The organism is Labrys sp. (in: a-proteobacteria) (assembly GCF_047605565.1).
Classification (GTDB): domain Bacteria; phylum Pseudomonadota; class Alphaproteobacteria; order Rhizobiales; family Labraceae; genus Labrys; species Labrys neptuniae.
This window is the reverse complement of record NZ_JASGFM010000024.1, coordinates 1-55,650: the sequence shown is the minus strand read 5'-3', so window position 1 is coordinate 55,650 and position 55,650 is coordinate 1. Positions and strand designations below refer to the sequence as shown.

Sequence of the window (55,650 nt, the reverse complement as noted above, 5' to 3'; positions counted from 1 at the left end):
CAGCGCCTGCGCGAGGGGAGAGTGCGGGCTCGATCGATTTTGAGCGCGCTCCCAGGGGCACTGCGTCCTTTCGTACCTTGAACGTCGGCTGCTCAACTATTAAGCACCTATCGCTTCGCGATATATCGCGCGGCGGGCGGACTGCGCCCTCTGTGTCTGCCGGGTGGGTCCATGGCGCTTCTTCCCTTCAAACTGTTCTCGCCGATCCTGGCCGGAGCAACCCTGCGCGACCGGCTGTTCGCCAGCCTGGGTGCCATCGTGGGCATCGCCTTGACCGGCCTGGTCTGCACGCTGGTCTTCGGCCGCGACCCGCATCTGCCCTTTATCGTGGCGCCGGTCGGCGCCTCGGCCGTGCTGCTTTTTGCCGTGCCCGCCAGTCCGCTGGCGCAGCCCTGGTCCATCATTGGCGGCAATACGCTCTCGGCGCTGTGCGGCATTGCGGTCACCCAGTTCGTGCACGAGCCGATGCTGGCCATCGGCCTGGCGGTCGGCCTTGCCATTGCGGTGATGTCGCTGGCGCGCTGCCTGCATCCGCCGGGCGGGGCAGCTGCCCTGACGGCCGTGATCGGCGGGCCAGCCGTGGCTGCCGCCGGTTTCGGCTTTGCTTTGGTCCCGGTCTGCCTCAACTCGGCGCTGCTGGTGGCGCTGGGCTGGCTGTTCCACCGCTTCTCCCGCCATCCCTATCCGCATGTGCCGGCGCCCGCTCCGGCCAGCACGCACGGCACCGCCGATCCGGCGCCTTCCCTGCGTGTCGGCTTCCGCGACGAGGATATCGAGGGGGCGCTGACCGATCTCGGGGAGACCTTCGATATCGACCGGCAGGACCTCGACCGTCTGCTGCGGCGGGTCGAGCAGCGGGCGCTGTCGCGGTCGCATGCGGATCTCACCTGCGCCGACATCATGTCGCGCGACATCGTCACCATCGAGCCCGAAGCCAGTGCCGAGACCGCCATCAGGCTCTTGCTGGAGCATAATGTCCGCACCCTGCCGGTGATCGACTTTCATGATCGCGTGGTGGGCACGGTGGGCTTGCGCGACCTCGCCGGTCCGGTGAAGCAGGTCGGCGACGTCATGACCCTACCCACTTTGTCCACCCCGAACGCGCCGGCCCTCGGGCTGGTGCCCGCCCTTACCGATGGCACCGCCCATGCGGTCGTGATCGTCGACGCCGACAAGCACATTGTCGGGCTCGTCACCCAGACCGATCTCCTGGCCGCCCTCTCCAGCCTGTCGGCGCGGGAGGGGTGGGGGCAGTAGGGACACCATGAAAAAGGGGCGGCTTGCGGCCACCCCTGTGCTTCCGGCATTCGGGATTCGTCTGTCATGAACGGATCGGATTGGCCGGATCCTTGTCATTGCCGGGCTTGACCCGGCAATCCGGTTCTATCCGGACATTGCCGACCAGCCATCGGATGCCCGGGTCAAGCCCGGGCATGACAAAGGCGGCGTTTCAGTCATTTCCGGACAATGCCTATCAGGGCGATGCCGCACCGGCTCAGGACAGATGATGCCGTTCCTGGATCTTGTAGACCGGTGTCGGGATCGCCTCCTTGCGGGCCTTCAGCTGCAGGGAGAGATAAAGCGAGTAATGGCGCGACTGGTGCAGGTTGCCGCCATGGAACCAGAGGGCCTCCTGCTGGGTGGGTTTCCACATGTTGCGCTGCTCGCCTTCCCAGGGCCCGGGATCCTTGGTGGTATCAGAGCCGAGCCCCCAGCACTTGCCGACCTTGTCCGCCACTTCCTTCGAAATCAGGTCGGCCGCCCAGCCATTCATCGAACCATAGCCGGTGGCATAGACGACGAGATCGGCCGGCAGCTCGCGGCCGTCTTCCAGCACCACGCCGGTTTCGCTCAGTTCGCGGATGCCGACGCCGCTGACCAGCTTGATCCGGCCGTCGGCCACCAGCTCGCAGGCGCCGACATCGATGTAATAGCCCGATCCCCGGCGCAGATATTTCATGAACAGGCCTGAATCGTCGTCGCCGAAATCGAGCATGAAGCCGGCCTTCTCGAGCCGCTTGTAGAACTCGGCGTCCTTCTCGCGGATCTTGTTGTACACCGGCACCTGGAACTCATGCAGGATGCGATAGGGCAGCGAGGCGAAGATCAGGTCTGCCTTGCGGGTGGTCATGCCGGCGGCCACCGCCCGCTCCGAATAGAGGTCACCCAGCCCGATCTCCATCAGCGAATCCGACTTCACGATATGGGTGGAGGAACGCTGCAGCATGGTGACGTCGGCGCCGCCTTCCCACAGGGCCGCGCAGATGTCGTGGGCCGAATTGTTGGAGCCGATCACCACCACTTGTCTGCCGCGATAGGCGTCCGGGCCGGGATGACGGGAGGAGTGCTGCTGCTCGCCTTTGAAGACATCCTGGCCCTTGATCTTGGGGACATTGGCCTTGCCGGACATGCCGGTGGCCAGCACCAGCTGCTTGGGCTTCAGGGTGATCTCGCGGCCGTCCCGCTCGACGATCACGGTCCATTCCTTGGTCGTTTCGTCGAAGCTCGCGGATTTGCAGGTGGTGGAGCTCCAATAGTTCAGCTCCATCACCTTGGTGTACATCTCCAGCCAGTCGCCGATCTTGTCCTTGGGCGCGAAAACCGGCCAATTGTCGGGGAAGGGGATGTAGGGCAGGTGGTCGTACCAGACCGGATCGTGCAGGCAGAGCGATTTATAGCGCTTGCGCCAGCTGTCGCCTGGACGCTCGTTCTTCTCGACGATGATGGTCGGCACGCCGAGCTGCCGCAGCCGCGCGCCGAGTGCGATGCCGCCCTGGCCGCCGCCGATGATGACGACATAGGGCTGCTCGGTGAAGCCGAGTTCCGAAGCCTCCGATTCGCGCTTCTCCTTCCAGGTCTTGCGGGTGGGATCGCTGCCGTGCTCGGCGCCCATCGGGCGGCGGAAGCCCTTGGGTTCCTCATGGCCCTTCAACTCGCTCATCGTGGTGAGCAGGGTCCAGATCAGACCGTTCTTCAGGCGGATATGGCCATAGCCGCGTGCCGCTTCCGTTTCGAACTCGAACCAGCCCTCGGTCACGCCATTGCCGTCGCTGGCGGCTTCGGTGGCATCCTGGCGGAAATGACCGGGCTTGATGGCGGCTAGCTGCGCCTTCAGCATCTCGCCGATGGCATCGCGCCCTTCCAGGGTGCGGATGTTCCAGGTGAAGGTCACCAGGTCGCGCCAATAGCAATCTTCCTGGAACAGGTTGACCGCGGCGTCGATGTCGCCGCTTGCGAGCGCCTTTTCGAACTTGGCCAGAACCGCGTCCACCCTGGCCTGCGGGCTTTGATCGAGCATGGTATTTCCTCCGTTTTATTGTGTTGGTCGAGACTGTTGCTTCGGACTGAGAACGAACGCTTGTTTGCTTCAACTCCCTGTTTTTCAAACCGGGCCATCGCGATCCGATGTTATCGGGCCAGGTCGATCAGGATCTTGAGCTGCTCGCCGGCCGGGTCGAGCAGGGCGTCGAAGCCGTCGGTGACGGCCTTGTCGAGCGTGATCTTGCGGGTCACGACCTTGTTCGCCGGCAGCAGGCCGGAGCTGATCAGGCGGATGACGCGCGGCCAGTAATGGGTGGGATAGGCCCAGGAGCCGCGAATATCGACATCCTTGAAGGTGACCTGGAACCAGTCGAGCGGGTTCTCGTGCGGATGCAGGCCGGTCTGGACCACCACGCCCTGCTTGCGCACCGCATCGAGGCAGGCCTTGAGAGCATGCTCGTTGCCCACGCATTCGATCGCCACGTCACAGCCGACCTGTCCTTCGCTGAGCGCGCGCACGACTTCGCCGGGATTGTCATGCTTGGGGTTGATGGTGATGAGATCGGGCAGGGCGGCCTTGGCGAAGGCGAGGCGCTTGTCGTTGATGTCGGAGACGAAGAGCTGTGCGGCGCCGGCGGCCCGGGCTGCGAGGAGGGTGAGCAGGCCGATCGGGCCGGCGCCCGTCACCAGCACGCTCGAGCCGGCGGTGACGCCGCCGCGGTCGCAGGCATAGACGGCTACCGCGCTTGGCTCGACCAGGGCAGCTTCTTCGTCGCTCAGCGCGTCGGGGATCTTCTGCACATTGTAGTCGTTGAGCAGGGCATAGTCGGCCATGCCGCCCGAAACCCAGCTCAACCCGGCGAGGGCGAGTTGCGGGCTGAGGTGGAAGAGGCCGCGATCGGCGAAATAGTCGCCCGAACGCGGCATGATCAGCGGCTGCACCGAGACCCGGTCGCCGGGCTTCACCGCCTCGACACCCTCACCGACCGCTTCGACCACCCCGCCGAATTCATGGCCGAGGATCTGCGGGCCGCTGGCGCCGCTGAAAGGATGCGGCTCGACCGGGATGAAGATGGGACCATAGGCGTATTCGTGCAGATCCGTGCCGCAGATTCCGACGAAGCGATTGCGGATCAGAACCTGTCCGGGCGCCGGCTGGCCCGGCTTAGGCAGTTCTTCGAGCCGCAGATCCTTGGCGGCATGAAATCGCAGGGCCTTCATCCTTGTCCTCCTCCCCTGTTGCATGGTGTTGGGCAGGAAGAGCAATCGCCGTGCCAATCGGCGGAAGGCCGTGGCCTGGGGCGGTTTCAGGCCTCTTGGACGCAGGCAACCGTTGCATGACACGCAACAGATGCCACACCTGTGGCAGGGGTGCTGCAACAGGTCAGGGCAAGCATCATTAAAGCCGATCTGTCATTCCCGGCGAGCCACGAAGTGGCGAGGGAAGGGAATCCAGGGGCGGTAGGCTCGACTCTTGGTTCCTGGATTCCCTTCCCACCGCCTGCGGCGGCGCCGGGAATGACAGGTCGAGCGTTGGGCGCGTCGATATCAGTTGCGATGGCTCAGGCCGTGGCGTTTCATCTGGCGATGCACCGTGGAACGGTCGACGCCCAGGCTGCGTGCCGCCTGCGAGACGTTCCAGTTGCAGCTGGCGAGCACGGCTTCAAGGGCCGCCTTTTGGGTGTGCGGCTCCTCGGTTCTCGGCGGCAGCGCCCGCCTCAGCAGGGCTTCGGGCAGGTCGCACACTTCGATGACGCCGTTCTGGCACAGAACGGCGGCGACCGAGACGATATTGTCGAGTTCGCGGATATTGCCGGGCCAATGATGGGCCTTGAGCGCGAGCAGGGCTGCCGGCGCGACCGCCAGCGCCTCGCCATTCACGCGATGTTTGGCAAGGATCTTGTCGAGCAGCCAGACGAAGTCGGATCGCTCGCGCAAGGCGGGCAGCGCGAGCGTCGCGGCATTGAGCCGATAGAGCAGATCCTCGCGAAAGCCACCCTCCCTGGCGAGCGCCTCGAGGGGGCGGTTGGAGGCGGAGACCACCCTTATGTCCAGCGGCTTGGACCGCGAAGCGCCCACCGGAGTCAGCTCCCGCTCCGACAACACCCGCAGGAACCGGCTCTGGAGCGCCAGCGGCATGTCGCCGATCTCGTCGAGGAAGAGCGTGCCGCCATTGGCCTCCTCGATCAGTCCGATCCGTCCCCTCGGCGCCGCGCCGGTGAAGGCCCCCGGCAGATGGCCGAACAATTCGCTTTCGATCAGCGGTTCGGGGATCGCCGCGCAGTTCACGGCTACGAATTTGCCGGTCCGGCCGCTCGCCTCGTGGATGGCGCGGGCCAGATATTCCTTGCCCGTGCCGGTTTCGCCCTGGATGAGGATCGAGACCGGCCGGGGCGCGAGCTTGGCGACCTTGGCCTGCAAGGCGGCGAGCTGGCCGTCGCCGCCGCCGAGATTGCGCAGCGAGGCGGGAATGTCGTGGCGTGCCCCGACCGGCGAACGCACGGCGATATCGGGCTCGATCGCATGGGCGAACAGGGCGTTGCCGTCGCGGGCGAAAACCAGGCGGTCCTGCGGGCGATGCTGGCGCGTTAGGTCGGGCAGGTCGTCGATATCCATGTCGAAGAAGCGCGACAGGGGCTGGCCGATCAGGGCTTGTGGGTCGCGCCAGTCGAGATTGCCCGAGCGCGCCAGCACCTTGGCGCCGCCATTGGTCATGCCGATGATGCGGCCGGAACCGTCGATGGCGATGCCGGCTTCCGGGTCGACATCGAGAAATTCCGGGGAGCGCGAGAAGCGCAGCACCCATTCGCGGCTCGATTGCGCCATCAGATTGGCGAGCTCGATGCGCCGTACCGTGGCCGAGACAAGATGCAGCGCCAGGTTCTGGCTGGCCTTCTTGATCGGCGAGGAGAGCAGGGAGATGTCGAGCACCGCCGAAAGCCCGCCCTGGATGTCGTATATCGGGGCGGCGGTGCAGGAGAGCGGCGTGTGGGTATTGTCGAAATGGTCGGTCTGATGGATGGTCAGGGCCTCGCCGGCCTCGATGCAGGCACCGACGGCGCAGGTGCCGGCCCGCGACTCAGACCATTCCGAGCCCATATAGAGGCCGGCCTTGCGCAGATTGTTGTCGAACAGCGGGTCGCCGTAGAAATCCACGGTCACGCCGGCCCTGTCGGAGAGCAGCAGCACATAGTTCTGTCCCGCCACCTGGCGGAACAGGCTTTCGAGGCCCGAACGGGCGATCGCGATCAGTTCTTCCGATTGCTGGCGATGCTCGCGCAACTGGGTATCCGGCACGATATAGGCCTCGCAGGCCTGGGCCGGGTCCAATCGGTGCTTGTTGATGCAGCGCAGCCAGCTTTGCACCACCGTGGCGTCGCGGATGGTTGCCGCGCCCAGGCCGACGCTTTCGATCTCGCGGATATGATCGACATGCGAAACCATGAGAAGGTGCAGCCAGCCTCCCTGGAAAATGTATTTCTTGATCCGTCCGGATCAGAAATCACGTCGTCTTGCTTGGATCTTGCGTGGCACGCGCCAGCTCGATCGAATTCTACCTCGCAGCCTCCAAGGCACGGGCACCGCAGTGTGCACTAGTGCCTGCGAATGTAAACCGTCTTGGCGCCTTACGAGGTCAGCCATGGGCTGCGATCAGTGCCAGCAGGCGGTCGCAATCGGTGGCGATGCGCCCGGGGGCGACATTGGTGACGCCCAGCAGCAGGCCGGCTCGCCGCGCTCCCTTGTACCAGGGTGAAAGCGGCACGGGAGCTAGTCCGAAAGGCAGGGCCTGATGGGAGACGGCAACATCGTCGATCGTATCGGGCAGGCCGAGCAGGACGGCAAGACCTCCATTGGCATGGACCTTCATGCCGGGGCCGATACGCGCGGCGAGGCAGGAGGCGAGGGCGTCGCGCCGGGTGGCGTAGAGGCGTTTCATCCGGCGCAGATGCCTGAGATAATGCCCCTCCGCCAGGAAGCTCGCCACGGCTCGCTGGATCGAGGCCGCCGGCGCTGGCGCGAGGGCGGCGGCGACGTCGCCGAAACGGGCCGCCAGTTGCGGCGGCACGATCAGGAAGCCAAGGCGCAGCGCCGGAGTGATGGTCTTGCTGAAGGTGCCGGCATGCAGAACCCGGCCCTGCCGGTCGAGCGAGGCGAGTGCCGGCGCAGCCCGCCCCCTGAGCTGCAATTCGCTGAGATAATCATCCTCGATGATCCAGGCTTGGCGCGCCTGCGCCCAATCGAGCAAGGCAAGGCGGCGTTCGAGCGACAAAGTGAGGCCGAGAGGCGCCTGCTGGCCCGGGGTGACCACCGCAAAGGCGGCGTCCGGTGCGAGACGGATGCCGGCGGCTACGTCGATGCCATCGCGGTCGACCGGAACGGGCGTGATCGCCACGCGAGCCTGCTCCAGGGCGATATGGGTGAGGATGAAAGCGGGATCCTCCAGCCAGGCCTTATGGCCGTCGAGTTCGAGGGCGCGCAGGACGAGGCCGAGGGCACCGGCATAGCCCGACGTCACCAGGATCTGGCTCGGCTCGCACTGGATGCCCCGCGCCAGTGCGAGATAGGCGGCGATCTCGCGCCGGAGCTCGATATGGCCGCGCGGATCGGGATAGCTCACCGGCGCCGCGGCGGCAGCACGGGCACTGCGCGCCATGATGCGCGACCATAGCGAGAAGGGAAAGGCGTCCTGAGCCGGCACGCCCATCTGGAAGGTGGCCGGCGGGCGCTCGAAATCGGGAAAGAGCGCCGGCAGGGGCGTAGCCTCCGGCAGCCGGCCGGCGGCCTGGGGACGGGCTGCCTTGTGGATCACGCGCGTGCCGGCCGCTCCCATACCGGCGATCAGCTGTTCGTCGGCGAGCTTTTCATAGGCTACGCGCACGGTACCGCGGGCGACGCCGAGCTGGGCCGCGAGATCGCGCCAGGACGGTAGCCGGACGCCATTGGCCAGCCGGCCGTCGAGGATGGCGGTGGCGATGCTGCGATGGATCTGCACGGCCAGCGGAGCCTGGGCGGCGCGATCGATACTGATCTTGAAGGACTCGTTCATGCATCCGAATGGTACAGTATTTTATCCAATTCTTGGTGCTTTTTTGTGAGCCGAAAGAAAGCCATGCTGCAGTCATCGCAAGACAGGAACCAAGATGATGATTTCCAGAGCCTTTCTGTTCGGCGTGGGTATTGCCTTTGCGGCCACCACAGCCCTGGCCTATTCGCCGCAATCGAAGGCTGGCGGGGCCAGCGCAGCACCGGTGTTCGAGCAGGCCCTGCCCAACGTGCCCGGCAAGACCATGACCAGCGTCCTCGTTCGCTACGCCCCCGGCGGCAAGTCGCCCTCGCATACCCATTCCAGGACGGCCTTCGTCTTTGCCTATGTGCTGTCGGGTTCGATCCGCAGCCAGGTCAATGGCGGACCGGTCAAGGTCTATCGCGCCGGCGAGAGCTGGTTCGAGGAGCCGGGCGCCCACCATCAGATCAGCGAGAATGCCAGCAAGACGAAGCCCGCCTCGCTGCTCGCCGTCTTCGTCGCCGATACCGGCGACCGCAACCTCACCGTCTATGATCAGGAGAAGTGAAATGGCCCCGCGCCTCGACTACAACGCCGCCGCGCCTGCCGGCATGAAAGCCCTCGGCGGCGTCTATGGCTATGTCAGCCAGAGCCTGCCCCGCATGCTGGTCAACCTGGTCTATCTGAGGATCTCGCTGCTCAATGGCTGCGCCTATTGCATCGACATGCATTCGCGCGACTTGACCAAGGACGGGCTGCCCCAGGAGAAGCTGGTGCTGGTGCCGGTCTGGCATGAAGCCGGCGACTTGTTCGGCGAACAGGAGAAGGCGGCGCTGCGTTGGGCGGAGACGGTGACCAGGGTCGCCGAGACCGCGGTGCCCGACGCGGAGTTCCAGGCCGTGCGGGCGGTGTTTTCCGAAAAGGAAGTGGCCGACCTCACCATCGCGATCGGCCTGATGAACGCCTATAACCGCCTGGCGATCAGCTTCCGCAACATGCCGGCTGCGGTGAAGGCGATAGCATAAATTGCGCCAAATATGTTATCATGGCGGCAAAGGAGAACCGCCATGAACGTATCACTCGGCTCGCGGTGGGAAGAATTCGTCAATACGATCGTTCGGGAAGGCCGCTATGGCTCGGCGAGCGAGGTGGTCAGGGAGGGCCTCCGTCTCGTCGAGGAGCGTGAAGCCAAGCTGCAAGCGCTCCGCGACATGGTGAATGCCTCCATCGACGAAGGAGGCAGCCTTTCCGATGACGAGGTAGGCAAGGCTCTCGATGCCGCCGCCACGCAACTTGCAGCCGAAGGGTACTGAGTGAGGCGGCTGGTCTATTCACACGCTGCGGTCAGGGACTTGATCGCAATCCAGGACTACATCAGTCGTGAAAGTGGAAGTCTGATGCTGGGACGCCGGTTCGCGGAACAGCTGCGGCAGCAGTGCCGCAAGCTCGCGACCTTGCCCGGCATCTTTGGCCGGGTTCGGCCCGAGTTGCGCCCTGACCTGCGAAGTTTCGCTTTTCGAGGCTATGTGATCTTCCTGCGCTATCACAGCGACCGATTGGAAATCGTCAACATTGTCGAAGGTCACCGTGATATCGAGGCGCTCTTCGACAGGGGAGGCGGCCAGCCGTAACATGGTCGCTCGATAGTCGCCGCGCCCGCTTCAGAACGGCAGCTTCATGCCGGGCGGGATGGGCAGGCCGGCGGTGATCGAGCCCATCTTTTCCTGCGTCAGGCGGTCGGCCTTGCCACGGGCGTCGTTATGGGCGGCGAGGACGAGGTCCTCGACGATTTCCTTTTCGTCGGCCTTGAGCAGCGAGGCGTCGATCTCGACGCCCTTCATCTCGCCCTTGGCGGTGAGGCGCACCTTGACGAGGCCGCCGCCCGCCACGCCTTCGACTTCCGTCTGTTCCAGTTCGGCCTGCAGGGTCTGCATCTTGGCCTGCATGGCCTGCACCTGCTTCATCATGCCCATTACGTCTTTCATGGGAACTCCTGCTGCGTGTTCAGATATCGTCGGCGGAATAAGGCTCGGCCTCGTCGCCGTCATCGGGATCGCCGCCATCATCGGGGGCCGGCGCCAGGGATTGCGTCTCCACCGGGGCATTATCCCGGATGTCGACGATCTCCGCACCCGGAAAGCGCTCCATCACGGCCCGCACGAAAGGATCGGCCCGGATGCCCGAGAGCACGGCCGCCTGCCGGGCCTCGGCGAGTTCGCGCAAGGTCGCCTCGCCCTTTTCCGAGGACAGCACCACCAGCCAGCGCTTGTTGGTCCAGTCCGACAATTTGCGCGAGAGATCATTGACCAGGCCCTGGGGCGAACCGGGCTCGAGAGCGATGTCGAGGCGGCCATCGGCGAAGGCGACCAGGCGCACGAAACGCTCCAGGGCCAGCTTCAGCGGCAGGTCGCGCTTTTCCATGGCGAGGCCGACGATCTCGGCGAAGCTGGCGAGCGCGCGGCCCGGTTGCGCGGCCGAGGCCGGCCCCGGCATCGGGGTGTGCTGGGGCTGCGGCTGGAACTGCGCCTGGGTGGCGGCGGTGATCAATTGCGCCCGCGGGGCGGCCGGCGGGGGCGCCGGCGGCGCTGCCGCGGGCCCGTGCGAGGGCAGGGAGCCTCCATTTTCCGTGAGTTGCCGGATGAGGTCGTCCGGCGAGGGCAGGTCGGCCGCATAGCAAAGGCGCGCCAGCACCATGTCAGCGGCGGCGAGCGGCTTGGCGGCGATCTGGGTCTCGGGAATGCCCTTGAGCAGCATCTGCCACTGGCGCGTCAGCACCTTGATCGAGAGTTTGCCGGCGAGTTCGGTGCCCCGCACCTTTTCGATCTCGGTGGCCGAGGCATCGTTGGCGGCGGCCGGCGAGATCTTCACGCGCGTGACGAAATGGGTGAATTCGGCGAGTTCCGACAGCACCACCGCCGGATCGGCGCCCTGGTCGTATTGGGCGCGCAACTCGTCGAGGGCCGAGGCGGCGTCGCCGCGCATCACCGCCTCGAACAGGTCGATCACGCGCGAACGGTCGGCGAGGCCCAGCATGGCGCGCACGCTTTCGCCGTCGATCGTGCCGCCACCATGGGCGATGGCCTGGTCGAGCAGGGACAGCGAGTCACGCACCGAGCCCTCGGCCGCCCGCGCGATCATTGCCAGCGCCGCCGCGTCGATCGAGACGTTCTCCTTCTCGCAGATCGCGCCGAGATGGCGGGCGAGCAGGCCGCTGTCGACCCGCCTGAGGTCGAAGCGCTGGCAGCGCGACAGGATGGTGATCGGGACCTTGCGGATCTCGGTGGTAGCGAAGATGAACTTCACATGCGGCGGCGGCTCTTCCAGCGTCTTTAAAAGGGCGTTGAAGGCCTGCGTGGTCACCATATGGACTTCGTCCATGATGAGGACCTTGAAGCGCGCCGAGACCGGAGCGTAGCGCACGCCGTCGGTGATCTCGCGAATGTTCTCGATGCCGTTATGGGAGGCGGCATCGAGCTCCATCACGTCGATGTGGCGGCTGTCGATGATGGCCTGGCAGTGTCGGCCGAGGCCCGGCATGTTGATGGTCGGCTTGCCGCCGCCCTCCGGCGGCTCGTAATTAAGCCCGCGCGCCAGGATGCGCGCCGTGGTGGTCTTGCCGACACCGCGCACGCCCGTGAGCATATAGGCCTGGTGGATGCGCCCCGTCTCGAAGGCGTTGGACAGGGTGCGCACCATCGCGTCCTGGCCGATCAGGTCATCGAAAGTCTGGGGACGGTATTTGCGGGCGAGAACGCGATAGGGCTGGGTATCGGAGGGCGTCGTGTTCGCGTCTTCCATCAATTCCCCCGAATCCCTCGAAGGGCCACCTGTGCGATCCGCCGTTCCATGAGGTAGGAGGTTGGACGAAGACCCGCAGCGGTCTCGTTGGGGCTGCTTCCTTCCGGACCTGACCCGGTTGGCGAGTGTTGCGTCCACCGCCAACCTCCCGCCGCGTATATGGGCCATCGGCGCGCGAATGACAAGCGGAGGCGCCAAAAAACCTCACAAGCCGCAAAATCTCGATTGGACGGCATATTTCCTGTAAAAAGCGCCAAGATTTTTTTGAAAAAAGATTTGGGCCTTTTAAAAAGGGCTTGGACTTTGCCGCGCGAGCGACTATCTAGAGATACACAAATCGTTCGGGGCTGGCGTCGATAGTACGAGCCGGCTCTAGTGCAGATGCACTTTCAGTCGAACATCGAGCGAAGCGCTCGTTCGCCCTAACGATGGAAATGCCTATTCCGGTACCAAGAGCCAAGGTGGCGATCTGCCGGAGTGTGCTGCTGCGCCCGACGCAGGCGGAACCTATGGTTTTCCTGACCCGTGCATTGACTGATGTGATGCAATGGCCATGACGAAGGTTCGCTGTCGCTTCGCGAGATTGCGCATGTTTATAGCGGAGAATGAGATCAATCTATGAGGCAGGGACAGCAAAAGCGTATGCGTGGTCGTTCACGCGGCGGCAAGGGTCCGAACCCGCTGAGCCGGAGCTATGAGTCGAACGGCCCCGACGTGAAGGTTCGTGGAACCGCCGCCCATATCGCTGAAAAATACGTTCAGCTGGCGCGCGATGCCCAATCCTCCGGCGACCCGATCCTGGCCGAGTCCTATCTGCAGCACGCCGAGCACTATTTCCGCATCATCGCGGCGGCGCAGCCGCAGTTCACCAGCGACCAGAACTTCGGCCATGGTGCCGAGGACGAGGAAGATGGTGACGATGCCGATTTCGAGGGCCCGATCCCCTCGATGCCGCAGGGCTTCGGGACGCCGGCGAATCAGTTCGGCGGCTCCCAGGGCTTCGACGAACAGCCGCGCCTGGTGCAGCCGGGACGTGACCGCAATTTCGGCGAGCGTGGCGAGGGCGGCCAGCCCTACCGCGAGCGTGAGCACCGCTTCCGTGACCGCAATGACCGTTTCAACGGCGAGCGTGGTCCGCGCGAGGAGCGCCAGCCGCGCGAGGACAGGCAGTCCCGCGAGGACCGGCCCTACCGCGAGGAGCGCCAGCGTGACCGTCAGTTCGACGGGCAGGCCAACGGCCAGGCGGCCGAAGGTGAGGGAGCCGGCGAGCCGCGCTTCAATCAGCGCCATGGCCGTCGTGACCGCCGTTTCGGCGATCGTGGCGATCGTCCCTTCCGTGACCGCGCCAATGCCGGCGACGGGCCGCTCTTCAGCGAGCGCGGGCAGGGCGAACGCGGCGCGTTCCAGCCGGCGCCGGTGGTTCCGGTCGACCAGCCCCAGCCGGATCTGCATGACGATCATGCCCTTTCCACCTTGCCTTCCTTCATCACCGGCACGCCGGCGGTAGCCTCTGCGGCTCCGGCAGCTGCCCCGGCGCCAGTTCAGGCTGTTGCCGCGCCGGTAGAAGCGACCCCCACTGCCGCTCCCGCAGCGGCCGAAGCGGAGGCCGAAGCTGCTGCTCCGCGTCCGCGCAAGCGCCGTGTCTCGAAGAAGGCTGCCGCTGCAAGTGAAACGGCCGAGGCGAGCGCGGAAACCGCGAGCGAATAGGCGCTAAATCGATCGGTTTTACCTGATCAGCCGGCGATCCTGCGGGGTCGCCGGCTTTTTTATTGTCGACGGGTTGAACTCATGCCGGACCCCCGCATATTGAACTCAGGTTCTATTTATCGCCTCCTGGGTAATGCCGGGCGGGCGCGGCTGGAGCCAGCGCAGGAAACGGTCTTTGCCGTTTGACGGAATCGCCGGAAACCGCAAAGACGCGTCGAGATGAAGAGTTGGGGCAAGGCGCGTTCAGCCGTGAACGCGCAGTCTGCACGGTTGTGGTTCTGAGGCGGGATGTTGCAATGTTGGCTCGCTTGCAAAAGTTGATACGCAGTTTTGCGCCGGGCGGGCCGGCCAGGCCACGCTACGTCTTCGACGAGACCGACCATCGCGTCGCCGCCGCCGGGCTGCTCGTCTATGCCATGAATGTGGATGGGGTCGAGAGTCCGGCCGAGAAAACACGTGTGGCCGCCTTGCTGCAGGAGCGCTTTTCGCTCGATGAGGACGAGACCCGTGCCCTGCTGGCGGCGGCAGGAGAGCGTAATCGCGATGCTCTCGATTTCAACGATTTCACCGGCGTGGTGAAGCGCGCCTACAACGTCGACGGACGCCAGCGCATCGTCGAAATGATGTGGGAGATCGTGTTCGCCGATGGCGTCCTGCACGAGTTCGAGGACAATCTCGTCTGGCGCGTCGCCGAGGCCCTCGACGTCCCGTCAGCCGCGCGCACCACGATCCGCAGCAAGGCCGCCGCCCGGAACAACGTGCTTCTGCCGGAAGCTGGCGAGTGAGCCGCCCGGTCGCCTTGGTCACGGGCGCATCGAGCGGCATCGGCGAAGCATTGGCCCACGCCCTGGCCGAACAGGGTGAGGACCTCATGCTGATCGCCCGGACGCAGAGCGAATTGCTGCGCGTCCAGAGTGAGATCGCGACAGCCACGGGGCGCTTCGTGGCGGTTGCCGCGTTGGATCTCGAACGCGCCGATGCGGCCGAGGCCGTCAAGGCCGTGTTGCGTGACCAGGCCCTCAGCGTGCGGCATCTGGTCAACAATGCCGGCTTCGGCCTGGCGGGCGACATGGCGGATCTGCCGGTATCCGGCCAGGTCGGCATGGTCGATCTCAATTGCCGTGCCTTGCTGGCGCTGACGCTCGCCTTCCTGCCCGAGATCCGCGAGAACGAGGGCGGCGTGCTCAATGTCGCCTCGGTCGCCGGCTTCACGCCGGGGCCGGGCCTTGCCGTCTACTATGCCAGCAAGGCCTTCGTGCTGTCATTGACGCGGGCGCTGGCTTTCGAGGAGCGGGAAAGCGGCATCCGCGTCTGCGCCCTCTGCCCCGGTCCGGTACCGACCCGCTTCGGCGCCCGGGCAGGGTTCGGCAAGTCGGGCGTCATTGCCATCACACGCCCGCTTTCGGCAAAGGATGTTGCCCATATCGGACTCGCCGGTTATTTCGGACGTCGCACCGTCGTGGTGCCGGGCATGATCCCGAGGCTGATGGTTGCCATCCTGTCGGTCCTGCCGACGCGGATGGTGCTGCCTGTCCTCGCTCGCGCCCAGCGGCAGAGGCGGCAGAAATAGTGCCTTTCGCCGGGCCGAGCGCTTCGTCATGAAGCGGTGAACGGTCTGTGCGAAGGGGAGATATGCGAAACCCTTCCTTGACTTCCCTGGCGTGAGACGCCAGTTTCCGGCTCCTTTCGTCGTCATTTGGACACCCATGCGCAGCTATCTCGATTTTGAAAAACCAGTGGCCGAGCTCGAGGCCAAAGTCGAGGAACTGCGCGCGATGGGGGAGTCGGGTGACGCAGTGGCGATCGGGGACGAGATCCAGCGGCTCGAGGCCAAGGCAAACCAGGCGCTGCGCGACCTCTACGCCCAGCTCACGCCCTGGCAGAAGACCCTGGTGGCCCGCCACCCCGAGCGCCCGCATGCCAATGATTATATCGCCGCCCTGATCGAGGATTTCACGCCGCTTGCCGGTGACCGCAAGTTCGGCGATGACGAGGCCATCATCGGCGGTTTCGGACGCTTCCGCGGCGAGTCCGTCTGCATCCTCGGCCATGAAAAGGGCTCCGACACCGAAAGCCGGATCCGGCACAATTTCGGCATGGCGCGGCCCGAGGGCTATCGCAAGGCCGTGCGACTGATGGAAATGGCCGACCGCTTCGAATTGCCGGTGATTTCCTTCGTCGACACGGCCGGCGCCTATCCGGGCATCGATGCCGAGGAGCGCGGCCAGGCCGAGGCGATCGCCCGCTCGACCGATGCCTGCCTGGGGCTGGGTTCGCCCAGCGTCGCCGTGGTGATCGGCGAAGGCGGTTCGGGCGGCGCCATCGCGGTAGCGGCGGCGAGCCGGGTGCTGATGCTGGAGCATTCCATCTATTCGGTGATCTCGCCGGAAGGCGCGGCTTCCATCCTCTGGCGCGAGGCCAGCAAGGCGCAGGATGCCGCCAACAACATGAAGATCACGGCGCAGGACCTCCTGAAGTTCGGTGTGATCGATGCGATCATTCCCGAACCGACAGGGGGAGCCCATCGCTCGCCCGAGAAGGCGATCGAGACAACCGGCGATTTCATCCAGAATTCGCTGCGCGATCTCTTCAACCAGTCCCGTGAAGCCCTGATCCGGGCGCGTCAGGACAAATATCTGATGATTGGCCGCAGCCTGTAGGATTTCGGGCCGAGTTTGCATGGGAAACGCTGCGGCTGGGACCGCGGAGGTCTCGTCCGCTCTTCCTATCCGCAAGGCTCCGGCGTGTCCAAGAGGCGGACATCGCGACATGCAAGCATGTCGCTGAAGTCCGCGGTCCCAGCCGGTCTGCCTGCCTCACCCCCTCAGCGCCGCTGCCGGCGATTGCCGATAGGCCAGCAGGGCAGGCGCGAGGCCGAGCAGGGCGGCGAAGCCGGCCAACAGGGCGGCGAGACCGAGATCGGCCCGCGTGAAGGCCACCGGCAGGACCATGCCGCTCCAGCTCGTCACCCAGCCCGATATGGTCAGGGCACCGAGATAGCCGAGCGCGAAGCCTGCTCCGATGCCGAGCGCCAGCAGGATGAAGAGTTCGGACCAGACAATGGCGAGCACTGTCAGGCGCGGCGTGCCGAGAGCCCGGAGTGCGCCGATCTGGCGGCGGCGCTGGCCGACATGGATCACCGTCACGAAGATCAGGGCTGCTGCCACCAGGAACTGCGCGCCGGCCGCGACCGCCACCAGCACGGTGCGGGCGTCGCCGAGCGTGGCATAGAGCCGCGTCAGCACCTCGGCCGGGAAGACGGCGAGCGTGCCCTCGCCACGATAGGCCTGGCGCAGCTTGTAGGCATCGGCGATCGTGCGGGGCTTGACCAGAAGGGCCGGGACTCCTGCTGCGGTCTTGGCGAAGCTCTCGTCGAGCGGCGCCGCCGCATCGATCGCGCCTTCATGCTCATGCTCTTCATGCCCGGCCTCGCCGTGCTCGGCATCGTCGGGCTTGGAGCCTTCATGCTCGGAATGGACATCGTGATCCGCCGCTTCTTCGGCATGGCCGAGCCCATGCAGGTGCCAGACGGCCTGGATCGGCACCAGGACCGCCTTGTCCCAGGCCGTATGGCTCGGCTTCAGACGCCCCACCACGGTATAGGCGAGTTCGGTATGGGCGTGGCCCCCTTCCTCGGCCATGCCGTGTGAGGGCTTGATGCGCGTGCCGAGCGGAATTCCGGCGGCTGCACCGACCACAGCCTCGCCTTCGGCGGCGAAGGCTCGACCTTCGGCAAGACCGTCGGACAGAGCATTCACCAGGGCTGTCGTAGTGCCGACGATCGGCTTGCCCTGATAGGAATCGCCGAAGCCGATCGGCGCGACCCAGGCAACCCGCGGATCGGAGGCGAGTTTGCGCAGCGTCTCCACCGGCATCAGCGGCAAAGGCGAAGGCTGCAGGAAGACGGAGGACAGCACCAGCTGGGTCTCGCTGCCGGCGGCGCCGATGACGAGGTCGAACCTGTCGGCCGCACGGGCACTGCCGAGGCGCATCGCCCGTTCCTGCAGCACCACGCCGACGCCGAGCGCGGTGGCCAGCGCCACCAGCAGCACCACGGCCAGCGCTCCGGGCCAGACGCGGCGCAGATCGGCGAGGATGAAGCGGATCATGCGGCCTGTGCCCTTCCTACCTCGTCCGACGCGATGCGGCCGGCGGCGAGCGTCAACCGTCGTGCCAGTCGCCCCGTCAGAGTAGTGTCGTGCGAGACGACGATGAGCGTGGAGCCTTCCGCGCTGGCGAGTTCGATGAGGAGGTCGCCCACGACGGCGCCGGCCTCGGCATCGAGGCTCGCGGTCGGCTCGTCCGCCACCAGCACGGCCGGCCGGCGCAGCAGGGCCCTGGCGAGGGCGACACGCTGCATCTCGCCGCGGGACATGCCATCGATCGCCTGATCCGGCCTGGTCAGGCCGACCCGCTCCAGCAAGGCGCGGCCGCGGTCGATCGAGGTCTTGCCCGCCCGCCTCGACAGGCGCAGCGGCAACAGCACGTTCTCCAGGGCCGATAGACCGGGAAAAAGATGAAAATCTTGCATGACCAGGCCGATATTGTGTCCGCGCCAGCGGTCCCTGGCGCCCTCCGGCAGCCTGGCGATATCGGTGTCGCCCCAGCGTATCCGACCCTGGCCGACGCGCTCGAGGCCGGTGACGACGTTGACGAAGGTGCTCTTGCCTGAGCCCGACGGGCCGGTCACGGCAAGCTGGCTGCCTGCCGTGAGGGCGAGCCTGTCGATGCGCAGCACCGGGGCGGCGAGGCCAGGGAAGGAGACGGCGATATCTTCGAGGTCGAGTGCCAGCACCGGATCAGACCACCCAGTAGCGCGCGTCGCGCAGGCGCAGCCGGCTGAGAAAGCCGGTTTCCTGATCGGTCCAGGACCCCATTTCCAGGCGTCCCGACACCTCGATCCTTGTGCCGGGCTGCACGAAGGTCTGCTTCTCGTCGAGATAGATCACCACGATATTGTCGGGCCAGTCCGAGTCGGAGGAGCAGAAGGGGCAGATCGACATCGGGATTTCGGTGAGCACGAAGAAGGTGGCTTCCGCCTTGAGGGGCGGTGCCATGAAGCCGCTCATCACCACGTCCTTGCCGTCGAGTTCCCTGACCTTGGCCGAGAACTCCAGGCCCAGCACGCTGATCTTGCCATAGAGTTCGGGGAAGCCGAGCGTTGCCGGGGCCGCGAGGGCCGGCGGCGCCAGGAGAAGAGGCGAAAGCCCGAGCAAAGTGAGGATCTGGCGGCGGGGCAGGGTTGTCATGGCATATGTCTCACACCGGCGGGGGACAGCTCTGCTCCTGGGATCGCAGGCGTCTCGCCTGCTCTTTCCCGTAAGGTCACCGGTTCCAAGAGCAGGCGAGACGCCTGCGATCCCAGGAAAGATGTCTTCCGGGCGGCGTGCCGCCCGGAGAAGGTCGTTACTTACTGCATCTGCGCTTTCTGGGCGCCGGAAGCGCCGAGCGCGAAGGCATCGGCCAGGACGCGGTAGACGTCGCTTTCTTCCAGATAGCCCTTGAAGCCCTCGGCACCCGGGCCGGTAGCCTGCAGCACGACGTCGTCGACGGCGTGGGCGGTGCTGTCGTTGTTGCGTGGGATGTTGCCCTGGACGAAGACGGCGCCGGGCACGTCCTTGTAGGCGGGATTGGCGACATATTCCTTCTTCTCGTTCTGGATGGCCGGCTCATAGGGGCCGTCCAGCTTCGGGCTGAAGGTTTCGTAGTGGTCGGGATAGTTTCCGTAGACGACCGCCAGGCGCTTGCTGGGATCGATCTTGTCGGGATAGCCGTCGCCGTTCTTGTCCTCGTAATTGGTGAAGCCGGCCTCGGCATAGATGCCGACCTTTTCGCGCATGTCGGTGCCGGGCTTGCTGTCGTCGATGGTGCCGATCACCGACATGGAGTGGGTGTGGTCGCCGGTGACGACGATCAGCGTATCGGGATGGGTCTTGGCGAATTCGCGCGCCACGCCGACGGCCTTGTCGAATTCGATGGTCTCATAGAGCGAGCGCTCGCCGTCCTGGGCATGCGACATCTTGTCGACCGAGGCGGCTTCCACCATCAGGAAGAAGCCTTCCGGATTCTTGGAAAGCTGGTCGAGGGCCGACTGGGTCATGTCGACCAGGCCGGGCTGGTTGGGGAACTTGCCCACCGTACCCTTCTTGAGCAGGTTGCGGTCGAGTGCCACATCCATGTTGCCCGTGTGGAACAGGCCGAGGATCTTGCCGGTATTGGTGCCGGAGGCGGCAGCGAGGCTGTCCTTGTCGGTGGCCAACGTGTAGCCGGCATCCTTGAAGAGCTGGATATAGTCCTTGTCGTCCTTGCGCTTGGAGCCGGTGGTCGACTTCGGCAGGAAATAGGCCGAGCCGCCGCCCAGGATGATTTCGGCCTTCACGTCGTAGAACATGCCGACGATCTCGGCCTTGTCGGCGCGCTTGCGGGTATGGGAAACCACGGCCGCCGGGGTGGCGTCCTCGATCTCGGCGGTGGAGACCACGCCGATGGACTTCTTGCCGGTGCGGCGCAGCGCCTCGGCGATGGTCTCGACGCGCGGATCGTCCAGGCTGGCGGGCGTGCGATCGGCATAGACGCCGAGAGCGTTCACCGCCGTCTTGTGACCGGTCATGTAGGCCGACATCGTGTTGGCGCTGTCGGTGGCAATGGCATCCGTCGACGAAGTGCCGATGAAGGCCATGTGGTCGAGATCGTCCATGGCGAGGCGGCCATTGGCCTTGCCCTCGGTCATGCCCTTGGACATGATGCGGGCGCCGGTGCGGTTGGCGACCGTCAGGCCGTCACCCAGCAGGAAGATGATGTTCTTGGCCTTGGGCGTGGCGGCAGTGCCGAAGACGTCCCAGGTCACGCTGCGGCTCTGGCCGCCGGCCGAAACCTCGACCTTGTAGCTGCCGGGCACGCTGAGGGTGAGGCCGCGCAGCAGCACTGCCGAGCCGAGATCCTTGTCGTCCTTGCCCTTTTCGGAGGCGACGAACTCGACGTCCTTGCCGAACACACCCTTGTAGTCCTGCCCGTTGACGGTGACGCGCACATCCTCCGGCTTTACGGTGCCGGCGAACTCGGCCTTGAAGTCGAAGGGCGAGCCGGCCAGGATGGTGGCGCGGTCGAGCGGATAGATGCCCGCGGCCTGGCTGGGACCGATCAGCATGGTGGTGACCGCAAGAGCGGCGAGGAGCGTGCGCATGGCAATCCTTTCGCGATGCGAGCAGACTTTGTCGCCGAAGCGTCTTGCGGTGTGGCCAAGCAGCCGTACTTGCAAGGACGCGTCCAAACAAAGAGCTTGAGGAGAACGCGTTCCCCCTGAACGCGCTTTGCGCTAGGGATAGCCAGCGCGTGCGACAGGTCCATGACAGCGAGCAGGTTCAGGATCAGGCCGCTCCGCATGCAGTATAGAGGATGGATCGATCGGCACCGGGAGCGGCGAAGACTCCATGTCGCATCCCGCTGTCCTGTCCGATCCGGGGTTTTGTCGTGGCCGATGCTTGTCGAGCCACGAGGAAGTCTATAGGGTCCCCGGCCAGTTTCCGGTGGAAGGCCTCTATCGGCAGGGCGTGGAATCAGGCATTGTGCCGTTAAGAGTCCGTTCACGCTGTTGCGTAACCACGATCGGCCCATGACTTGCGGCGAGTGGTCGTTGACTGTAAATGTCCCTTAGTCTGTATTGCTGACTTTGCACGGGTTCACTGGTTCATGACCGCTCACTTCAAGTTGATGCGCAAGATTGCAATGGCCGTGCCGGTCCTTTTGCTGGCAGCGGCCTGTTCCAATCAGAATGGCGCAAGTGTTCGTTCGACTAGTCCGGTGCCGCAGGCCCTGATTGCCGAAATGCAGGCCAAGGGCATGGCGCGTTCCGCGCCCATCCTGGTGCGCATCTACAAGAAGGAGTCCGAGCTCGAGCTCTGGAAGCAGACCTCGAGCGGACGTTATGCCCTGCTCAAGAGCTATCCGGTCTGCCGCTGGTCCGGCCAGCTCGGTCCGAAGAAGAGCGAGGGTGACCGCCAGGTGCCCGAAGGCTTCTATGCGGTGAGCATGAGCAGCCTCAATCCGAATTCGCAATATTACCTGTCCTTCGACATCGGCTACCCCAACAGCTTCGATCGCCAGCTCGGCCGGGCTGGCGGCAACATCATGGTGCACGGCTCCTGCTCTTCGCGCGGCTGCTTCGCCATGACCGACAAGCAGGTGGCCGAGATCTATGCCGTGGCGCGCGAGGCGCTGCAGGGCGGCCAGGCTTCGTTCCAGGTGCAGTCGCTGCCCTTCCGCATGACGCCCGAGAACATGGCTCGGAATCGCCGCAACCCCAATATCGGCTTCTGGCAGAACCTCAAGGAAGGCACCGACAACTTCGAGGTCACCAAGCAGACGGTCAAGGTCGATGTCTGCAAGGGCCGCTATGTCTTCAACGGCAATGGCGGTACCGATTGCGGGATCGCTCCCGCCAGCCAGAATGTGGCAGCCGCCGTCTACGAGAAGCGGCGCGGCGACGATGCCAAGGTGACTGCGCTGGTTGCCTCCGGCACCAAGGCCGTCAACTATATCTATCAGGATGGCGGTTCCAATCCGGTGTTTACCGCGCGTGCCGTCGACCAGTCGGCGGTGCCTGGCAAGGACCGGCCCTTCAGCTATTCGCGCGTCGACGTGACCGAGGTCGCCCTCAACGACGCGGGTGCTCCGGCAACGGAAGCGGATGCGAATGCCGCTCATCGCGTGACCTATGCAGCAGCCGAAAGCCTGCTCTATTCGGAAGCCGCCGTGGCTCGCAAGCCGATCAAGGGCGTGGCCGACCCGAAGGCTGTCGCCAAGCGCCAGGAAGCCGTCTATGCCCGGCTGATGGGTAGCAAGTTCCAGGCTCCGATGCCGCAGAAGCCGCTGGCGATGACGGTGGCCGCGGCGCCTGTGTCGTCCAGTGCTCCGGCAAGCCAGCTGGTGGCCTCGGCGGCACCGGAAGGCCAGCCCTTCTATGCACGCTGGCTGGGCTTCGCGCCGACCGAGCAGCCGGCTTCCCCGGTTACGGCGATCAAGGTCGACCCGATCCAGACCGGCACGGTGCCTGACACCAAGCCCAAGCAGGGCAAGGCAAAGACGCTGACGCCGGGCAAGCCGATGATGGCCGCGACGGCGCTGCCGGCCGCCCAGATGGCCGAGCTGCCGCCCGCGATCACCAATCCGCCGACCGAGCAGCCTTTCTACAAGCGTTGGCTGGGCCTGGGCGGCGAGCAGGGCGCCACGGCGACCAACTGACCTGATCTTTCTTGATCGATTGATCCGTGAGCCCTTTCCCGGCATGGGAGAGGGCTCATTCATTGGGCGTGACGAGATCCGATGGCTGATCGTCGTGCCCATATCCAGGCTTCGGCCTCACCTCGGGTGACAGGCAGTCTCCAACTGTTGCAAAATCAATCTCGCCGCCACCGTCTGGATCCTTGATGCCATGTCGCTCGATGTCGTCGATCTCCGCGACTTCTACTCGACCAATCTGGGCATCGTGGCCGGCCGCCTGATTGCCACCAAGATCCGGGCGCGCTGGAGCGACCTTCGCGGCCAGCGCGTTGCCGGCATCGGCTTTGCCGCACCCTATCTCACCATGTTTCGCGAAGAGGCCGAGCGCGTCGTCTCCTTCAATCCGGCGACGCAGGGCGTGCTGGAATGGCCCGAAAACGGCCCGCTTGCCGCTGCTCTGGTCGAGGAGACCGAATTGCCCCTGGCGGATGGCTGCCTCGACCGGGTACTGGCCATCCATCTGCTCGAGGAGGCCGATTCCGCTCTCGACACGCTGCGCGAGATCTGGCGGGTGCTGGCGCCCGGCGGTACGGTGATGCTGGTGGCACCCAACCGGCGCGGGGTCTGGGCCCGCTCCGATGCCACGCCCTTCGGCAATGGCCGGCCTTTCTCGCGCCCGCAATTGACCCGCTTGCTGCGCGATGCGCTGTTCTCGCCAGTGAACTGGACGGAAGCCCTCTATCTGCCGCCAATGTTCCATGGCTGGGCGCTGCGTTCCGCGCCTGCTTATGAGCGCTTCGCGGCTCGTTTTGCATCGCCCTTTGCCGGCGTGCACATCGTGGAGGCCTCCAAGCAGGTGTTCAGGCCGATCACCGTGCGCGCCAAGCGGGCGGTGTCGCCGAAATTCACGCCGGTGCTGCTGCCGAGCCCGGCGGCCGGGCGGGTTGCCGACGGGGCGTGAGCCTGCGCTGCCGCTTACTCGATTCTTCGTCCAGGTTGCGCTGCCCCTCACCTTACCTCTCCCCGTAAGAACGGGGCGAGGGGACTTCGGCGGTGCGTTTCATATTGACGGCAAACTATCTCGCCCAACCGACGGGCGAGATGAGAGGTCCGAGGATCGATCGCAACGCTTACGCTTCCTCGCCCCGTTCTTACGGGGAGAGGTGCGGTGAGGGGCGGCACGACGATGCCTACGGCGTCAGCGAAGTCAACCTCTCAGCGCCTTCGCAGCAGGAATACCGCCTGCTCGCCGAACAGGTTCCAGAACCACCAGGGCGCCCTGACCTGGACCGGCTGGCCCGACAGCGTCAGCGCCTCGGCCCGTTCGATCACCGCATCGAGGCCGCGCGCCATCTCCACGAAGTCCCGGATCGAGCAGAAATGGATGTTGGGCGTGTCGTACCAGGCATAGGGCAGGTTGTCGGTCACGGGCATGCGGCCGCGGAACATGATCTGGCTGCGGATGCGCCAATGCCCGAAATTCGGGAAGGAGACGATGGCGCGCCGGCCGATGCGCAGCATGTCTTCCACCACCTGGCGCGGATTGCGGGTCGCCTGCAGGGTCTGCGACAGGATCACATAGTCGAAGCTGTCGTCGGGATAGTCGGAGAGGTCGGAATCGGCATCGCCCTGGATCACGGCCAGGCCGCGCCCGACGGCGGCGTTGACACCGAGCTGGCTGATCTCGATGCCGCGGCCATCGACGCCGCGCGTCGCCTCCAGCAGGGACAGCAACTCGCCGTCGCCGCAGCCGACGTCGAGCACGCGGGCACCGGGGATCACCATGTCGCGGATCTGCAGGAAATCGAGGCGGCTGCCCGGTGCGGCCGTGGCGCTGCGCTGAGCCGTCATCGTCCTGGTGTCGCGCGGGCGGAACCTGTTCATGCCACGCCTCGCTCGCGGGCGGCGGCGCCGACGAAGCCGCGAACCATGTCGAACAACTCGGGAATGTCGAGCAGGAAGGCATCGTGGCCCTTGTCGGTCTCGATCTCGACGAAGGAGACGCGCGCGCCGGCGGCGTTGAGCGCATGCATGATCTGGCGCGAGGCGCTGGTGGGGAAGAGCCAGTCGGAGGTGAAGGATGCCACGCAGAAGCGGGTATGCGTGCCCTTGAAGGCTGAGGCGAGGGATCCGTCATGCTCGGCCGCGAGGTCGAAATAATCCATCGCGCGGGTGACATAGAGATAGGAATTGGCGTCGAAGCGCTCGACGAAACTCAAGCCCTGATAGCGCAGATAGCTCTCGATCTGAAAATCGGCGTCGAAGGTGAAGGTCCGCGCCGCGCGGTCCTGCAGGTTGCGGCCGAATTTGCGCTGCAGCGCGTCCTCGGAGAGATAGGTGATGTGGGCCGCCATGCGGGCGACACCGAGGCCCTTGGCCGGGCGGGTGCCTGCCTCGAGATAATGGCCGCCGCGCCAATCGGGATCGGCCATGATCGCCTGCCGGCCGACCTCGTTGAAGGCGATGTTCTGGGCGGTATGACGGGCGGCGCTGGCGATGCACAACGCCGAGAAGACGCGGTCGGGATAGGCGACTGCCCATTGCAGCACCAGCATGCCGCCCATCGAGCCGCCAAGCACGGCGAACAGGCTCTCGATGCCGAGATGGTCGAGCAGCATGGCCTGTGCCCGCACCATATCGGCGATGGTCACCACCGGAAAGTCGAGGCCATAGGGCTGGCCGGTTGCCGGATTGGTCGAGGCCGGGCCGGAGGAGCCCATGCAACTGCCGATCACATTGGGGCAGATCACGAAGAAACGCTCGGTGTCGATCGGCTTGCCCGGCCCGACCAGGGTGTCCCACCAGCCGGCACGCCCGGTCACCGGGTGGATGCTGGCGACATGCTGGTCGCCGGTGAGCGCGTGGCAGACGAGCACGGCGTTGGATCTGGCTGAATTGAGCGTGCCCGCCGTGGTATAGGCGATGCGCAGCGGCGCGAAATCGATGCCGCTGTCGAGGCGAAGCGGCCGTTCCGGGCCGAAATCGACGAGCAGGCTGTCATCGGGCTGGTCTGCCTGCTTGCGGGCCAGTTCCGGGAAGCTCGCCCGCAGCTGCTCACCTTCCGACATGCGTCTGCATTTCCCCCGTCGCCCAAGGTCGCTCGACAAGTTTGTTCGATTTGCCGAACGTTTCGTTCGATACATCCTAATATCACGCACTGAAGCAAGTGCAATGGCATTGCGGATGGCGGCGCTCGTGCGTTTTCGCATCTTCCGGTTGCACGAGTTCGCGAGAGCGCTTTGCAGCACTCGTGGTCATCGTTAGACATGATGAGATCTGGTCCGACCTGGAAAACGCCATGCCCGATATTCCGCTCACCGCAACGACAGCCGTCATCGTCTTGGCCATTGTCCTGCTGTTCTTCCTGATGAAGATGGTGAAGACCGTACCGCAAGGATATAACTACACGGTCGAGCGTTTTCGCCGTTACGCCTATACCATCCAGCCCGGCCTCAACATCGTGCCACCGATTTTCCATCGCATCGGTGTGCGCATGAACATGATGGAACAGGTGCTGGATGTCCCGACCCAGGAAATCATCACCCGCGACAACGCTTCGGTGGCGGTGGACGGCGTCGCCTTCTTCCAGGTGATCGATGCCGCCAGGGCTGCCTACGAGGTCGCCAATCTCAACAGCGCGATCCTCAACCTGCTGATGACCAATATCCGCACCGTGATGGGCTCGATGGATCTCGACCAGCTGCTTTCCCATCGCGACGAGATCAACAATCGCCTCCTGACCGTGGTCGATGCGGCGGCGACCAGCTGGGGCATCAAGGTCACCCGCATCGAGATCAAGGATATCGTGCCGCCGGCCGACCTGATCGCCTCGATGGGACGCCAGATGAAGGCCGAGCGGGAGAAGCGGGCCGTCATCCTCGAGGCCGAGGGCCAGCAGCGCGCGGAGATCCTGCGGGCCGATGGCCGCAAGCAGGCCCAGGTGCTGGAGGCCGAGGGGCGCAAGGAAGCCGCCTTCCGTGATGCCGAGGCGCGCGAGCGCGCGGCCCAGGCCGAAGCCGCGGCGACGCAGGTGGTCTCCGAGGCCCTGTCACACGGCAACGTCGCCGCGCTCAACTACTTCATCGCCGACAAATATGTGAAGGCCATGCAGGCGATGGCGACGGCACCGAACCAGAAAGTGATGGTACTGCCGATGGAGGCGACGGCCTTGATCGGTTCGCTCGCCGGTATCGGCGAGATCGCCAAGGCCACCTTCGGGGACGCAGCCTTGCCGGCCAAGCGCTCTGGCGTGCCGCGTACCGGCCAGGATTGAGACGGAGCCGTCCATGACCGAACTTGCGTCCATCAATGTCTGGGGATGGTTCGTGCTGGCCGCCGTGCTGATCGGCCTGGAGGTGTTCCTGCCCGGAGCCTTCATGATCTGGCTCGGTCTCGCCGCCGCAGCTGTCGGTGTGATCAGCCTCTTCCTGCCATTGAGCTGGCCGCTGGCCCTGCTGCTGTTCGCAGCTCTCGGCGTGGTCTTCGCCTGGATCGGCCGGCATTTCGCCCGCCGGGCCGATGCATCCGACAAGGAACAGCCCTTTCTCAATCGCCGGGCCGATGCACTCGTCGGCCAGAGTTTCACCCTGGCCGAGCCGATCGTCAACGGCGAGGGGCGGATCCGGGTTGGCGACACGGTGTGGCAGATCAGGGGAGCTGACGCAGGCGCCGGTGCGCGCATCAGGGTGGTGCGCGTCGAGGGCGGATGGCTGGCGGTGGAAGAAGTAGTCAGGCAGACGTGAGGATAGAAACTGGGTAGGCTTGGTTCTGCCCCTCACCCCATCACCGCCATCCCCTTGATGTCTGCCGGTGTCACTCCATCCGCCCTGAGAGCCCGCAGGCTGGTGGAACGGGCGGACTTCGACAGTTTCTCGCCGTCGGGGCCGAGAAGCAGGCCGTGATGGTGGTAGATCGGCTCGGGCAGGCCGAGCAGGGCCTGCAGCAGGCGGTGCAGGCCGGTGGCCTGGTAGAGGTCCCGGCCGCGCACGACATGCGTGATGCCCTGCAGGGCATCGTCGACCACCACGGCCAGATGATAGCTCGCCGGAAACTCCTTGCGTGCCAGCACGACGTCGCCCCAGCGTTCCGGAGCGGCAGGAATCGCCTCGGAGCCCGCGCCTCGGGGCGCTGCCTGCTCCTGCCAGGACAGGGCAGGCGCCAGAGGCCCGGCCTTGGCCAGGGCTGCCGTCATGTCGAGCCTGAGGGCAAAGGGTTCGGCCGGATCGCGTCCGGCAGGATCGTCGGCGCGGGCGAGCGCGGCGCGGGGATAGAGCGGGGTGCCGTCCGGGTCGCGGGGATGACCCGGCCGGTCGATGGCCGCGGCAATCTCTGCCCGCGACGCATAGGAGCGGTAGAGCAGCCCCATGCCGGCAAGGCTGTCGAGGGCCTGGCGATAGTCATCGAAATGTTCGGATTGGCGCCGCGGCGAGGGTTCGAACGGAAGGCCCAGCCAGGCGAGATCTTCCAGCAGGGCAGCGACGAATTCCGGGCGGCAGCGGGTGGTATCGATATCCTCGATGCGCAATAGCAGGCGCCCGCCGGCGGCCTTCGCCCAGCGTTCGTTCTCGAAGGCCGAAAGCGCATGACCGAGATGGAGATGGCCGGTCGGACTGGGAGCGAAGCGCAGGAGGGGGCGGATCGATTGATTTGTCACGCCTGTGGTGTAACACACGGGCATGACCGTGATCATCCGTTCGCGCACTGAAATCCTCGCCGGAGTCGAGGCCTTGCGCGCGCTCGATCCCAGGCTGGCCGCCATCCATGACCTGTGCGGTGAGCCGCCCTTGCGCCGCAACGAGGGCGGTCTGGAGGGACTGGCCTGGATCATCGTGTCCCAGCAGGTCTCCGTCGCCAGCGCCCGGGCGATCTGGGCGCGCACCAAGGCGGTGTTCGATCCTTTCACGGCGCAAAGACTGGTCAGCGCCCCCGAGGCAGATTTTCGGGCCGGTGGCCTGTCCATGCCCAAGATCCGCACCCTCAGGGCTGTCGGCCAGGCAATGCTGGAGGGGCTCGATCTCGATGCCCTCGCGGTGCTCAGCGCCGATGCGGCCCGCCTCGAACTGACCAGGGTCAAGGGCATCGGTCCCTGGACGGCCGACATCTATCTGATGTTCTGCCTCGGCCACGGCGATGCCTTCGCCTCGGGCGATCTTGCCCTGCAGGAAGCGGCGCGCATGCTGCTCGACCTCGAAAAACGCCCGGATGCCGCAGAGCTTGCCCGCATTGCCGAAGCCTGGCGCCCCTGGCGCAGTGTTGCCGCCCGTCTGCTCTTTGCCTATTACGCCAAGATGAAGAACCGAGCAGGCGTTGCCTTGGAGTAGACGGTGCGACGTATTTTCGTCACGCAAGGGTGCTCAGTGGATCCATGAGTTGCTTGAGGAGAGCAGAATGACGACACTCGACGGGCCCCGCCTGCCTGCCAAATCCGGAAAAGCCCGCCAGCTCGTCGTGTTCCTGCATGGTTATGGCGCCGATGGCAACGATCTGATCGATATCGGCCGTGCCTGGCAGGAACTCCTGCCCGACACCGCCTTCGTATCGCCCCACGCGCCCGAGCCCTGCGCCGGAAGTCCCTTCGGTCGTCAGTGGTTCCCGTTGACCTTCCAGGTCCCCAATGAGCGTTGGCACGGCGTCGAGAAGGCCCGGCCCGTGCTCGATGCCTTCCTGGACGAGGAGCTCAAGCGCGAAGGGCTGGATGAGGCCGCGCTCGCCCTGGTTGGTTTCAGCCAGGGCACCATGATGGCGCTGCATGTCGGACTTCGCCGCCCCAAGGCGATGGGGGCGATCGTCGGCTATTCCGGCGTGCTCGTCTGCCCGGACGGGCAGCTGCCCGCGGTGATGGCGCCTCAGATCACGGCAAGGCCGCCGGTATTGCTGGCCCATGGCGACCAGGACCAGGTCATTCCTCCCTTCGCATCGCAGTTCTCGCAGGAAGGGCTCAAATCCCTGGCCGTGCCGGTCGAGGCTCATATGAGCCGTGGGCTCGGCCACGGCATCGACAACCAGGGCCTGCGGCTTGGCGGCACTTTCCTGGCCCAGGCGCTGACGCGCGCGGCGTAGGCCGACAAATGCAGCGCGGCCGGCCGAGTCGTCTCCTTCACCCCACCCGCCGCGCTTTCCTGCGTGGCACGGCGGCACTCGGCCTGGGCACGCTGGCTTCGCCGGCCATCGTCAGCCAGGCGCTCTCCTCCTCGGGGGAACTGACCTATCTGGGCTGGTCGGGTTATGATTTCAGCGCCCTGTTCCGCAGCTTCACCGAGAAGACCGGCATCACCGTCAATTTCGTCGAGCAGCCCGACCAGGAGGCCATGCTGGCGCAGGCGCGCATCGCTGCCCAGGGCGTGGGCGCCGACATCGTCGAGCCCTCGCTCGACCGCCTGCCGGAATGGCTGCAGGCGGACCTGCTGCAGCCCTGGGACGACGGCAATGTCGGTCTCGATCTCTATGACAAGGCCTTCCTGACCGGTTCGGCCATGCATAAGGGCCGGCGCTATTTCCTGCCGGTGGTCTGGGGGGCGGAGGCGTTGGCCTATGCGCGCCAGGCGGCGGCGCAGACCTATGGCGCCGCCTCCCTTGCCTCGCTCTTCGATGACAAATATCGCGGCAAGGTCGCAATCAGGCCCTCGACAGGCCTGGCGGCGATGGGCCGGGTGCTGGAAGCCGAGGGCAAACTGCCGAAACCCTGGCTCGACGGCTACAAGGACGAGGCGACCATGCGCCAGCTCTGGGACCTGGCATTGGCCGAGGCGACCCGGCGCAAGGCGATGATCGGCCAGTTCTGGAGCAGCGACAACGATGCGCTCACGGCTTTCCGCAGCAAAGGCTGCACGCTGGGATTGACGTGGGACACCACGGCGCAGGTGCTGGCTGGCGACAATGTCGGCTTCGTGGCGCCCAGGGAGGGCGCCTTCGGCTGGCTGCAGGGCTATGGCCTGCTCAAGAATGCCCGAAACGCCGAACAGGCGCATGAATGGGCCCGCTTCATCGTGACACCGGAAGCGTCGGCCGCCTATGCCACGGCTTTCTCCGCCAATCCCGTGGCTCGAGGTGCCGTCGATCGGCTCGATCCCAAGCTGCGGGATTTCCTCCGCGCCGCCTATCCCGACGATGCCCTGTCGAAGATCTGGTGGTGGCCGGCTCAGCCGCCCTGGTTCGTCGCCCTGCGTAGCGAATATGCGCAGAAATGGCAGGCGGCGTGAGAGGGGGCACTAAGGAGCAATCGGCAAATAACGAATTGAATCGGCTCGACCTTTGTCATTGCCGGGCTTGACGCGGCAATCCAGTCATTCCCTCCAGGCACTCAGACAGGGCCGATGGATGCCCGGGTCAAGCCCGGGCATGACAAAGGCGGCGTTTCAGCTATTTCCAGACGGTGTCCAGGGATGTCGAGAGAGGTAGGGATAGGGCAATGCGATCTCTTTAAGTCGTTTTTCACACCCCCACCGTCGCGGCGATCTTGTCCATGCTCCTGGCGAGCTTGAGGTCGAGCTCCGTCAGCCCGTCGACGTCATGGGTGGAGAGGGTGACGTCGACGGTCTTGTAGACATTCGACCATTCGGGATGATGGTTGAGCTTCTCGGCGGTAAGGGCAGCCCGCGCCATGAAGCCGAAAGCTTCGCTGAAATTGCGAAAGACAAAGACGCGGCGGATCGCATCCCGACCTGGTGTCGATGCCCAGTTCGAAAGTTCGGCCAAGGCGGATCGACGCTCGTCCTCGTTCAGTTTCGCTTGGGGCATGCCGGCCTCCTTCGATGCGTTTGAGCCGTGGCGGTGAGGATGCCGCTTCGCGGGCAGCAAGGACGACGTCAGCGCAACGCGGCTTCTTCGCGGCGCTGCAGTTCATAAGCCTCTTCGACGATATAGGGGCCGCCGCCCACCGAATCGCGTGAGGAGTAGAGCACGAAGCGCTCGGCGGTGAAGCCGAGGCGGCCGCCGCCGCGCAGGGCAAGCCAGTCGGCGGTGAGGCGTGCCGTGGCTTCGCTGCGCAGCCGCGCGAGCGTGATGTGCGGCGTATATTGCCGATTCTCGATCGGCACGCCGAGGCGGCGGAGCAGGCGCTCCTGCACGGCCTGCAACTCCATCAGGCCCGGGTTGGGCAGCACCCTGGCATAGACCGATTTCGGCCTGCTGCCGCCGAAGGCATCCAGCCCGTCGACGACGATATCGACAATGGGGCGGCGAATGCCGTCGAGGGCTTCGGCGACATCGCGCGCCAGCCCGTCATCGATGTCGCCGATGAAGGACAGGGTGATGTGATAGTTCTCGACGTCGATCCAGCGGGCACCGGGCAGGCCGCCGCGGAGCGTCGACAACTTCATGCCGATGATGGGAGGAACTTCCAGAGCGGTAAACAAACGCGGCATGGCACGAACGCCGTATAGTTATCGTCGGAGATTCAATCCTAGAGAGTTTTACCGCCGAGGGGAAAGCGCAAAGCGTCGCGGCCTCTCGGCGGCCTGTTTTTTTCTGCGGAAAACGAGGAGGGCCAGCGCTGGCGGCTGGCCCGCCGCGCCCTCACGGTGCCGGGTTCATGTGCAGCTGGTGAATGGCGTCGATACGCGCCTCGAGCTCGGCCGGAATGGCGATGTCGATCGATCCGATGGCGGTTTTGAGCTGCGCCATGGTGGTCGCGCCGATGATGGTGGCGGTGGTGAAGGGCCTGGTGTTGACGAAGGCCAGCGCCATCTGGGCCGGATCGAGGCCATGCTCGCGGGCGAGGTCGAGATAGGCGTTGAAAGCGGTGTCGGAGCCGGGCTTCTCATAGCGCTGCAGCCGGTTGAACAGGGCCTTGCGCGAACCGGCCGGCAAGGCGCCGTCGCGGTATTTGCCGGTGAGATAGCCCTGGGCCAGAGCGGAATAGGCGAGCAGGCCGAGCTGCTCGCGCATGGCGATCTCGGCCAGGGCGGTTTCGAAGGTGCGGTTGACCAGCGAATAGGCGTTCTGGATCGACTGCATGTGTGCCAGGCCGCGCGTCTCGCTTTCGGTGAGAAAGCGCATCGCACCCCAGGCGCTTTCATTGGAGAGGCCGATCCAGCGGACCTTGCCGGCCTTCACGAAGCCGTCGAGCACGTCGAGCTGCTCGGCAATGCTGCTGGTCTCGTCGGCCGGGCTGACGCGGAAGGCCGTGGGATTGGAGCCCCAGGGCATCGAACGCTCGGGCCAGTGGAGCTGGTAGAGGTCGATACGGTCGGTCTGGAGGCGCTTGAGGCTCTTGTCGAGGGCCTCGGTCATCTGGGCGCGATTGAGCCGCGTCGGCTCCTTGGCGTCTCGCAGCCAGACCGAGGTGCCCGCACCGGCGACCTTGCTGGCGAGGATCACCTTGTCGCGCGTGCCGCGCGCCTTGAACCAGTTGCCGATGATGCGCTCGGTCGAGCCGGCGGTCTCCGCGCGCGGTGGAACTGCGTACATTTCGGCGGTGTCGAAGAAATTGACGCCCTGTTCGAGGGCATAATCCATCTGGGCGAAGCCATCGGCTTCGCTGTTCTGTTCGCCCCAGGTCATGGTGCCCAGGCAAATCACGGAAACGTCCTGGCCGGTGCGGCCGAGCTTATGAAATTTCATGAAAGGAATCCGGAAAAGGGAGGACGCCTGTTTGACGCAAGGAAGGCGGGCTTGGCAAGCCCTGTCGGCAAGTCCTGTGGGCATGCCGAGGCGGCGGTACGGCAGGCGGCTGTCATCCCCTGCCCATGGCTGCTGCCAGGCGGGGCATGGCGTACTCAGCGATAGAAATCACTCGGCGGCAGGCCGAAATGCCGCCGGAACATCGCCGTGAAGGCACTCTGGCTGGCATAGCCGCTGTCATAGGCGACATCGATGATGCGGGCGCCGCTGGCCAGACGCTCCAGGGCGAAGAGCAGCCGGGCCTGCTGGCGCCATTGCCCGAAGGTCAGTCCCGTCTGGCTGGCGAACAGCCGGTGCACCGTCTTGGGCGTGATGCCGAGCCGCCGCGCCCAGTCCTGCGCCGTCTCCTCGTTTTCGGGATGGGCGATCAGGTGTCGGCAGACGGTGCGCAGGCGGACATCCCTCGGCATCGGCAGATGGAGCGGCAGGACATCGAGAAGCCTGAGCTCGTCGAGCAGCAGCTGCATCAGCCTCTCGTCGCGGCCGCCGGCGGGATAATCGAGCGGGATGGCGACCGCCGCAACGATCAGTTCGCGCAGCAGGGGCGAGACGGCGATCACGCAATTGTCGCCGGGCAGGGTAGCGGAGACGGTGGGATCGATGAAGACGGTGCGGATCTTGACCTCGCCGCACATGCGCACTTCGTGCTCCAGGCCGCCAACCAGCCAGACGGCGCGGTTGGGCGGCACCACCCAGCTGCCGGCCTGCGAGCGCACGATCATCACGCCCTGGATGGCGTAGAGCAGTTGCGCGCGCGGATGGGCATGCCAGCCGGTATCGGAACCGTCGGGATAATCGATCTCCATCGCCACGACGGCGCGCTCGGTGTCGTGGAAAGCGAGGTGGCGGGTGGTGTGATCGTCCAGCATGTCCCAATCACGATAGTAGATGTTAGATTAGCGTGAGACGGACGCGGTGAAAAGAGGCAGTTTCCGCCCCTCCATTCCACGGGTGCGCCATGTCTTCTAAATCCTCTTCCTCCAAACCTCTCGCCTTGCTCTATCCCTTCTTCGCCATCGTCCTGTGGGCGGGCAACGTCATCGTCTCCAGGCTGTCGGCCCATGCCATCGGGCCGCAAGCCATCACTTTCTATCGTCTCGTCCTGGCGATCGGCCTGATGACCCTCTTCGTCGGCCTGCCGGCCTGGCGCAACCGGGCGGTGTTGTGGCGTCATCTCGGCGAATTCGCGGTGCTCGGCTTCCTGGCCATGTGCCTGTTCCAGAGCCTGTCCTATCTCGCCGCCGGCTCGACCACGGCGACCAACATGGCGGTGTTCACGGCGCTGTCGCCCCTGCTGACGGTGGCCTTGAGCGCGCTGATGCTGGGCGAGCGGCCGACCATCGGCATGGTCGGCGGCGGCATCCTCTCGATCGTCGGCATCGTCTATCTGGTCAGCGCCGGCGATCTCGCCAGCCTGGCCCGGGACGGCGTACATCCGGGCGATGCCCTGATGCTGCTGGCCGGCCTCGTCTACGCGCTCTATTCGGTGCTGCTGAAGCGCTGGAACCTGCCGGTCTCGGGCTGGCAGTCGACCTACATGCAGGCTCTATGCTCTCTGGCGGTGATGTTCCCGGCTTTGCTGGCAACGCCGGCACCGCTCAGGGCCCTCAACACGGAGACGCTGCCGCTGATCGCCTATGCCGGCTGTGCGGCCTCGGTGGTGCTGCCGGTCTTGTGGATCCGCGGCGTCGAGCAGCTCGGCCCCAGCCGCTGTGCCATCTTCCTCAACCTGCTGCCGGTGTTCACGGCGCTCGCCGCCATCGTCATGCTGGGCGAGCCGATCCGCTCCTACCACGTCATCGGCGGCGGCCTGGTGCTCGCCGGCGTGATCGCGGCGCAGTTGCTGAAGCGGCCGCTGGGCCGACGGGTGGCGGTCGAACTACCGGAGTGACGCCGATCCTAAGGGCAATGTCCCGGTGCAAGCGATGCTATACGCTCACCGCCTGCACCCCGCGGCCTTCCTCGCCGAACACCTTCAGGTAGCGATCGATCGCCTCCTTGCCGCCGGTGGCCTTGGCGAGGTTGTCCGAGAGCTTCACCGCCGGCTTGCCGTTGACCGAAGTGATCTTGCAGACCAGCGAGATCGGATCGAGCAGAGGGATGGGGTGCGAACCGCAGCCGCGGAAATCATTGGTGAGATTGGTGCCCCAGCCATAGGAGGGGCGCATGCGGCCGTTGAAATTCTTATGGGCGGTCTCGATGGAATCGATGTCGAGGCCGTCGGAGAAGATGATCAGCTTCTTGGCCGGGTCGCGGCCGCGCGCCCTATACCAGGCGATGATCTCCTCGCCGGCCTGCTGGATCGGTTTGGAGTCGGGGCGCATGCCGGTCCAGTCGGCCACCCAGTCGGGGGCTCGTTCGAGGAAGGCGGCGGTGCCGAAAGTATCGGGCAGCACGATCAAGAGATTGCCGTCATAGAAGTCGCGCCACATTTCCAGCACCTTGTAGGGCGACTCGCGCAGGCAGCCATCCTCCTCGCACAAAGCCGCATAGACCATGGGCAGCTCATGGGCGTTGGTGCCGATCGATTCCAGATCGTTGTTCATGGCGAGCAGCACGTTGGAGGTGCCGACGAAAGCCGAGCCGAGGCCCTCCTTCATCGCCTCCACGCACCAGCTCTGCCACAGGAAGGAATGGCGCCGCCTGGTGCCGAAATCGGAGATTTTCAGGTTTTCCAGATTCTTCAGCCGCTCGATCTTGTCCCACAGCTTGGCCTTGGCGCGGGCATAGAGGATGTCGAGCTCGAAACGGCCCATGGAACGGGTGGCGGCCCTGGATTTCAGCTCGTTGATGATGGCGAGCGCCGGCACCTCCCACATGGTGGCCTGGCTCCAGGGCGCGTCGAATTCGAGCACATAATCGCCATTCTCGATGCGCAGATCATACTCCGGCAGGCTGAAATCGGCGAGCCAGTCGAGGAATTCAGGCCGGAAGATCTGCTGCTTGCCGTAGAAGGTGTTGCCGCGCAGCCAGATCAGTTCGCGCTTGCCGAAGCGCAGCGTGCGGGCGTGGTCAAGCTGGTCGCGCAGTTCCTTCTCGTCGATCACCGTGGCAAGGTTGATCGACTTGGTGCGGTTGATCACGGTGAAGGTGGTGCGCACATTCTCATGCCGGGCATGGATGGGCTGCAGCATCAGGAGCTTGTAGAAGTCCGTGTCCAGGAGGCTGCGGACGATCGGATCGAGCTTCCAGGTCCGATCATACACCCTCTTGGCAATATCGATATTCATGAAAAGTGCCCCAAGCCGCCTTTGCCGGCGAAAGAGCGGACCATGCGTGGATTGCAGGCCAAGATCAAGATGCTGGGCGTACGGACATTTTACCCTCCCCTGGAGGGATCGGCGCTTCCGCTTGGAAGTGCCTGGGGTCGAGGCGAAGCCTCGGGGTGGGGTGACTTCTTCACAAAATGAAAGTCACCATCATCACCGTCTGCGTATTTTCACCCCACCCCGGCCCTGTGGGCCGACCCTCCCCCTCCAGGGGAGGGTAAAGATGCCGCGCTTGACGCCCGGCGATGCGACCTTCCATAAGTCCTACAAAACAGGGCGTCGAACCGATCGGCGCGCGACTCTGGGGCATGGAGACGGGAATGGCAGGCGACGTCGCGGAATCGACCTCGGTGGCGGGGGCAGGCTTGCCGAAGATCGCCTGGGGCAAGGGCCTCGTGCTCACCGATGTCGACGGCAAGCACTATCTCGACGGCTCGGGCGGCCCGGCCGTCTATTGCCTCGGCCATGGCAATGAAGAGGTCAACCAGGCGATCAAGGATCAGCTCGACCGCATCGCCCATGGCTATCGCTACAATTTCACTTCCGATCCCCTGGAAGAGCTGACCGAGCGTGTCGGCCGGCTCTGCGGCGGCACGCTCAAGCAGATGGTGTTCGTCTCCGGCGGTTCGGAGGCGGTCGAATCGGCCCTGAAGCTCGCTCTGCAATATTTCGCCGCCCGGGGCGAGATGAGCCGGCGGCGCTTCATTTCGCGCGAGCGCTCCTGGCACGGCAACACGCTGGGTGCGCTGGCGCTCTCGGGCTTCCGCGAACGCCGCCTTTCCTTCGAGGGCGCGCTCGTCGACGTGCCGCTGATATCGCCCGCCAATGTCTACCGGCCGCCGGCCGGCGTGGCACCGGAGGATGTCGGCGCGGCCTGCGCGCAGGAATTGGAAGACAAGATCCTGGAACTCGGCCCCGACAAGGTCGCCGCCTTCGTCTTCGAGCCGGTGGTGGGCGCGGCCGGCGGCGTGGTGCCGGCACCGCCGGGCTATGCCGGGAAGGTACGCGAGATCTGCGATCGCCATGGCGTGCTGATGATCGCCGACGAGGTGATGTGCGGGGCCGGACGCTGCGGCACCTGGCGGGCGCTCGAACATGACGGCGTCTTCCCCGACATCATGACGGTGGCCAAGGGCCTGGGCGGCGGGTATCTGCCGCTTGGGGCGGCCGTCTATTCCGACAGGGTCGCCGAGCCGATCAACGCCGTCGACGGCGGGCCGCAGACCGGCCACACCTTCACCGGCCATACCGCCGCCTGTGCGGCCGGCGTCGCCGTGCAGCGCATCGTCGAGCGCGACGGGCTGGTGCAACGCGTCGCCGTGAAGGGCGAGGAATTCAAGCGCATTTTGGCCGATGCCCTCCACGGCATTGCCCAGATCGGCGATATCAGGGGCCGCGGCTTCTTCACCGGCATCGAGATCGTTGCCGACCGTGACAGCAAGGAGCCCTTCCCGGCGGAGAAGGCGCTGTTCCTCAAGATCCGCGCGCGCGCCTTCGCCAACGGGCTGATCTGCTACCCTTCGGGCGGCAATGTCGACGGCATCAAGGGCGATACCGTGATCCTGGCGCCGCCCTACAACGCCACCGACGGCGAGTTGAGCGAAATTGCCGGGCGCTTTGCGGTATCGCTGCGCCAGGCCCTCAAGGATATTGGAGCATAGAGGCTGTCATGGCGAACAAGGTCATCATTTCCTGCGCGATCACCGGCTCGATCCACACCCCTTCGATGTCGCCGCATCTGCCGGTGACGCCCGACCAGATCGCCGCCTCAGCCATCGAAGCGGCAAAGGCTGGGGCCGCCGTGCTGCATCTGCATGCGCGCGATCCCGAGACGGGGGCTCCGACGCCCGATGTGACCGTGTTCGAGCAGTTCGTGCCCCGCATCCGCCAGGCCACGAACGCCATCGTCAACATCACCACCGGCGGTTCGGCTCGCATGAGCATCGAGGAGCGCCTGAAAGGCCCCGCGAGCCTGCAGCCGGAAATGTGCTCGCTCAATCTCGGCACCATGAATTTCGGGCTCTACCCGATGCTGGACCGGCCGCGTGAGTGGAAGCACGACTGGGAGGTGCCCTTCCTGGAAGCGACCCGTGGCGGCATGTTCAAGAACACGCTTGAAGATATCGAGCACATCCTCACCACCATGGGCCCGCTCGGCACGCGCTTCGAATTCGAGTGCTACGATGTCGGCCATCTCTACACGCTCGCCCATTTCCTCGACCGCAAGCTGGTGACGCCGCCGCTCTTCGTGCAGACCGTGCTCGGCATCCTCGGCGGCATCGGCGCTAATCCCGACAGCGTGGTCGACATGCGCCGCACGGCCGACAAGCTATTCGGCAAGGATTATCAGTGGTCGATGCTGGCCGCCGGCCGCAACCAGATGGCGCTCGGCACCATGGCGGCGGTGATGGGCGGCCATGTCCGCGTCGGGCTGGAAGACAATCTATGGATCGGCAAGGGTCAGCTCGCCAGCTCCAATGCCCAGCAAGTCACCAAGATCCGCACCATCCTGGAGGAACTGGGCCTGGCGATCGCCACGCCGGACGAGGCGCGCGCCATCATCGGCATCCGGCCGCGCTGATGCAGATCCGTCCCGCCACGCCGGAGGATTGCGATGCCATCGCGGCGATGGTGGGCGAGCTTGCGGCGCTGTTCGGTGTGGCGGCCGGTACCACAGGTGACATCCTGCGGGCCGAGGCTTTCGGCGCGGTTCCGCGCATCGGCATAGCCGTGGCGGAAGCGTCCCAAGGTGTCCTGGCCGGCTATCTCGTGCACCAGGACAGTTTTTCGACCTGGCGCGGCGCCAATGGCGTCTTCGTGGTCGACCTCTATGTCGCGCCGCAATGGCGTAATGATCGCATCGGCATCCGCCTCCTGGCGGAGGCGGCCCGCCGTGGCCGCCAGCGTGGCGCGCGCTTCATGCGGCTCGATCTCGATGCCGGCAATGAAGCGGGGTTGCGGTTTTATCGGCAGCACGGCTTCCGCACGCTCGACCACGATCGCTTCCTGGTGCTGGACGAGCCGGGCTTCATCGATCTGATTGAAAAGAGTTGAGTGTGAGCACGATCGAGATTTCCGACCTGCGTGACCAGCCGCATTTCCTCGAGACGGTCGCTGACCGCGTCTGGCGGGCCTGGTGGCAGGAACAGGGTGAGAGCCTGGAGACCGTGGCGGGCCTGTTTGCAGAAAACCTGACGACCAGGGAAGTGTTGCCGGCTTGCCTGGTAGCTCACCGGGGCGGCGACTTCGTCGGCACGGCCTCGCTGATCGCCAGCGATCTGGAAGAACGACCGGCCCTGGCGCCCTGGGTCGCCGCGGTGTGGATCGAGCCGGAATTCCGTCGCCTGAGGCATGGAGCCGCCATCGTGGCGGCTGCGGCGAAGCTGGCCTTCAGCCGTGGTTTCGCCCAGGCCTATCTCTGCGCCGAGAGCGACAAGCGTGCCTTCTACGCCGGGTTGGGATGGCGCCATCTCGAGGAGGATGTCGGCCCATACGCCCTCGATATCTTCGAGTTGAGGGCGCCAGCGGGCTGATTTAGGTGCCCAAAACGGCTTCTACGCCATAATGCCGCCCGCAATTTCTTCCATCAGGCGGCAACAGCCCCTGGAGCAAGGCCTGTCCAGCGGAAACGCTCCTTTGCTCTGGTCCCCCGTTTCGTTGCGTGTTTGCGCTTCTTGGTAATTCCACCGAAGCACAAAACACTCTAGTTTCGCGCCATGTTTCGTTCGCTTTCCCGCCTTTTGCTGCTGTGCAGCCTGCTTTTCACGCTCCTGGCTGCGCCCATGGCGGCGAGGGCGCAGGACGACCAGGCCCTGACCGGTTTCCAGACGGGGCTTGCCCTCGACAAGAAGTCTCTCGACGATATCGCGACCCAACTCGCCACCATCACCGATAGTGGCGACGAGGCACAGAAATCCCTGCAGGACCTGCGCGAGACGGTCAGCAGGAGGCGTGCCGATCTCGTCGCGCTGCTCGGCACCATGATCCCGGCCCGCGACAAGGCCAAGGCGGCGCTCGATGCCTTTCCGCCGCAGCCCAAGCCGGTCGACCCGCCCGAGGCCAAGGCTACGACCGACGCCCGCAAGGCGGCTTCCGACCTGCTCGCCAAGCTGAACGATGTCGCCGCCGAGACGCAAAAGCAGATCTCGCGCGCCGACCAGCTCGGCAACACCATCACCGTTCGCCCTTTCAACAACGCGCTGGCCAAGGAACAGAAGTCTCTCGACGGGGTGGAAGCGGCACTGAACAGCCTCCCTGCCGATCAGGAGAACGCATCCAAGACGCTGGATGAGTTGCGCAGTACGGTGGATACGGCCATCACCAATCTCTCCGCGCTGCAAGCGACGGTTTCGCCCTTGCTCGATCAGTCCAAGGCGAGGCTGGCAAAGCTGGGGGATCCTGATCCGTCCGAAAGCGCTGACATCGCTGAGACACGCAGTACGCAGGGCAATCTGCAAAAGCAGCTCACCGACGCGGTCAAGGTTGCAGGCGACCAGTCCACACGGGCGGCGAACCTCTCCAATGCCATCACCGAGCGGCAGCGTGAGCAACTCACCGGTCGCCTGCTCAAGAGTGGCAACAGCCCCTTTTCGGCCGAATTCTGGCTTCCGGTGCTGGAAAACCTGCCCAGGGCCGGGGAGCTGGCGAGGGGGGAGTTTTCACGCCATAGCAGCTATCTGGCATCGAGGGTCAATTCCACCAGCATCGCCATCTTCCTGCTGACCATCGCCATCGGCTATGCCGTCACGCAGTTCCTGCGCATGCGTATCCAACGCTGGCGCCTGCGCCTGCCGCGCAGCAAGCGGGCGTCGCGGCGTTACGTCGCCTCGCTCGATGCGGTACTCGGCATAGCCCATATCATGCTCGGCGTGCCGGTCGGGATCACCGTGGCGGTACTGGCCTTCGGTTTTTCCGGGCTCTTGCCGGAGAAAGTGCTCGCCGATTACGGCTCGAGCCTGATCGCCGCATCCTCGATCGGCTTCGGCCTGTGGGCGCTGGCGCAGGCGGTGCTGGCCGAGGGCCACGCCGAATTGCGCCTGCTGCCGCTGAGCGACTGGGCCGTCCGCCGTATCGGACGGCGCATGGGCTGGCTCGCGGTGGCGCTTGGCCTGTCCGTTCTCCTGAATGGCGTCATCGAACATCTCCACGCCGATCCCTCCCTCAGCGTCGCGCGCGAGACGATCTCGGCCATCATCTATCTCGGCATCATCGTCTCCCTGCTGATCCGCCTGCGCAGCGCGCCGCCGACAGTGGTGGACGGGCGTACGCTGACACCAGACGAGGACCTGACGGGGCTCGACATCCTCAGGCCGATCGGGTGGCTCTCCGTGCTGGTGATGGCCGTGTGCCTTGCCATCGGCTACAGCACGCTCGCGGTGGCGGCGGCGGTCTTTCCGCTGCTCGTCCTGTGCGTGGTTGCGGCAAGCTATCTGCTCACCACCCTGGTCGATTCGGCCCTGACCGAAAGGCTGATCTCGGACGTCGACCGCCGCCGCGCCGTGGCGAGCACCATCGGCGTCACCGCCAAGCAGGTGACGTTCGGGGCAACCCTGCTCTCCGGCGTCCTGCGCTTCCTGATCATCGCCTTTGCCGTCGGCAGCCTCGGCCTGCCCTTCGGCCTCTATTCCACCGACATGGCACCGGCGATCCAGCGTGCCTATTTCGGCTTCAAGATCGGCGAGCTGACGATCTCGCCCTCGTCGATCATCAGCGGCGTGGTGCTGTTCATCATCATCTGGGCGGTGATGCGCCTGATCAAGGGCTGGCTCGGCAACACGCTGCTGCCGCGCACCTCCCTCGATTCGGGCGTGCAGAACTCGATCGCCACCATTATCGGCTATCTCGGTTTCATCCTCGCCATTTCCGCCGGCCTGTCGGAGATCGGCGTGAGCTGGCAGAATATCGGCATCGTCGCCGGCGGCCTTTCGGTCGGTCTGGGTCTCGGCCTGCAGGGCATTGCCGGCAATTTCGTCTCCGGCCTGATCCTGCTGGCCGAAAGGCCGATCCGCGTCGGCGACATTATCGCCGCTGCCGGCGAGGAAGGCTATGTCCGCCGCATCAGCGTGCGCTCGACCACGCTGGAGACCTATGACCGCGCCACGCTGATCATCCCCAATTCGACCCTCATCACCGGCTCGGTGAAGAACTGGGTCTATGGCAATACCTGGAGCCGGCTGCGCATCGCCCTGACTGTGCTCTATGACAGCGACATCGATGCGGTGAAGGCGGCCATGCTGGCGGCGCCGGAGGATGATCCGCGCATCCTGCCGACGCCGAGGCCCCAGGTCTACATGACCTCGATGGATGCCGGGCTGGAGTTCGAGCTCATCGTGATGGTCGCCAGCATGGAGACGCAGGTTGCCGTGAAGAGCGACCTGCTGGCCCGTATCTTCAAGAATTTCAAGGCCAAGGGCATCCGCCTGCAAGGCCAGGGCGCTGCGGCGCCGCCGCAGCGGGTCATCCTGTTCGAGCCCGAACTGCAGGCGGCGATGACCGCCAAACTCAAGGGCGACAAGCCCGAGGCGGAGGCTCCTGCCACGGAGCCGGCCGCCGCCAAGCCTTCAACCCCGCCGGCCCCGGCGGGATCCTGACCGTGGAGAACTCGATGTCGCGTATGAGGGTGGCTGCGGCCGCTTTTCTTGTCTTGGGTGTTACCTTGGGATTGGGCGGCTGCGCCCTGACGCAAAAGCCCGAAACCGTTTCCTATCAACGCCGCCCCGTATCCTTCAATCCCGCCGAGGCCCGGGATTGGCTGACCCGATATCGCCAGAGCAAGGGCCTCACCGCGGTGGCGCTCGATTCGCGCCTGACGGCCTTCGCTCAGAACCAGGCCAATGCCATGGCCTCGGCCAACCAGCTCTCCCATTCGATCGGCGGCAGCTTCTTCACCCGCGTCAAATCGGCTGGCCTCGACGATTCCAAGATCGGCGAGAACGTCTCCTACGGCACCTATACCGATCTCGACGCCATGAAGCAGTGGAAGAACTCGCCCGAGCATGACGAGAATCTGCTGATGCCGGGTGCCACCCGCTTCGGCATTGCCATTGCCAGGGCCGGCGAGCGGGTCTATTGGGCCATGGCGGTCGCCGGTGAACCCAGTCGGCCGGAGGAGGCGCAGGCCTTCGGGGCCGGCCCGGTGGTGCGCGTGGTACGCCGGCCTACGCGCGTGAAAAGCTCCGGAGGCCTCTTCGGCGGCCTGTTCGGGGGATGAGTGCGGCATGAACGAGCTGGACAAGCAAGACTACGACATCGCTGCGCGCGATTTTCGCTGGGAGCTGCCGGCTCGCTACAATATCGGCGTCGATGTCTGCGACGTCTGGGCCCGGCGCGAACCGGACCGGCTCGCCATCCTGCGCCGGCTTCCTGGCGGCGGCAGCGAGCGTGTCAGCTACGGCGCTCTGCGCGAGGCCTCCGACCGCTTCGCCTTGGCGCTGAAACGCCTGGGTATCCGCAAGGGCGACCGCGTCGCGATCCTGCTGCCGCAATCGCCGGCGGTGGTGATCGCCCATCTCGCCGTGGCCAAGCTCGGTGCCATCTCCCTGCCGCTCGCCGTGTTGTTCGGCCCGGATGCGCTGAGCTTCCGCCTGCGCGATTCCGGGGCCAAGGCGGTGCTGCTCGACGAAAGCGGGCTCGCCAAGCTCGGCGAGATCGAGGCGAGGCTGCCCGACCTGGAGACGGTGATCAGCGTCGATGGCGCCAGCGGCGGGGCGCTCGACTTCCGTCGTCTGATCGCCGGAGCAAAGGGGGAACTGGCGCCGGTCGCCTCGACGCCCGACGATCCGGCCATGATGATCTACACCTCCGGCACCACCGGCCAGCCCAAGGGTGCCGTGCACGGCCATCGCGTGGTGCTCGGCCATATTCCCGGCCTGCGCTTTGCCCATCCGGGCCTGGGCCGGCCCGACGACGTGATGTGGACGCCGGCCGACTGGGCCTGGGCGGGCGGCCTGCTCAACGTGCTGCTGCCCAGCCTGGCCCTGGGCGTGCCGGTGGTGGCCGGCCTTCATGCCAAGTTCTCGGTGGACGAGGTGCTGGGATTGCTCTGGGACTTCAAGGTCCGCAATGCCTTCCTGCCGCCCACGGCGCTGCGCATGCTGCAGGCGGCGCATCAGCCCGGTCAGGTCTATCGCACCCATCTGCGCTCGATCATGTCGGCCGGCGAGACGCTGGGGCCGGGCACCTATGCCTGGGCCGAAGCCGCCTTCGGCTTTCCGGTCAACGAGCTCTACGGCCAGACCGAATGCAATCTCGTGCTCGGCTCCTGCCATGAGCTCGGCGTCTCCAGGCCCGGCGCCATCGGCAAGGCCGTGCCCGGCCATCGCGTGGCGGTGGTCAACGAAGAGGGGCAGGAAAGCCCGACGGACGAGATCGGCGAGATTGCCGTGCGCGCGCCCGATCCGGTGATGTTCCTGGGATATTGGGGCAATGCCACCGCCACCGCGGCGAAATATCGCGATGGCTGGCTGATGACCGGCGACAAGGCACGCCGCGACATCGACGGCTATGTGCATTTCGTCGGCCGCGGCGACGACATCATCACCTCGGCCGGCTACCGCATCGGACCCGGCGAGATCGAGGACTGCCTGATGCGCCATGCCGCCGTCGCCATGGCGGCTGTCGTCGGCATGCCCGACACCCTGCGGACCGAGATCGTCAAGGCCTTCGTGGTGCTCAAGCCGGGCTTCACCGCGTCGGACGCCATGACCGCCGACCTGCAGCTCTTCGTGCGCGAGCGCCTGTCCGCCCACGAATATCCGCGCGTGATCGCCTATGTGGATGCGCTGCCGCTGACCTCGTCGGGCAAGATCATCCGCCGGGCACTGCGCGAGCTCGACTGAGGGCGCTCTTTCTGTCCGAAGCGGGTGGCGCTCTTCCCAAAACAAAACCGGCCGGGAAATCCCGGCCGGTGCAATCCGTGCAACACTCTTCTGCGATCAGCGGCGGTCGCCGAGCAGGCGCAGCAGCATGATGAAGAGGTTGATGAAGTCGAGATAGAGCGTCAGCGCGCCATGAACGGCGAGCTTCTCGCCCTCGTCACGGCTGAAGCTGTGCGCATTCTCCACATAGAGCGACTTCAGCATCTGGGTGTCATAGGCGGTCAGGCCTGCGAAGATACCCACGCCTGCGACGCTGATGATGAAGGTCAGCATGCCCGAGGGGAAGAACAGATTGACCAGGCTGGCGAGCAGCAGGCCGATCAGACCCATCATCAGGAAGGCGCCGAAGGCCGAGAGGTTACGCTTGGTGGTGTAGCCATAGAGGCTCAGGGCACCGAAGCTGGCGGCCGAGATGAAGAAGACGCGAGCGATCGAGCCATGGGTGTAGACGAGGAAGATCGTCGACAGCGACAGGCCCATGAGAGCCGAGAACACGTAGAACAGAACGCGCGTGGTTTGAACCGAGCGACCTTCCGTCCCCATGTTCATCCAGAACACCATGCCAAGGGGGGCGAACGCGACGACCCACTTGAAGGGTGAGTTGAACAGGAACATGCCGAACGAATTCAGCTCGACGATCTTGCCCGCCTCGTTGACCACGATCCCCGAAGCCATATAGGCGCCGAGCGCCACCAGGCCGGTGATGGCCACGCCCAAGGTCATGTGGTTGTAGACCGCGAGCATGAATGCGCGCAGGCCCTGATCGATCGCCGGTGCTCCGGCGCGGACGTCGGAGACGGTGCCGGCCGAGAAACGAGGATCATTGAAAGCCATGTGTCTCTCCAGATGCGGCACATGCCGCAGAAAGCTTGCTCTTATGTAGTGCTTTCCATTGAAACAGTTAAGTGAATTGCTTGCAATGTTGCCGGCATGCCACCTTGGGGTGGTCGATCTTCATCGCCTGAATTTCGGCTGAAACGCTTGTCATTCCAGGCATCGGCCATCCAGCTCTACAGGCTTCGCAGATGCGAGGCGGGTTTCTGGCGCAGGATGCGCCAGGTGCCCGCAAGGCCGAACAGGATGGTCAGCGCCAGGGCGCCGAAAGCGGCTCCGAAAGCCGGTCCCGGCAGGAATGTGAAGCCGAAATTCATCAGATAGGTGACGATCAGCCAGGCGCAAGCGGTGCCGGCGACCACACCGAACAGGGCGGTGGCAAGGCCCAGCAGCCCGTATTCGAGGATGAAGGCGAGCAGGATGCGCCGGCGCGTGGCGCCCAGCACCTTGAGGATGACGGCGTCGTAGAGCCGGCTGCTCTGCCCGGCAGCGAGAGCGCCGGCCAGCACCAGGATCGAGGCGACGAGGGCGATGGCGGCGGCGGCCCGTATCGCCATGGCGAGCTGGCTGGCGAGATCGGCGAAGCTCTGCAGGGCATCCTTGATGCGCACGGCGGTCACCATCGGGAAGGCGTCGGCGACCTGCTTGAGCAGGCCGAGTTCGACGGCATCGTCGGCCCCATGCGGGAAGGTGAGGGTGGCAATATCCGTTACTGGCGCGCCCTTGAAGGTGTTCGGCGAGAAGACCAGCACGAAATTGATGCCGAAATTCTGCCATTCCAGCTTGCGCAGCGCCCCGACCTTGGCGGTGATGTTGCGGCCGAGCACGTTGACGGTGATGTCGTCGCCGACCTTGAGGCCGAGGCCATGCGCGACCTCCTGCTCCAGCGAGACCAGTGGCGGGCCACTATAGTCGGGGGCCCACCATTGGCCCTCGACCACACGCGAGCCGGCCGGCACCGCATCGGTGAAGGTGACGCCGCGATCGCCGCTCAGCACCCAGGCGATGTTCGGAGGAGGCTTGATCTTCTCGGCCGGCACGTCCTTCACGCTGACGATGCGGCCGCGCAGCATGGGCACGCGTTCGCTGGTCGCCTGCGGCGCGGCCTGCTTGAGGAAGGCGTCGAAGCGGGGGGCATCCGCCCGCCGGATGTCGACGAAGAAGAAGCTCGGCGCCTTGTCGGGGATGGCGGCGGAAAGCTGGTGGCGGATATTGCCGTCGACCAGCGTCAGCGCCACCAGCAGGCAGAGGCCGAGGCCGAGCGACAGCACCACGGAGGGGGTGGCGGCGCCTGGCCGGTGGATGTTGGTAACCGCCAGGCGCAGCGGCGTGTTGTGTGGACGGGGTAGCCGGCGGGCCAGCGCCATCAACAGGCTCGCCACCACGCGCAGGAGGATGAAGGCGCCGAGCGCGGAGCCGACATAGACCAGGGCCACCTTGCGATCGGCGGCGAAGAACACCGCCAGGGCGATCAGGGCAGCGACGGCCAGGCCTGCAAAGGCGAGCACGATGGGCGCAGGCCAGCGCCGTGTCGGGGCGATGGCGTCGCGGAAAAGGGCCGATACCCCGATGTCACGGGCCCGGCCGAGCGGCAGCAGCGAGAAGGCCAGGGCGGTGAGCAGGCCGTAGAGGGCGGCGAGCGCCAGCCCTGCCGGATTGAGCACTGGTGTGATCGGCAGCGGCAGGTAGTCGGCGAAGCCATAGGCCAGGATGAAGGGCAGGGCGGCGCCGGCGACAAGGCCGATGGCGATGCCGAGGGCAGCCAGCAGCAGGGTCTGGGTGAGATAGATGCCGGTGACGAGGTTCGCGCCGGCTCCCAGCGTCTTCAGCGTGGCGATGTTGTCGCGCTGGCGCTCGACGAAGGCGCGGACTGCATTGGCGACGCCGACACCGCCCACCAGCAAGGCCGTCAGCCCGACCAGGGTGATGAACATGGTGAAGCGCTCGATGCCGCGGCGGAGTTCCGGCGAGGCGTCGTCGCGGGTGCGCACCTCCCAGCCCGCCTGGGGAAAGGTCTCGTTCGCCTTTTGCCTGATGGCATCCGGCGGGATATTCGGCGGCAACGCCAGGCGATAGCGCCAGCGGATCAGCGATCCCGGCTGGATCAGCCCGCTCTCGCGCAGCGCATCCAGGGTGATCATCAGGCGCGGACCGAAGGAAATGCCGCCGGCGATCTTGTCCGGCTCGCCGATGAGGCGATCGGCCAGGGTAACCGTCAGGTTGCCGATGGTGACGCTGGCGCCGGGTTGCAGGCCGAGGCGGGCGAACAGAGCTGCGTCGGCCGCCGCATCGGCCCGGTTGCCCTGGCCGCCAATGGTCGATGACAGCGGCTTGCCCTGCCCGAACTCCACCGTGCCGAGCAGGGGATAGGCCTGGTCGACCGCCTTGATCTCGACCAGGGCGGTCTGCCCGTCCGGCGTGCGCGCCATCGCCCTCGTGCTCGCGGCGACCGAGAGCCGGCCCTGCTGCCCGATAAAGGCGAGCTCCTCGGGATTGGCTTCGCGCCCCACCAGCGTGAACTCGATGTCGCCGCCATTGATCACCCGGCCCTGGCTGCGCAGCCCGTCCGACAGGGCGCTGGAGATGGCGTCCACCCCGGCGATCGCCATGACGCCGAGGGCGAGGCAGGCCAGGAAAATACCGAAACCGCGGATGCCGGCGCGCAATTCGCGCAGGGCAAAGCGTAAGGGAAGGGGAAGCGAAGACACGGACATCGGTGATGTTGAGCGGATGGACAAGGCCGAATCAAGGCAAAGTGGGGGTGCGCTCCGCTTAGCGCAAGCCGCGCACCGCGATATTGCGCCGGCCCATCGCAGACATGATATAGGCTTCATCATGACGATGACCGCGCCAGTCGCGCTGACGGAGCGCCAATGCACCCTGATCGCCAGGGCGCTGGCCGAGCCGCGGCGCTTTCAGATCCTCAAGGAAATCGCCGCTCAAGGCGGCTCGATGGCCTGCGCCTGCATGCAGCAGAAGCATCAGATCACACCGGCGACCTTGTCCCATCACATGAAGGAGCTCGAGAATGCCGGGCTCATCGAGATCGTCCGCGAGGGCAAGTTCGCTACGCTCGTGCTCAAGCGCGAGACGCTGGATGCCTATCTGCGCGAATTGGCCAGCCTTTAGCTCGACAGTTGCATCGAGCGGGATCGGGAGTGTCAGCCTCACAGCTCCATCAAGTGATGGAGCGGGGCTGACATCTTGAAAGCCAGGCATCTGCCCCCGCTAGGATGTCAGTCTCCGGCTGACACTTCTGCTGCGGTCCACACGGATCCCTGAGCGTTTTGCGATTTGACGGAGTCACCAAGAATCGCAAAGACGCGTCCAAACAAAGAGTTAGAGCAAATAGGCGTTCACATTCGAACGCGTTTTGCTCTAGCGGCAACGAATTGACGGCTGGCGCGCACCAGAATTTTCCATCGCCTGCTCTTGTTTCATTTCGATGATTATCTAAGTATCGAATCATTGTCACTCGAACCAAGAGATATTCAATGAGCAGATTGGCAGGCAAGGTCGCCGTGGTTACCGGTGCCTCGAAGGGCATCGGCGCGGGTATTGCGAAAAGCCTGGCGGCCGAAGGCGCCGCCGTCGTGGTGAATTATGCCTCGAGCCGGGATGGCGCCGAGAAGGTCGTCGCGGAGATCACCGCCAAGGGCGGCAAGGCGATCGCCGTCAAGGGCGACGTCTCCAAGGCGGAAGAGGTGAAGGCCATCTTCGCTGAGGCCGAGAAGGCCTATGGCCGCCTCGACGTCCTGGTGAACAATGCCGGCGTCTATGCCTTCGCGCCGCTCGAAGAGGTGACGGAAGCCGAGTTCCATCGCCAGTTCAACACCAATGTGCTCGGATTGCTGCTGGCCAGCCAGGAGGCCGAGAAGCATTTCGGTCCCGAGGGCGGCAGCATCATCAATATCGGCTCGGTTGCGACCGACGTGAATTTCCCGGCCACGTCGGTCTACACCGCCACCAAGGGAGCGGTGACCTCGATCACGCGGGTGCTGGCCAAGGAACTCGGCCCCAGGAAGATCCGGGTGAATTCGATCAACCCCGGCATGGTGGAGACGGAAGGCGTGCATGCCGCCGGCTTCATCGGCGGCGACCTGGAAAGCCAGACCGTGGCCCAGACGCCGCTCGGACGCATCGGCCAGCCCGGCGACATCGCGCCCGTCGCGGTCTTCCTGGCCTCGGGCGAATCCGGCTGGCTGACCGGTGAGGTGCTGGCCGTCTCCGGTGGTGTCCGATAAGCATCAGGATACGGAAGGGCGGAACGCCGGCTAGAGCGCTCCGCCTTCGATGCATCCGATTCGGTGGTAGGGACCGACGCTCTACGGGGTGGTTCGCAATGCCCTGCTGAATGCGGCCACTGCCCTTTCGATCAGGTCGGCATGAACCGCCTGTCGGGACCGGCCCCCGCCGTCCGAGCAGATCGGATCCCCCACTTTCTCCGCCTTGGCGATCTCCTCGGCGCCCGGCTTGCACAGCGCGAACATGCTGTAATGGCTGGCATCCGCGATCGTCGCATAGGTCGAGACCGGGATGGCTTTGGCGGTCCCCGCCGCCTGCGCCGTCAGCGGGATGCTTTCGGCCCGGCCGAGATTGACGAGGGCAACCGGGATGTCGATGCTCGAAAAACTCTCGAAGTCGAAGACATCGATGGGAGCCGGATCGATCGCCATGGCAAAGCGGATGCGCCTGTCCCGACCGCTCCGGTCGGCCGATTGCAGATCCAGGGCGTGAAGGTCGACGCGGCTTTGCCGGACCCAATCGCAGAGGGACGGATTCAGCCGATCGGTGTCGCAATAAGCGGCCAGAAGCTTGGGATCGATACGGGCCCCGGCCAGAGCCAGCGCCGTGTTGCCGCCCATGGAGAGGCCGAGCACGCCGATGTCGCCGACACTCAAATGATCCTTGAAGAAAGGCTCCCTCTCCATCGCATCCAGGCTGTCGCTGATATCGGCGGGCCTCAGCCAGAGCTTCGTCGTCTCCGCGGCGGACCGGTTTGCCCCGGTGTTGCCGGGATGCGTGGGGGCCGCCACCACGAAACCTTGCTCCGCCAGGGGGGCCGCAATCCAGCTGAGGGCCTGGGCGTTGCCGGCCAGGCCAGCTCCGTGGGAGAGCAGGATGAGCGGAAATTTCCCCGGCCGGATGGGGGCATTGCGCCGTGCGGGCGTTCCCGTGAAGAACACGCCGTCACCGAGCATGACGGGCTCGCCGCCGGGCCGGGCGGGATACCATACCGTCACCTCGAGATCGGTGGCGCGCTCCCTGGAAGGAACGATAATCCGGCGGACACCGGCACCGGCACCGGCACCGTCATCGGCGGCCAGCGCCTGCTGCGCCATCATCGCGGCGCCAAGGGCGACAGCCCAAAACATGATCCATGCCTTCATCGGAATTCTGGCCCCGTGGTCGCATGCCTGCAAATGCATCGAGATACGGGTGGGAGCATGTTTCGCCGCGAAGCGAGACCTCGATCGCGTTCGGCTACGCCCGGAATGCGTTTCAGGAAACGCGGGCGAGCCTGGGTAGGGGAGGGATTGCCTCGGCTCGATGTGTCGTCAATTCTCGCCGGTCAGCCGCTTCAGCCCCGCCTGGGTTTCGGGCTCGTTCGGGATGAGGCGCAGCGCTGCCTTGTAGTCCGCGATCGCCTCCTCGCGCCGGCCCAGGGCTTCGTAGATATGGGCGCGGGTGTCGAGGATGGCGCCTTCGTCAGGCGCCGCCTTGACCGCAGCCTCGGCATCGGCCAGGCCTTCTTCGGCGCGGCCGAGCTTGAACAGGGACCAGGCTCGCAGGTTGAGCGCCACGGCATCGTCACGTCCGCCCTTGATCGCAAGATCCACTTCCCGGAGCGCTCCCTCGTAATCGTCGCGCTGGGCCAGGACGAGGGCACGCAGCATGTGGACTTCCGCAGCCGCCGATTCGTTGCCGCTGTTCGTCGCGGCGCTCTGGTCATTCATGCTGAACTGCCAGACCCGGGAGGTCGTGTTGCCAAGCCCGAAGGCCAGGGCGAGCAGTGCCAGGCTGGCAAGCGTGAAGGCAAGGCGACGGGGGTCCTGGAAAGGACCGATGCGCCGGGTGATGAGCACGGCGGCGGCCAGGCCGCCGAGAAAGCCGCCGAAATGGCCGGCATTGCTGATGCCGGGATTGAGCAGCCCGTAGAGGAAGTTGAGGCCGGCCCAGAAGGCGGCATTGGTCATCAGCGCCCGGCCGAAGGCGTCGCCGCGCCGGGCACCGTACAACACGATGGCACCGAGCAGGCCGAAGATCGCCCCGGAGGCGCCGAGGGAAAACACCTCGCCCCACAGCACCGAGGCGACGGCACCGGCAATGCCGCCGATGGCGTAGATCACGAAGGCTCGCAGCCGGCCATAGGTCCGCTCCACCATCGGCATGACCTGGAGCAGCGAGAACAGGTTCAGCGCCAGATGGGGCAGGCTGCCATGCAGATAGGGCGCGGTGAACACGGTCCATACCCGCCCCTGGATGAAGGGCACCTGGCCGCCGGTGCCGAGCGCGTAGAGAATCCCCTGCGAAGGCTGCCAGAATATCCGCCCCAGATTCTCGGGCGAGCCGGCCAGCCAGGCCGTGAACAGCACGGCCAGCAAATAGAGGCCGGCGCAGACCGCGGCCAGGGGATAGGCCAGGGGCATCGGCCCGAACAGGGCCCGATGCCAGAGAGGCGGCTGCCGGGAGCTCACGCCGCGGCTCGGCGCGAGCCCGACGCCCCGGTTTCCTCGAAGAGTTCGGCGAGCTTGTCGGTCATGACGCCGCCGAGCTCCTCGGCATCGACGATGGTGACGGCCCGCTTGTAATAGCGCGTGACGTCATGGCCGATGCCGATGGCGATCAGTTCCACCGGCGAGCGCGTCTCGATGTCCTCGATCACCCAGCGCAGGTGGCGCTCCAGATAATTGCCGGTGTTGACCGACAGGGTCGAATCGTCGACCGGAGCGCCATCCGAGATCACCATGAGGATGCGCCGGCTTTCGAAGCGCCCGAGCAGGCGCTGATGCGCCCAGGCGAGCGCCTCGCCGTCGATGTTCTCCTTGAGCAGGCCCTCGCGCATCATCAGGCCGAGGCTCTTGCGAGCCCGGCGCCAGGGCGCGTCGGCCGATTTGTAGATGATGTGCCGGAGATCGTTGAGGCGGCCGGGCGACGTCGGCTTGCCCGCCTGCAGCCAGCTCTCGCGCGACTGCCCGCCCTTCCAGGCCCTCGTGGTGAAGCCCAGGATCTCCACGCGCACGCCGCAGCGTTCCAGCGTGCGGGCGAGAATGTCGGCGCAGGTGGCCGCCACCGTGATCGGGCGCCCGCGCATCGAGCCGGAATTGTCGATCAGCAGCGTCACCACCGTATCGCGGAAATCGGTGTCGCGCTCGCGCATGAAGGAGAGCGCGGAGGTCGGATCGATGATCACCCGCGACAACCGGGCCGGATCGAGCATGCCTTCTTCGAGGTCGAAATCCCAGGAGCGGTTCTGCTGGGCCATCAGGCGGCGCTGCAGCCGGTTGGCCAGGCGCGCCACCACGCCCGACAGGCTGGAAAGCTGCTTGTCGAGATAGGCCCGCAGGCGATCGAGTTCCTCGGGGTCGCACAGATCCGCCGCCTCGACGATCTCGTCGAAGCGGGTGGTGAAGGCTTTGTAGTCGCTGGCGCGCCTCTCATTGTCGCGATGCTCGGGGGGGCGCCAGGGTTGGGCCGCTTCCTCGGCATCGCCCGTCTCGGTATCGTCCGGCAGGTCGGAGGAGGGCGATTCGGCGTCCTGCGTCTCGCCGTCCTGGGATTCCTCGTCCTCGCTCTCGGTTTCCTCGAGCTTCATGGATTCGGAATCGTCCTGGACCTCGCCCTGGTTTTCCTGGTTCTCGCCTTCCTGCTCGCTCTCGGCGTCGTTGTCGCGGTCGTCGGAATCGTCGCTGTCGGCCTGGGCTTCCTCGGACAGGCCCATATGGGTCAGGAGGTCGTTCATGGCCCGGGCGAAGGCGCGCTGGTTCTCGATCACGCTGTCGAGGCGGGCGAGGTCCTTGCCGGCCTTCTCTTCGATGAGAGGGCGCCACAGATCCACCAGCTTGCGCGCCGGCTCGGGCGGGGCAAGGCCGGTCAGCTTCTCGCGCACCATCAAGGCGAGGGCATCCTCGACGGGCGCTTCCTCGCGGACACGGATGTCCTCATATTTGCCGCCGCGGAAATAGCGGTCCTCGAGCATGGCGGTGAGGTTGTTGGCCACCCCGGCCATGCGGCGTGAACCGATCGACTCGCAGCGGGCCTGCTCGACGGCATCGAACACGCTGCGCGCCTGCTCGTTCTGCGGGGCGTGGCGACGATGCACTGCCGGGTCATGGCAGGCGAGACGGAGCGCCATCGCATCGGCCTGGCCGCGCACGATCGCCGCGACATGGGCGTCGAGCTTGCGCGGCGGCTCGGCCAGGCGCGCCTTGTCGGCCATCAGCAAGGGCTTTTCCGAAGCGAAGGTCACTTCGAGATCCGGTTTGCGGGCGATGGCGCGCAAGGCCCCGGCGACGGAGCGCTTGAAGGCGTCGTTTGGAACGTCCTTGGGCTTTTCGCCGGGCTTGCGGTTCGTCGTGGTCATGATGCCGTCAATCCTGGGAGCGCGGACGTCCTCGTCCGCTCTTCCTCTCTTGCGAGCGTGGTATTTCCAGGGGCGGACGAGGACGTCCGCGCTCCGGGTTACGTCAGCGCGACGTTGACCGAGCTTTCGGCCAGCTCCGCCCCGAAGGCGCGCTGGTAGAACTCGGCCACGAGGCTGCGTTCGAGCTCGTCGCACTTGTTGAGGAAGGTGACGCGGAAGGCAAAGCCGATATCGTGGAAGATATTGGCGTTCTCGGCCCAGGTCAGCACCGTACGCGGCGACATCACGGTGGAGAGATCCCCATTCATGAAGGCGTTGCGGGTGAGATCGGCCACGCGCACCATCTTGTTGACGATGTCGCGGCCGTTCGGGCTCTTCTGATAGTGCTTGGCCTTGGCCAGCACGATGTCGACTTCCTTGTCATGCGGCAGATAGTTCAGCGTGGTCACGATCGACCAGCGGTCCATCTGGCCCTGG

General features: G+C 65.5%; 49 protein-coding genes, 1 other RNA gene and 1 pseudogene. 26 read left to right on the top strand and 25 right to left on the bottom strand.

Annotated features, from left to right (window positions below):
- Positions 1-171 precede the first annotated feature (171 nt).
- Complete coding sequence (locus QM672_RS20370; protein WP_394311104.1) at positions 172-1,257, top strand: HPP family protein; 1,086 nt, start codon at positions 172-174, stop codon at positions 1,255-1,257.
- A 238-nt stretch (positions 1,258-1,495) separates the two neighbouring features.
- Here QM672_RS20370 and QM672_RS20365 read toward each other — a convergent pair whose 3' ends face one another.
- The 4 genes from QM672_RS20365 to QM672_RS20350 all read right to left on the bottom strand — a co-directional run bounded on the left by QM672_RS20365 (position 1,496) and on the right by QM672_RS20350 (position 8,308).
- Entirely contained in the window at positions 1,496-3,298 is a 1,803-nt protein-coding gene (locus QM672_RS20365; protein WP_311937755.1) for an NAD(P)/FAD-dependent oxidoreductase, read from the bottom strand.
- A 110-nt stretch (positions 3,299-3,408) separates the two neighbouring features.
- Positions 3,409-4,482, bottom strand: a complete 1,074-nt coding sequence (locus QM672_RS20360; protein ID WP_311937753.1) for a 2,3-butanediol dehydrogenase — start codon at positions 4,480-4,482, stop codon at positions 3,409-3,411.
- 327 nt (positions 4,483-4,809) lie between these two features.
- A complete protein-coding gene (locus QM672_RS20355) occupies positions 4,810-6,705 on the bottom strand; it encodes a sigma-54-dependent Fis family transcriptional regulator (RefSeq protein ID WP_311937751.1) in 1,896 nt (631 codons plus the stop codon).
- Between the two features lie 190 nt (positions 6,706-6,895).
- The gene (locus QM672_RS20350; protein ID WP_415084731.1) at positions 6,896-8,308 is read right to left on the bottom strand and encodes a PLP-dependent aminotransferase family protein; all 1,413 of its coding nucleotides are present in this window, start codon (positions 8,306-8,308) and stop codon (positions 6,896-6,898) included.
- Positions 8,309-8,402: 94 nt separating this feature from the next.
- On the opposite strand from QM672_RS20350, the gene QM672_RS20345 reads away from it, so the two are divergent.
- Genes QM672_RS20345 through QM672_RS20330 form a run of 4 tightly spaced genes read left to right on the top strand, consistent with a single transcriptional unit; the run spans position 8,403 to position 9,897 of the window.
- On the top strand, positions 8,403-8,834 hold the full coding sequence (locus QM672_RS20345; protein ID WP_415084729.1) for a cupin domain-containing protein: 432 nt from the start codon (positions 8,403-8,405) through the stop codon (positions 8,832-8,834).
- A gap of 1 nt (position 8,835) precedes the next feature.
- Positions 8,836-9,291, top strand: a complete 456-nt coding sequence (locus QM672_RS20340; RefSeq protein ID WP_311937745.1) for a carboxymuconolactone decarboxylase family protein — start codon at positions 8,836-8,838, stop codon at positions 9,289-9,291.
- Between the two features lie 42 nt (positions 9,292-9,333).
- Positions 9,334-9,579 carry a type II toxin-antitoxin system ParD family antitoxin gene (locus tag QM672_RS20335; protein WP_394311114.1) on the top strand — a complete coding sequence of 82 codons (246 nt, stop codon included), beginning with the start codon at positions 9,334-9,336 and terminating at the stop codon, positions 9,577-9,579.
- Positions 9,580-9,897: a type II toxin-antitoxin system RelE/ParE family toxin gene (locus QM672_RS20330; protein ID WP_394311116.1), complete on the top strand. Its 318-nt coding sequence runs from the start codon at positions 9,580-9,582 to the stop codon at positions 9,895-9,897.
- Positions 9,898-9,927: 30 nt separating this feature from the next.
- On the opposite strand, the gene QM672_RS20325 is transcribed toward QM672_RS20330, so the two are convergent.
- From QM672_RS20325 to ffs, 3 genes are all read right to left on the bottom strand, one after another.
- Positions 9,928-10,251, bottom strand: coding sequence for a YbaB/EbfC family nucleoid-associated protein (locus QM672_RS20325; protein WP_311937739.1), 324 nt, complete (start codon positions 10,249-10,251; stop codon positions 9,928-9,930).
- Positions 10,252-10,270: 19 nt separating this feature from the next.
- Positions 10,271-12,064, bottom strand: a complete 1,794-nt coding sequence (locus QM672_RS20320; RefSeq protein ID WP_415084726.1) for a DNA polymerase III subunit gamma/tau — start codon at positions 12,062-12,064, stop codon at positions 10,271-10,273.
- Positions 12,065-12,116: 52 nt separating this feature from the next.
- Positions 12,117-12,214, bottom strand: an RNA gene (gene ffs, locus QM672_RS20315) — signal recognition particle sRNA small type.
- Between the two features lie 492 nt (positions 12,215-12,706).
- Here ffs and QM672_RS20310 point away from each other — a divergent pair.
- From QM672_RS20310 to QM672_RS20295, 4 genes are all read left to right on the top strand, one after another.
- Positions 12,707-13,771, top strand: coding sequence for a DUF4167 domain-containing protein (locus tag QM672_RS20310; RefSeq protein WP_311937735.1), 1,065 nt, complete (start codon positions 12,707-12,709; stop codon positions 13,769-13,771).
- A gap of 296 nt (positions 13,772-14,067) precedes the next feature.
- Positions 14,068-14,556 carry a TerB family tellurite resistance protein gene (locus QM672_RS20305; protein ID WP_311937733.1) on the top strand — a complete coding sequence of 163 codons (489 nt, stop codon included), beginning with the start codon at positions 14,068-14,070 and terminating at the stop codon, positions 14,554-14,556.
- The gene (locus QM672_RS20300) at positions 14,553-15,341 is read left to right on the top strand and encodes an SDR family NAD(P)-dependent oxidoreductase (protein WP_415084724.1); all 789 of its coding nucleotides are present in this window, start codon (positions 14,553-14,555) and stop codon (positions 15,339-15,341) included. Before QM672_RS20305 ends, QM672_RS20300 begins: the two co-directional genes overlap by 4 nt.
- A gap of 136 nt (positions 15,342-15,477) precedes the next feature.
- On the top strand, positions 15,478-16,431 hold the full coding sequence (locus QM672_RS20295; protein ID WP_367626116.1) for an acetyl-CoA carboxylase carboxyltransferase subunit alpha: 954 nt from the start codon (positions 15,478-15,480) through the stop codon (positions 16,429-16,431).
- 156 nt (positions 16,432-16,587) lie between these two features.
- Here the strand turns inward: QM672_RS20295 and QM672_RS20290 are convergent, their stop codons facing one another.
- The 4 genes from QM672_RS20290 to QM672_RS20275 form a co-directional block, all read right to left on the bottom strand.
- Positions 16,588-17,880 (bottom strand): ABC transporter permease, encoded by a 1,293-nt coding sequence (locus QM672_RS20290; protein ID WP_311937727.1) that lies wholly within the window; start codon positions 17,878-17,880, stop codon positions 16,588-16,590.
- A complete protein-coding gene (locus QM672_RS20285; RefSeq protein WP_415084721.1) occupies positions 17,877-18,566 on the bottom strand; it encodes an ABC transporter ATP-binding protein in 690 nt (229 codons plus the stop codon). The genes QM672_RS20290 and QM672_RS20285 overlap by 4 nt, the downstream gene beginning before the upstream one ends.
- 4 nt (positions 18,567-18,570) lie before the next feature.
- Entirely contained in the window at positions 18,571-19,020 is a 450-nt protein-coding gene (locus QM672_RS20280; protein ID WP_415084719.1) for a hypothetical protein, read from the bottom strand.
- Between the two features lie 161 nt (positions 19,021-19,181).
- Entirely contained in the window at positions 19,182-20,954 is a 1,773-nt protein-coding gene (locus QM672_RS20275; protein ID WP_415084717.1) for an alkaline phosphatase, read from the bottom strand.
- A 506-nt stretch (positions 20,955-21,460) separates the two neighbouring features.
- Here QM672_RS20275 and QM672_RS20270 point away from each other — a divergent pair.
- Positions 21,461-23,011: a L,D-transpeptidase family protein gene (locus QM672_RS20270; RefSeq protein ID WP_415084715.1), complete on the top strand. Its 1,551-nt coding sequence runs from the start codon at positions 21,461-21,463 to the stop codon at positions 23,009-23,011.
- Between the two features lie 190 nt (positions 23,012-23,201).
- Positions 23,202-23,951: a methyltransferase domain-containing protein gene (locus QM672_RS20265; protein ID WP_311937718.1), complete on the top strand. Its 750-nt coding sequence runs from the start codon at positions 23,202-23,204 to the stop codon at positions 23,949-23,951.
- Positions 23,952-24,205: 254 nt separating this feature from the next.
- Here the strand turns inward: QM672_RS20265 and metW are convergent, their stop codons facing one another.
- Together metW and metX are read right to left on the bottom strand one after the other, a co-directional pair.
- On the bottom strand, positions 24,206-24,874 hold the full coding sequence (metW, locus tag QM672_RS20260) for a methionine biosynthesis protein MetW (RefSeq protein ID WP_376717685.1): 669 nt from the start codon (positions 24,872-24,874) through the stop codon (positions 24,206-24,208).
- A complete protein-coding gene (metX, locus tag QM672_RS20255; protein ID WP_367626122.1) occupies positions 24,871-26,058 on the bottom strand; it encodes a homoserine O-acetyltransferase MetX in 1,188 nt (395 codons plus the stop codon). Before metX ends, metW begins: the two co-directional genes overlap by 4 nt.
- Positions 26,059-26,288: 230 nt before the next feature.
- Between metX and QM672_RS20250 the strand changes: the two genes are divergently transcribed.
- Both QM672_RS20250 and QM672_RS20245 read left to right on the top strand, forming a co-directional pair.
- Positions 26,289-27,263, top strand: a complete 975-nt coding sequence (locus QM672_RS20250; RefSeq protein ID WP_068284168.1) for an SPFH domain-containing protein — start codon at positions 26,289-26,291, stop codon at positions 27,261-27,263.
- 13 nt (positions 27,264-27,276) lie between these two features.
- The gene (locus QM672_RS20245) at positions 27,277-27,732 is read left to right on the top strand and encodes an NfeD family protein (protein WP_068284166.1); all 456 of its coding nucleotides are present in this window, start codon (positions 27,277-27,279) and stop codon (positions 27,730-27,732) included.
- Positions 27,733-27,764: 32 nt separating this feature from the next.
- On the opposite strand, the gene gluQRS is transcribed toward QM672_RS20245, so the two are convergent.
- Positions 27,765-28,667 (bottom strand): tRNA glutamyl-Q(34) synthetase GluQRS, encoded by a 903-nt coding sequence (gluQRS, locus tag QM672_RS20240; RefSeq protein WP_367626123.1) that lies wholly within the window; start codon positions 28,665-28,667, stop codon positions 27,765-27,767.
- Here gluQRS and QM672_RS20235 point away from each other — a divergent pair.
- The 3 genes from QM672_RS20235 to QM672_RS20225 all read left to right on the top strand — a co-directional run bounded on the left by QM672_RS20235 (position 28,666) and on the right by QM672_RS20225 (position 31,188).
- Positions 28,666-29,310 carry a DNA-3-methyladenine glycosylase family protein gene (locus QM672_RS20235; RefSeq protein ID WP_367626124.1) on the top strand — a complete coding sequence of 215 codons (645 nt, stop codon included), beginning with the start codon at positions 28,666-28,668 and terminating at the stop codon, positions 29,308-29,310. The genes gluQRS and QM672_RS20235 overlap by 2 nt on opposite strands.
- Positions 29,311-29,377: 67 nt before the next feature.
- Positions 29,378-30,049: an alpha/beta hydrolase gene (locus tag QM672_RS20230; protein ID WP_415084711.1), complete on the top strand. Its 672-nt coding sequence runs from the start codon at positions 29,378-29,380 to the stop codon at positions 30,047-30,049.
- Between the two features lie 8 nt (positions 30,050-30,057).
- Entirely contained in the window at positions 30,058-31,188 is a 1,131-nt protein-coding gene (locus QM672_RS20225; protein WP_415084709.1) for an extracellular solute-binding protein, read from the top strand.
- 232 nt (positions 31,189-31,420) lie between these two features.
- On the opposite strand, the gene QM672_RS20220 is transcribed toward QM672_RS20225, so the two are convergent.
- The 4 genes from QM672_RS20220 to QM672_RS20205 form a co-directional block, all read right to left on the bottom strand.
- The gene (locus QM672_RS20220; protein WP_311937704.1) at positions 31,421-31,726 is read right to left on the bottom strand and encodes a 4a-hydroxytetrahydrobiopterin dehydratase; all 306 of its coding nucleotides are present in this window, start codon (positions 31,724-31,726) and stop codon (positions 31,421-31,423) included.
- Between the two features lie 68 nt (positions 31,727-31,794).
- Positions 31,795-32,352: an RNA 2',3'-cyclic phosphodiesterase gene (gene thpR / locus QM672_RS20215; protein ID WP_367626128.1), complete on the bottom strand. Its 558-nt coding sequence runs from the start codon at positions 32,350-32,352 to the stop codon at positions 31,795-31,797.
- A 151-nt stretch (positions 32,353-32,503) separates the two neighbouring features.
- Positions 32,504-33,550: an aldo/keto reductase gene (locus QM672_RS20210; RefSeq protein WP_311937699.1), complete on the bottom strand. Its 1,047-nt coding sequence runs from the start codon at positions 33,548-33,550 to the stop codon at positions 32,504-32,506.
- A 155-nt stretch (positions 33,551-33,705) separates the two neighbouring features.
- Positions 33,706-34,479, bottom strand: coding sequence for an AraC family transcriptional regulator (locus QM672_RS20205; protein WP_415084706.1), 774 nt, complete (start codon positions 34,477-34,479; stop codon positions 33,706-33,708).
- A gap of 89 nt (positions 34,480-34,568) precedes the next feature.
- Here QM672_RS20205 and QM672_RS20200 point away from each other — a divergent pair, with 89 nt between their 5' ends.
- The gene (locus QM672_RS20200; RefSeq protein ID WP_415084704.1) at positions 34,569-35,501 is read left to right on the top strand and encodes a DMT family transporter; all 933 of its coding nucleotides are present in this window, start codon (positions 34,569-34,571) and stop codon (positions 35,499-35,501) included.
- Between the two features lie 37 nt (positions 35,502-35,538).
- Here QM672_RS20200 and QM672_RS20195 read toward each other — a convergent pair whose 3' ends face one another.
- On the bottom strand, positions 35,539-36,840 hold the full coding sequence (locus QM672_RS20195; protein ID WP_415084702.1) for a nicotinate phosphoribosyltransferase: 1,302 nt from the start codon (positions 36,838-36,840) through the stop codon (positions 35,539-35,541).
- 359 nt (positions 36,841-37,199) lie between these two features.
- Here QM672_RS20195 and QM672_RS20190 point away from each other — a divergent pair, with 359 nt between their 5' ends.
- The 7 genes from QM672_RS20190 (at position 37,200) to QM672_RS20160 (ending at position 45,716) form a co-directional block, all read left to right on the top strand.
- On the top strand, positions 37,200-38,540 hold the full coding sequence (locus tag QM672_RS20190; RefSeq protein WP_415084700.1) for an aspartate aminotransferase family protein: 1,341 nt from the start codon (positions 37,200-37,202) through the stop codon (positions 38,538-38,540).
- 8 nt (positions 38,541-38,548) lie between these two features.
- Positions 38,549-39,460 (top strand): 3-keto-5-aminohexanoate cleavage protein, encoded by a 912-nt coding sequence (locus QM672_RS20185; protein WP_415084698.1) that lies wholly within the window; start codon positions 38,549-38,551, stop codon positions 39,458-39,460.
- A complete protein-coding gene (locus QM672_RS20180; protein WP_415084696.1) occupies positions 39,460-39,933 on the top strand; it encodes a GNAT family N-acetyltransferase in 474 nt (157 codons plus the stop codon). Before QM672_RS20185 ends, QM672_RS20180 begins: the two co-directional genes overlap by 1 nt.
- A gap of 2 nt (positions 39,934-39,935) precedes the next feature.
- Positions 39,936-40,412 (top strand): GNAT family N-acetyltransferase, encoded by a 477-nt coding sequence (locus QM672_RS20175; protein WP_415084694.1) that lies wholly within the window; start codon positions 39,936-39,938, stop codon positions 40,410-40,412.
- A gap of 183 nt (positions 40,413-40,595) precedes the next feature.
- Positions 40,596-43,469 (top strand): DUF3772 domain-containing protein, encoded by a 2,874-nt coding sequence (locus QM672_RS20170; protein WP_415084692.1) that lies wholly within the window; start codon positions 40,596-40,598, stop codon positions 43,467-43,469.
- 14 nt (positions 43,470-43,483) lie between these two features.
- Positions 43,484-44,089, top strand: a complete 606-nt coding sequence (locus QM672_RS20165; protein ID WP_311937682.1) for a CAP domain-containing protein — start codon at positions 43,484-43,486, stop codon at positions 44,087-44,089.
- A 7-nt stretch (positions 44,090-44,096) separates the two neighbouring features.
- Positions 44,097-45,716 carry an AMP-binding protein gene (locus tag QM672_RS20160; protein ID WP_415084690.1) on the top strand — a complete coding sequence of 540 codons (1,620 nt, stop codon included), beginning with the start codon at positions 44,097-44,099 and terminating at the stop codon, positions 45,714-45,716.
- A 96-nt stretch (positions 45,717-45,812) separates the two neighbouring features.
- Here QM672_RS20160 and QM672_RS20155 read toward each other — a convergent pair whose 3' ends face one another.
- Complete coding sequence (locus tag QM672_RS20155; RefSeq protein WP_311937678.1) at positions 45,813-46,589, bottom strand: Bax inhibitor-1/YccA family protein; 777 nt, start codon at positions 46,587-46,589, stop codon at positions 45,813-45,815.
- Positions 46,590-46,765: 176 nt separating this feature from the next.
- The gene (locus tag QM672_RS20150) at positions 46,766-49,303 is read right to left on the bottom strand and encodes an ABC transporter permease (protein WP_415084687.1); all 2,538 of its coding nucleotides are present in this window, start codon (positions 49,301-49,303) and stop codon (positions 46,766-46,768) included.
- A gap of 121 nt (positions 49,304-49,424) precedes the next feature.
- Between QM672_RS20150 and QM672_RS20145 the strand changes: the two genes are divergently transcribed.
- Both QM672_RS20145 and QM672_RS20140 read left to right on the top strand, forming a co-directional pair.
- On the top strand, positions 49,425-49,718 hold the full coding sequence (locus QM672_RS20145) for a helix-turn-helix domain-containing protein (protein ID WP_311937674.1): 294 nt from the start codon (positions 49,425-49,427) through the stop codon (positions 49,716-49,718).
- A gap of 365 nt (positions 49,719-50,083) precedes the next feature.
- Entirely contained in the window at positions 50,084-50,833 is a 750-nt protein-coding gene (locus QM672_RS20140; RefSeq protein WP_311937672.1) for a glucose 1-dehydrogenase, read from the top strand.
- 81 nt (positions 50,834-50,914) lie between these two features.
- Here QM672_RS20140 and QM672_RS20135 read toward each other — a convergent pair whose 3' ends face one another.
- The 4 genes and pseudogenes from QM672_RS20135 to QM672_RS20120 form a co-directional block, all read right to left on the bottom strand.
- Positions 50,915-51,964 (bottom strand): alpha/beta hydrolase family protein, encoded by a 1,050-nt coding sequence (locus tag QM672_RS20135; RefSeq protein ID WP_415084684.1) that lies wholly within the window; start codon positions 51,962-51,964, stop codon positions 50,915-50,917.
- Between the two features lie 183 nt (positions 51,965-52,147).
- Positions 52,148-53,287, bottom strand: a complete 1,140-nt coding sequence (locus QM672_RS20130) for a rhomboid family intramembrane serine protease (protein ID WP_415084682.1) — start codon at positions 53,285-53,287, stop codon at positions 52,148-52,150.
- Positions 53,284-55,173, bottom strand: a complete 1,890-nt coding sequence (gene cobT, locus QM672_RS20125) for a cobaltochelatase subunit CobT (RefSeq protein ID WP_311937668.1) — start codon at positions 55,171-55,173, stop codon at positions 53,284-53,286. Before cobT ends, QM672_RS20130 begins: the two co-directional genes overlap by 4 nt.
- A gap of 98 nt (positions 55,174-55,271) precedes the next feature.
- Positions 55,272-55,650: pseudogene (locus QM672_RS20120) on the bottom strand (cobaltochelatase subunit CobS); the annotation flags it as partial.

What these genes read in the sequence shown, in the direction of transcription:
- QM672_RS20195 (WP_415084702.1), bottom strand. Translation starts at nt 36,840, where the DNA reads ATGAATATCGATATTGCCAAGAGGGTGTATGATCGGACCTGGAAGCTC.
- QM672_RS20270 (WP_415084715.1), top strand. Translation starts at nt 21,461, where the DNA reads ATGACCGCTCACTTCAAGTTGATGCGCAAGATTGCAATGGCCGTGCCG.
- QM672_RS20165 (WP_311937682.1), top strand. Translation starts at nt 43,484, where the DNA reads ATGTCGCGTATGAGGGTGGCTGCGGCCGCTTTTCTTGTCTTGGGTGTT.
- QM672_RS20275 (WP_415084717.1), bottom strand. Translation starts at nt 20,954, where the DNA reads ATGCGCACGCTCCTCGCCGCTCTTGCGGTCACCACCATGCTGATCGGT.
- cobT (WP_311937668.1), bottom strand. Translation starts at nt 55,173, where the DNA reads ATGACCACGACGAACCGCAAGCCCGGCGAAAAGCCCAAGGACGTTCCA.
- QM672_RS20265 (WP_311937718.1), top strand. Translation starts at nt 23,202, where the DNA reads ATGTCGCTCGATGTCGTCGATCTCCGCGACTTCTACTCGACCAATCTG.
- QM672_RS20295 (WP_367626116.1), top strand. Translation starts at nt 15,478, where the DNA reads ATGCGCAGCTATCTCGATTTTGAAAAACCAGTGGCCGAGCTCGAGGCC.
- QM672_RS20140 (WP_311937672.1), top strand. Translation starts at nt 50,084, where the DNA reads ATGAGCAGATTGGCAGGCAAGGTCGCCGTGGTTACCGGTGCCTCGAAG.
- QM672_RS20135 (WP_415084684.1), bottom strand. Translation starts at nt 51,964, where the DNA reads ATGTTTTGGGCTGTCGCCCTTGGCGCCGCGATGATGGCGCAGCAGGCG.
- QM672_RS20250 (WP_068284168.1), top strand. Translation starts at nt 26,289, where the DNA reads ATGCCCGATATTCCGCTCACCGCAACGACAGCCGTCATCGTCTTGGCC.
- metX (WP_367626122.1), bottom strand. Translation starts at nt 26,058, where the DNA reads ATGTCGGAAGGTGAGCAGCTGCGGGCGAGCTTCCCGGAACTGGCCCGC.
- QM672_RS20230 (WP_415084711.1), top strand. Translation starts at nt 29,378, where the DNA reads ATGACGACACTCGACGGGCCCCGCCTGCCTGCCAAATCCGGAAAAGCC.
- QM672_RS20150 (WP_415084687.1), bottom strand. Translation starts at nt 49,303, where the DNA reads ATGTCCGTGTCTTCGCTTCCCCTTCCCTTACGCTTTGCCCTGCGCGAA.
- QM672_RS20210 (WP_311937699.1), bottom strand. Translation starts at nt 33,550, where the DNA reads ATGAAATTTCATAAGCTCGGCCGCACCGGCCAGGACGTTTCCGTGATT.
- QM672_RS20365 (WP_311937755.1), bottom strand. Translation starts at nt 3,298, where the DNA reads ATGCTCGATCAAAGCCCGCAGGCCAGGGTGGACGCGGTTCTGGCCAAG.
- QM672_RS20220 (WP_311937704.1), bottom strand. Translation starts at nt 31,726, where the DNA reads ATGCCCCAAGCGAAACTGAACGAGGACGAGCGTCGATCCGCCTTGGCC.
- QM672_RS20180 (WP_415084696.1), top strand. Translation starts at nt 39,460, where the DNA reads ATGCAGATCCGTCCCGCCACGCCGGAGGATTGCGATGCCATCGCGGCG.
- metW (WP_376717685.1), bottom strand. Translation starts at nt 24,874, where the DNA reads ATGAACAGGTTCCGCCCGCGCGACACCAGGACGATGACGGCTCAGCGC.
- QM672_RS20185 (WP_415084698.1), top strand. Translation starts at nt 38,549, where the DNA reads ATGGCGAACAAGGTCATCATTTCCTGCGCGATCACCGGCTCGATCCAC.
- QM672_RS20290 (WP_311937727.1), bottom strand. Translation starts at nt 17,880, where the DNA reads ATGATCCGCTTCATCCTCGCCGATCTGCGCCGCGTCTGGCCCGGAGCG.
- QM672_RS20170 (WP_415084692.1), top strand. Translation starts at nt 40,596, where the DNA reads ATGTTTCGTTCGCTTTCCCGCCTTTTGCTGCTGTGCAGCCTGCTTTTC.
- gluQRS (WP_367626123.1), bottom strand. Translation starts at nt 28,667, where the DNA reads ATGCCCGTGTGTTACACCACAGGCGTGACAAATCAATCGATCCGCCCC.
- QM672_RS20320 (WP_415084726.1), bottom strand. Translation starts at nt 12,064, where the DNA reads ATGGAAGACGCGAACACGACGCCCTCCGATACCCAGCCCTATCGCGTT.
- QM672_RS20345 (WP_415084729.1), top strand. Translation starts at nt 8,403, where the DNA reads ATGATGATTTCCAGAGCCTTTCTGTTCGGCGTGGGTATTGCCTTTGCG.
- QM672_RS20350 (WP_415084731.1), bottom strand. Translation starts at nt 8,308, where the DNA reads ATGAACGAGTCCTTCAAGATCAGTATCGATCGCGCCGCCCAGGCTCCG.
- QM672_RS20190 (WP_415084700.1), top strand. Translation starts at nt 37,200, where the DNA reads ATGGCAGGCGACGTCGCGGAATCGACCTCGGTGGCGGGGGCAGGCTTG.
- QM672_RS20355 (WP_311937751.1), bottom strand. Translation starts at nt 6,705, where the DNA reads ATGGTTTCGCATGTCGATCATATCCGCGAGATCGAAAGCGTCGGCCTG.
- QM672_RS20225 (WP_415084709.1), top strand. Translation starts at nt 30,058, where the DNA reads ATGCAGCGCGGCCGGCCGAGTCGTCTCCTTCACCCCACCCGCCGCGCT.
- QM672_RS20155 (WP_311937678.1), bottom strand. Translation starts at nt 46,589, where the DNA reads ATGGCTTTCAATGATCCTCGTTTCTCGGCCGGCACCGTCTCCGACGTC.
- QM672_RS20205 (WP_415084706.1), bottom strand. Translation starts at nt 34,479, where the DNA reads ATGCTGGACGATCACACCACCCGCCACCTCGCTTTCCACGACACCGAG.
- QM672_RS20305 (WP_311937733.1), top strand. Translation starts at nt 14,068, where the DNA reads ATGTTGGCTCGCTTGCAAAAGTTGATACGCAGTTTTGCGCCGGGCGGG.
- QM672_RS20325 (WP_311937739.1), bottom strand. Translation starts at nt 10,251, where the DNA reads ATGAAAGACGTAATGGGCATGATGAAGCAGGTGCAGGCCATGCAGGCC.
- QM672_RS20335 (WP_394311114.1), top strand. Translation starts at nt 9,334, where the DNA reads ATGAACGTATCACTCGGCTCGCGGTGGGAAGAATTCGTCAATACGATC.
- QM672_RS20310 (WP_311937735.1), top strand. Translation starts at nt 12,707, where the DNA reads ATGCGTGGTCGTTCACGCGGCGGCAAGGGTCCGAACCCGCTGAGCCGG.
- QM672_RS20340 (WP_311937745.1), top strand. Translation starts at nt 8,836, where the DNA reads ATGGCCCCGCGCCTCGACTACAACGCCGCCGCGCCTGCCGGCATGAAA.
- QM672_RS20145 (WP_311937674.1), top strand. Translation starts at nt 49,425, where the DNA reads ATGACGATGACCGCGCCAGTCGCGCTGACGGAGCGCCAATGCACCCTG.
- thpR (WP_367626128.1), bottom strand. Translation starts at nt 32,352, where the DNA reads ATGCCGCGTTTGTTTACCGCTCTGGAAGTTCCTCCCATCATCGGCATG.
- QM672_RS20200 (WP_415084704.1), top strand. Translation starts at nt 34,569, where the DNA reads ATGTCTTCTAAATCCTCTTCCTCCAAACCTCTCGCCTTGCTCTATCCC.
- QM672_RS20160 (WP_415084690.1), top strand. Translation starts at nt 44,097, where the DNA reads ATGAACGAGCTGGACAAGCAAGACTACGACATCGCTGCGCGCGATTTT.
- QM672_RS20370 (WP_394311104.1), top strand. Translation starts at nt 172, where the DNA reads ATGGCGCTTCTTCCCTTCAAACTGTTCTCGCCGATCCTGGCCGGAGCA.
- QM672_RS20245 (WP_068284166.1), top strand. Translation starts at nt 27,277, where the DNA reads ATGACCGAACTTGCGTCCATCAATGTCTGGGGATGGTTCGTGCTGGCC.
- QM672_RS20360 (WP_311937753.1), bottom strand. Translation starts at nt 4,482, where the DNA reads ATGAAGGCCCTGCGATTTCATGCCGCCAAGGATCTGCGGCTCGAAGAA.
- QM672_RS20280 (WP_415084719.1), bottom strand. Translation starts at nt 19,020, where the DNA reads ATGACAACCCTGCCCCGCCGCCAGATCCTCACTTTGCTCGGGCTTTCG.
- QM672_RS20235 (WP_367626124.1), top strand. Translation starts at nt 28,666, where the DNA reads ATGACCGTGATCATCCGTTCGCGCACTGAAATCCTCGCCGGAGTCGAG.